Origin of the sequence: Streptomyces sp. R-74717, assembly GCF_047305335.1 — a bacterium.
Taxonomy (GTDB): Bacteria; Actinomycetota; Actinomycetes; order Streptomycetales; family Streptomycetaceae; genus Streptomyces; species Streptomyces atratus.
The window spans coordinates 2925172-2982842 of sequence record NZ_CP102361.1 but is presented as its reverse complement, the minus strand read 5'-3'; the positions used below and the strand labels follow the sequence as shown (position 1 = coordinate 2982842).

At 68.3% G+C, this 57671-nt stretch carries 51 protein-coding genes and 9 pseudogenes (1 of these 60 running past the window's edge); 44 read left to right on the top strand and 16 right to left on the bottom strand.

Going from position 1 to position 57671, the window contains the following annotated elements; all coding sequences use genetic code 11:
* Window positions 1-26: 26 nt before the first annotated feature.
* Entirely contained in the window at window positions 27-566 is a 540-nt protein-coding gene (locus NRF20_RS13275) for an NADAR family protein (RefSeq protein WP_398630419.1), read from the bottom strand.
* Between the two features lie 216 nt (window positions 567-782).
* On the opposite strand from NRF20_RS13275, the gene NRF20_RS13270 reads away from it, so the two are divergent.
* The 8 genes and pseudogenes from NRF20_RS13270 to NRF20_RS13235 all read left to right on the top strand — a co-directional run bounded on the left by NRF20_RS13270 (window position 783) and on the right by NRF20_RS13235 (window position 9094).
* Entirely contained in the window at window positions 783-2297 is a 1515-nt protein-coding gene (locus tag NRF20_RS13270; RefSeq protein ID WP_266357449.1) for a gamma-aminobutyraldehyde dehydrogenase, read from the top strand.
* A 42-nt stretch (window positions 2298-2339) separates the two neighbouring features.
* A complete protein-coding gene (locus tag NRF20_RS13265; protein ID WP_398630262.1) occupies window positions 2340-3590 on the top strand; it encodes a PotD/PotF family extracellular solute-binding protein in 1251 nt (416 codons plus the stop codon).
* A gap of 58 nt (window positions 3591-3648) precedes the next feature.
* Window positions 3649-4797, top strand: coding sequence for an ABC transporter ATP-binding protein (locus NRF20_RS13260; RefSeq protein ID WP_266357446.1), 1149 nt, complete (start codon window positions 3649-3651; stop codon window positions 4795-4797).
* On the top strand, window positions 4794-5723 hold the full coding sequence (locus NRF20_RS13255; protein ID WP_266357445.1) for an ABC transporter permease: 930 nt from the start codon (window positions 4794-4796) through the stop codon (window positions 5721-5723). The genes NRF20_RS13260 and NRF20_RS13255 overlap by 4 nt, the downstream gene beginning before the upstream one ends.
* On the top strand, window positions 5723-6523 hold the full coding sequence (locus tag NRF20_RS13250; RefSeq protein ID WP_413752622.1) for an ABC transporter permease: 801 nt from the start codon (window positions 5723-5725) through the stop codon (window positions 6521-6523). The genes NRF20_RS13255 and NRF20_RS13250 overlap by 1 nt, the downstream gene beginning before the upstream one ends.
* 24 nt (window positions 6524-6547) lie before the next feature.
* Entirely contained in the window at window positions 6548-7963 is a 1416-nt protein-coding gene (locus NRF20_RS13245) for an NAD(P)/FAD-dependent oxidoreductase (protein WP_398630260.1), read from the top strand.
* Between the two features lie 196 nt (window positions 7964-8159).
* Window positions 8160-8345 (top strand): annotated as a pseudogene (locus NRF20_RS13240) (hypothetical protein); the annotation flags it as partial.
* Between the two features lie 32 nt (window positions 8346-8377).
* Window positions 8378-9094, top strand: a complete 717-nt coding sequence (locus NRF20_RS13235; protein ID WP_413752621.1) for a phosphatase PAP2 family protein — start codon at window positions 8378-8380, stop codon at window positions 9092-9094.
* Here the strand turns inward: NRF20_RS13235 and NRF20_RS13230 are convergent.
* From NRF20_RS13230 to gabT, 5 genes and pseudogenes are all read right to left on the bottom strand, one after another.
* Window positions 9045-9299: pseudogene (locus NRF20_RS13230) on the bottom strand (chitinase); the annotation flags it as partial. The gene NRF20_RS13235 and the pseudogene NRF20_RS13230 overlap by 50 nt on opposite strands.
* A pseudogene (locus NRF20_RS13225) lies at window positions 9283-9501 on the bottom strand (hypothetical protein); the annotation flags it as partial. The pseudogenes NRF20_RS13225 and NRF20_RS13230, both read right to left, overlap by 17 nt.
* A gap of 185 nt (window positions 9502-9686) precedes the next feature.
* Window positions 9687-11414 carry a glycosyltransferase gene (locus NRF20_RS13220; RefSeq protein ID WP_413752620.1) on the bottom strand — a complete coding sequence of 576 codons (1728 nt, stop codon included), beginning with the start codon at window positions 11412-11414 and terminating at the stop codon, window positions 9687-9689.
* Between the two features lie 191 nt (window positions 11415-11605).
* Window positions 11606-11830 (bottom strand): annotated as a pseudogene (locus NRF20_RS13215) (phosphoesterase); the annotation flags it as partial.
* Window positions 11831-11978: 148 nt separating this feature from the next.
* The gene (gene gabT / locus NRF20_RS13210; RefSeq protein ID WP_398630257.1) at window positions 11979-13319 is read right to left on the bottom strand and encodes a 4-aminobutyrate--2-oxoglutarate transaminase; all 1341 of its coding nucleotides are present in this window, start codon (window positions 13317-13319) and stop codon (window positions 11979-11981) included.
* 301 nt (window positions 13320-13620) lie between these two features.
* Here gabT and NRF20_RS13205 point away from each other — a divergent pair, with 301 nt between their 5' ends.
* The 4 genes from NRF20_RS13205 to NRF20_RS13190 all read left to right on the top strand — a co-directional run bounded on the left by NRF20_RS13205 (window position 13621) and on the right by NRF20_RS13190 (window position 21394).
* Window positions 13621-16014 carry an ATP/GTP-binding protein gene (locus NRF20_RS13205; protein ID WP_398630256.1) on the top strand — a complete coding sequence of 798 codons (2394 nt, stop codon included), beginning with the start codon at window positions 13621-13623 and terminating at the stop codon, window positions 16012-16014.
* A gap of 123 nt (window positions 16015-16137) precedes the next feature.
* Window positions 16138-17724 carry a PucR family transcriptional regulator gene (locus tag NRF20_RS13200; RefSeq protein WP_398630255.1) on the top strand — a complete coding sequence of 529 codons (1587 nt, stop codon included), beginning with the start codon at window positions 16138-16140 and terminating at the stop codon, window positions 17722-17724.
* A 218-nt stretch (window positions 17725-17942) separates the two neighbouring features.
* The gene (locus tag NRF20_RS13195; RefSeq protein ID WP_398630254.1) at window positions 17943-19388 is read left to right on the top strand and encodes an aldehyde dehydrogenase family protein; all 1446 of its coding nucleotides are present in this window, start codon (window positions 17943-17945) and stop codon (window positions 19386-19388) included.
* A gap of 215 nt (window positions 19389-19603) precedes the next feature.
* Window positions 19604-21394 carry a tyrosine-type recombinase/integrase gene (locus NRF20_RS13190; RefSeq protein ID WP_413752619.1) on the top strand — a complete coding sequence of 597 codons (1791 nt, stop codon included), beginning with the start codon at window positions 19604-19606 and terminating at the stop codon, window positions 21392-21394.
* A 318-nt stretch (window positions 21395-21712) separates the two neighbouring features.
* Here the strand turns inward: NRF20_RS13190 and NRF20_RS13185 are convergent, their stop codons facing one another.
* Complete coding sequence (locus tag NRF20_RS13185; protein WP_398630252.1) at window positions 21713-21913, bottom strand: hypothetical protein; 201 nt, start codon at window positions 21911-21913, stop codon at window positions 21713-21715.
* A gap of 8 nt (window positions 21914-21921) precedes the next feature.
* On the bottom strand, window positions 21922-22410 hold the full coding sequence (locus NRF20_RS13180; RefSeq protein ID WP_398630251.1) for an LGFP repeat-containing protein: 489 nt from the start codon (window positions 22408-22410) through the stop codon (window positions 21922-21924).
* A gap of 330 nt (window positions 22411-22740) precedes the next feature.
* Between NRF20_RS13180 and NRF20_RS13175 the strand changes: the two genes are divergently transcribed.
* The 5 genes from NRF20_RS13175 (at window position 22741) to NRF20_RS13155 (ending at window position 27133) form a co-directional block, all read left to right on the top strand.
* The gene (locus tag NRF20_RS13175) at window positions 22741-23043 is read left to right on the top strand and encodes a hypothetical protein (RefSeq protein ID WP_398630250.1); all 303 of its coding nucleotides are present in this window, start codon (window positions 22741-22743) and stop codon (window positions 23041-23043) included.
* Window positions 23044-23196: 153 nt separating this feature from the next.
* Window positions 23197-24201: a hypothetical protein gene (locus NRF20_RS13170; protein ID WP_413752618.1), complete on the top strand. Its 1005-nt coding sequence runs from the start codon at window positions 23197-23199 to the stop codon at window positions 24199-24201.
* Window positions 24202-24205: 4 nt separating this feature from the next.
* A complete protein-coding gene (locus NRF20_RS13165; RefSeq protein ID WP_398630248.1) occupies window positions 24206-24664 on the top strand; it encodes a hypothetical protein in 459 nt (152 codons plus the stop codon).
* A 236-nt stretch (window positions 24665-24900) separates the two neighbouring features.
* The gene (locus NRF20_RS13160; protein ID WP_398630247.1) at window positions 24901-25818 is read left to right on the top strand and encodes a DUF6086 family protein; all 918 of its coding nucleotides are present in this window, start codon (window positions 24901-24903) and stop codon (window positions 25816-25818) included.
* Window positions 25819-26191: 373 nt separating this feature from the next.
* Window positions 26192-27133, top strand: coding sequence for a DPP IV N-terminal domain-containing protein (locus NRF20_RS13155; RefSeq protein ID WP_413752617.1), 942 nt, complete (start codon window positions 26192-26194; stop codon window positions 27131-27133).
* 545 nt (window positions 27134-27678) lie between these two features.
* On the opposite strand, the gene NRF20_RS13150 is transcribed toward NRF20_RS13155, so the two are convergent.
* On the bottom strand, window positions 27679-28023 hold the full coding sequence (locus NRF20_RS13150; protein WP_413752616.1) for a hypothetical protein: 345 nt from the start codon (window positions 28021-28023) through the stop codon (window positions 27679-27681).
* A gap of 1053 nt (window positions 28024-29076) precedes the next feature.
* Here NRF20_RS13150 and NRF20_RS13145 point away from each other — a divergent pair.
* The 14 genes from NRF20_RS13145 to NRF20_RS13080 all read left to right on the top strand — a co-directional run bounded on the left by NRF20_RS13145 (window position 29077) and on the right by NRF20_RS13080 (window position 39041).
* Window positions 29077-29793 carry a hypothetical protein gene (locus NRF20_RS13145; RefSeq protein ID WP_413752615.1) on the top strand — a complete coding sequence of 239 codons (717 nt, stop codon included), beginning with the start codon at window positions 29077-29079 and terminating at the stop codon, window positions 29791-29793.
* A 191-nt stretch (window positions 29794-29984) separates the two neighbouring features.
* Complete coding sequence (locus NRF20_RS13140) at window positions 29985-30779, top strand: hypothetical protein (protein WP_413752614.1); 795 nt, start codon at window positions 29985-29987, stop codon at window positions 30777-30779.
* 13 nt (window positions 30780-30792) lie between these two features.
* Entirely contained in the window at window positions 30793-31110 is a 318-nt protein-coding gene (locus NRF20_RS13135; protein ID WP_413752613.1) for a hypothetical protein, read from the top strand.
* Window positions 31111-31112: 2 nt separating this feature from the next.
* The gene (locus NRF20_RS13130; protein WP_413752612.1) at window positions 31113-31373 is read left to right on the top strand and encodes a hypothetical protein; all 261 of its coding nucleotides are present in this window, start codon (window positions 31113-31115) and stop codon (window positions 31371-31373) included.
* Complete coding sequence (locus NRF20_RS13125; RefSeq protein ID WP_413752611.1) at window positions 31373-31582, top strand: hypothetical protein; 210 nt, start codon at window positions 31373-31375, stop codon at window positions 31580-31582. Before NRF20_RS13130 ends, NRF20_RS13125 begins: the two co-directional genes overlap by 1 nt.
* Window positions 31575-32438, top strand: coding sequence for a peptidoglycan-binding protein (locus tag NRF20_RS13120; protein WP_413752610.1), 864 nt, complete (start codon window positions 31575-31577; stop codon window positions 32436-32438). Before NRF20_RS13125 ends, NRF20_RS13120 begins: the two co-directional genes overlap by 8 nt.
* A 13-nt stretch (window positions 32439-32451) precedes the next feature.
* On the top strand, window positions 32452-32682 hold the full coding sequence (locus NRF20_RS13115) for a holin (protein ID WP_413752609.1): 231 nt from the start codon (window positions 32452-32454) through the stop codon (window positions 32680-32682).
* Window positions 32679-32930, top strand: a complete 252-nt coding sequence (locus tag NRF20_RS13110) for a hypothetical protein (RefSeq protein WP_413752608.1) — start codon at window positions 32679-32681, stop codon at window positions 32928-32930. The genes NRF20_RS13115 and NRF20_RS13110 overlap by 4 nt, the downstream gene beginning before the upstream one ends.
* A 550-nt stretch (window positions 32931-33480) precedes the next feature.
* Window positions 33481-33927 carry a hypothetical protein gene (locus NRF20_RS13105; RefSeq protein ID WP_413752607.1) on the top strand — a complete coding sequence of 149 codons (447 nt, stop codon included), beginning with the start codon at window positions 33481-33483 and terminating at the stop codon, window positions 33925-33927.
* Window positions 33928-34575: 648 nt separating this feature from the next.
* Entirely contained in the window at window positions 34576-34779 is a 204-nt protein-coding gene (locus tag NRF20_RS13100; protein WP_413752606.1) for a hypothetical protein, read from the top strand.
* Between the two features lies 1 nt (window position 34780).
* A complete protein-coding gene (locus tag NRF20_RS13095; RefSeq protein WP_413752605.1) occupies window positions 34781-35317 on the top strand; it encodes a DUF6879 family protein in 537 nt (178 codons plus the stop codon).
* Complete coding sequence (locus NRF20_RS13090; RefSeq protein ID WP_413752604.1) at window positions 35314-36156, top strand: helix-turn-helix domain-containing protein; 843 nt, start codon at window positions 35314-35316, stop codon at window positions 36154-36156. Before NRF20_RS13095 ends, NRF20_RS13090 begins: the two co-directional genes overlap by 4 nt.
* 1198 nt (window positions 36157-37354) lie before the next feature.
* Window positions 37355-37810: a hypothetical protein gene (locus NRF20_RS13085; RefSeq protein WP_413752603.1), complete on the top strand. Its 456-nt coding sequence runs from the start codon at window positions 37355-37357 to the stop codon at window positions 37808-37810.
* A 730-nt stretch (window positions 37811-38540) separates the two neighbouring features.
* Window positions 38541-39041: a GNAT family N-acetyltransferase gene (locus NRF20_RS13080; RefSeq protein WP_398635141.1), complete on the top strand. Its 501-nt coding sequence runs from the start codon at window positions 38541-38543 to the stop codon at window positions 39039-39041.
* Window positions 39042-39062: 21 nt separating this feature from the next.
* On the opposite strand, the pseudogene NRF20_RS13075 reads toward NRF20_RS13080, so the two are convergent.
* The 3 genes and pseudogenes from NRF20_RS13075 to NRF20_RS13065 all read right to left on the bottom strand — a co-directional run.
* Window positions 39063-39167, bottom strand: a pseudogene (locus NRF20_RS13075) (integrase); the annotation flags it as partial.
* A gap of 164 nt (window positions 39168-39331) precedes the next feature.
* Window positions 39332-39649: a DUF6087 family protein gene (locus NRF20_RS13070; protein WP_398635140.1), complete on the bottom strand. Its 318-nt coding sequence runs from the start codon at window positions 39647-39649 to the stop codon at window positions 39332-39334.
* A 72-nt stretch (window positions 39650-39721) separates the two neighbouring features.
* Window positions 39722-40774: a protein-L-isoaspartate(D-aspartate) O-methyltransferase gene (locus NRF20_RS13065; protein WP_413752602.1), complete on the bottom strand. Its 1053-nt coding sequence runs from the start codon at window positions 40772-40774 to the stop codon at window positions 39722-39724.
* Between the two features lie 43 nt (window positions 40775-40817).
* Here NRF20_RS13065 and NRF20_RS13060 point away from each other — a divergent pair.
* The 5 genes and pseudogenes from NRF20_RS13060 (at window position 40818) to NRF20_RS13040 (ending at window position 45723) form a co-directional block, all read left to right on the top strand.
* Window positions 40818-42020, top strand: a pseudogene (locus NRF20_RS13060) (IS3 family transposase).
* Between the two features lie 104 nt (window positions 42021-42124).
* Window positions 42125-42484 carry a hypothetical protein gene (locus NRF20_RS13055; RefSeq protein ID WP_413752601.1) on the top strand — a complete coding sequence of 120 codons (360 nt, stop codon included), beginning with the start codon at window positions 42125-42127 and terminating at the stop codon, window positions 42482-42484.
* Complete coding sequence (locus NRF20_RS13050) at window positions 42481-43041, top strand: N-acetyltransferase (protein ID WP_398635133.1); 561 nt, start codon at window positions 42481-42483, stop codon at window positions 43039-43041. Before NRF20_RS13055 ends, NRF20_RS13050 begins: the two co-directional genes overlap by 4 nt.
* Window positions 43042-43828: 787 nt before the next feature.
* Window positions 43829-43972: pseudogene (locus NRF20_RS13045) on the top strand (GNAT family N-acetyltransferase); the annotation flags it as partial.
* A 1202-nt stretch (window positions 43973-45174) separates the two neighbouring features.
* Window positions 45175-45723 carry a DUF1062 domain-containing protein gene (locus NRF20_RS13040; RefSeq protein ID WP_413752600.1) on the top strand — a complete coding sequence of 183 codons (549 nt, stop codon included), beginning with the start codon at window positions 45175-45177 and terminating at the stop codon, window positions 45721-45723.
* Between the two features lie 107 nt (window positions 45724-45830).
* On the opposite strand, the pseudogene NRF20_RS13035 reads toward NRF20_RS13040, so the two are convergent.
* Window positions 45831-46332: pseudogene (locus NRF20_RS13035) on the bottom strand (maleylpyruvate isomerase N-terminal domain-containing protein); the annotation flags it as partial.
* A 173-nt stretch (window positions 46333-46505) separates the two neighbouring features.
* Here NRF20_RS13035 and NRF20_RS13030 point away from each other — a divergent pair.
* Window positions 46506-46997 (top strand): hypothetical protein, encoded by a 492-nt coding sequence (locus NRF20_RS13030; protein ID WP_398635012.1) that lies wholly within the window; start codon window positions 46506-46508, stop codon window positions 46995-46997.
* A gap of 348 nt (window positions 46998-47345) precedes the next feature.
* On the opposite strand, the gene NRF20_RS13025 is transcribed toward NRF20_RS13030, so the two are convergent.
* Window positions 47346-48500: a PP2C family protein-serine/threonine phosphatase gene (locus NRF20_RS13025; RefSeq protein WP_398635013.1), complete on the bottom strand. Its 1155-nt coding sequence runs from the start codon at window positions 48498-48500 to the stop codon at window positions 47346-47348.
* Between the two features lie 582 nt (window positions 48501-49082).
* Here NRF20_RS13025 and NRF20_RS13020 point away from each other — a divergent pair.
* The 3 genes and pseudogenes from NRF20_RS13020 to NRF20_RS13010 all read left to right on the top strand — a co-directional run bounded on the left by NRF20_RS13020 (window position 49083) and on the right by NRF20_RS13010 (window position 51774).
* Window positions 49083-49232 (top strand): hypothetical protein, encoded by a 150-nt coding sequence (locus NRF20_RS13020; protein ID WP_398635014.1) that lies wholly within the window; start codon window positions 49083-49085, stop codon window positions 49230-49232.
* Between the two features lie 63 nt (window positions 49233-49295).
* A pseudogene (locus NRF20_RS13015) lies at window positions 49296-49451 on the top strand (response regulator transcription factor); the annotation flags it as partial.
* Window positions 49452-49821: 370 nt separating this feature from the next.
* Window positions 49822-51774 (top strand): acyl-CoA dehydrogenase family protein, encoded by a 1953-nt coding sequence (locus tag NRF20_RS13010; RefSeq protein ID WP_398635015.1) that lies wholly within the window; start codon window positions 49822-49824, stop codon window positions 51772-51774.
* A 394-nt stretch (window positions 51775-52168) separates the two neighbouring features.
* Here the strand turns inward: NRF20_RS13010 and NRF20_RS13005 are convergent, their stop codons facing one another.
* Both NRF20_RS13005 and NRF20_RS13000 read right to left on the bottom strand, forming a co-directional pair.
* The gene (locus tag NRF20_RS13005; RefSeq protein WP_398635016.1) at window positions 52169-52300 is read right to left on the bottom strand and encodes a hypothetical protein; all 132 of its coding nucleotides are present in this window, start codon (window positions 52298-52300) and stop codon (window positions 52169-52171) included.
* Entirely contained in the window at window positions 52300-53241 is a 942-nt protein-coding gene (locus NRF20_RS13000) for an N-acetylmuramoyl-L-alanine amidase (protein WP_413752599.1), read from the bottom strand. The genes NRF20_RS13005 and NRF20_RS13000 overlap by 1 nt, the downstream gene beginning before the upstream one ends.
* A gap of 477 nt (window positions 53242-53718) precedes the next feature.
* On the opposite strand from NRF20_RS13000, the gene aroA reads away from it, so the two are divergent.
* The 4 genes from aroA to NRF20_RS12980 form a co-directional block, all read left to right on the top strand.
* Entirely contained in the window at window positions 53719-54966 is a 1248-nt protein-coding gene (aroA, locus tag NRF20_RS12995) for a 3-phosphoshikimate 1-carboxyvinyltransferase (RefSeq protein WP_413752598.1), read from the top strand.
* 34 nt (window positions 54967-55000) lie between these two features.
* Entirely contained in the window at window positions 55001-55630 is a 630-nt protein-coding gene (locus tag NRF20_RS12990; RefSeq protein ID WP_398635019.1) for a hypothetical protein, read from the top strand.
* Window positions 55631-55778: 148 nt separating this feature from the next.
* Complete coding sequence (dxr, locus tag NRF20_RS12985; RefSeq protein ID WP_398635020.1) at window positions 55779-57032, top strand: 1-deoxy-D-xylulose-5-phosphate reductoisomerase; 1254 nt, start codon at window positions 55779-55781, stop codon at window positions 57030-57032.
* Window positions 57029-57671 carry the 5' portion of a M50 family metallopeptidase gene (locus NRF20_RS12980; protein WP_398635021.1) on the top strand. 668 nt of this gene lie beyond the right edge of the window, so the window shows 643 of its 1311 coding nt (coding positions 1-643); the start codon lies at window positions 57029-57031; the stop codon falls past the right edge of the window. Before dxr ends, NRF20_RS12980 begins: the two co-directional genes overlap by 4 nt.

Genomic DNA, 57671 nt, shown 5'->3' with positions numbered 1-57671 from the left:
CCCGGCCATCGGTCATCCCGGCCGCCTCATGGAGCGCGCAGCTCCGCCCGCGCGTCCATCAGCGCGAACCCCAGCAGATTCAGCCCCCGCCAGGTCGCCGGATTCTCCGCACGCGGGTCGTCCGCCGCCAGCCCGATCCCCCAGATCCGGTCCATCGGGCTCGCCTCGACCAGCACCCGGTCCCCGGTGTTCAGCAGGAACTCCCGCAGCTCCGGTGCCTGGGCGAACTTGTGGACGCTGCCGGCCACCACCAGTGCGTACCGCTCGCGCTCCCATACCGTCTCGTCGAAACCGCGGACCAGCCGGCCGACCTTCTTCGCCTGGGCCGGGCTCTTCGCCGACACGGCCTCGGCCTCCGACTCCGCGTCGCCGAAGAGCCGCGCCTTGGCGGCCATCATCCAGTGCTCGGCCGACGCATACGTCACCCCGTCGACCGTGAAGGGCGCAGGCCACCACTGACTGAGACAGCTCGCACCGATGCTGCCGTCGGGCCGCGGGCGATGCCCCCAGAAGTGCAGATACTTCACCTTCTCGCCGCGCCCGGTCCGAGCCAGGAGATCGTGCATGTGTTCCATGACACGCGAGTCTGGCATCCGCCACTGACACTCCGTACGGGGAATTCCGCAACAACGCGACACATGGTCGACAGATTCCGTCGCGTAACCAAAAGGCAACAACGGAATCACTTGTTGGGGTCGATCCACTCTGTCAGGATCGGCACTCAAATCGAGCAGAAGCTACGCCGCCCCCGTGCTCCGGGGACTGCGGCGGAGGAGAGCGTCATGGGCAACGGCATCCAGGTGCGGGACCGCTTCGCGGACGGCGCACAATTCATCGGCGGAAAGCTGCGGTCCGGTACATCGGGACGTCATCACGAGGTGGTGAACCCGGCGACGGGCGAGACCGTCTACACCTACGAACTGGCGGGCACCGCCGATGTCGACGCGGCCGTCGCCGCCGCACGCGAGGCGTTCCCCGGCTGGTCGGGTGCGACTCCGGCGGAGCGGGCCGAGGCGATGCACCGCTTCGCCGCCGTCCTCGCCGGGCAGGCCGACGACTTCGCCTACGTCGAGTCCCTCCAGTGCGGCAAGCCGATCAAGCTCTCCACCGAGTTCGACGTGCCCGGCACCGTCGACAACACCTCCTTCTTCGCGGGCGCCGCCCGCCATCTGGAGGGCAAGTCGGCCGCCGAGTACGACGGCGACCACACCTCCTACGTACGCCGTGAGGCGATCGGCGTCGTCGGCTCCATCGCGCCCTGGAACTACCCGCTCCAGATGGCCGCCTGGAAGATCCTCCCGGCCATCGCCGCGGGAAACACGATCGTGCTGAAGCCCGCCGAGATCACCCCGCTGACCTCGCTGATGTTCGCCCAGGCGGCCACGGAGGCGGGCATCCCGGACGGTGTGATCAACATCGTCACCGGGGCGGGCAAGGAGGCCGGCGAGCATCTCGTCGGCCACCCGGACGTCGTCATGACCTCATTCACCGGCTCCACCGCCGTCGGCAAGCGGGTCGCGGAGATCGCCACCTCCACCGTCAAGCGCCTCCACCTCGAACTCGGCGGCAAGGCTCCCTTCGTGGTCTTCGACGACGCCGACCTCGAAGCCGCGGTCCACGGCGCGGTCGCCGGAGCGCTCATCAACACCGGCCAGGACTGCACCGCCGCCACCCGCGCCTATGTCCAGCGCCCGCTTTACGACGCCTTCGTGCAGGGCGTCGCCGAGCTGATGGAAACCGTCCGGCTCGGCGACCCCTTCGACCCGTCGACCGACCTCGGCCCGCTGATCAGCCACGCCCAGCGGGACCGGGTCGCCGGATTCGTCGAGCGAGCCCGCGGCTACGCCACCGTCGTGACCGGCGGCGAGGCCCCCGACGGCGAACTGGCGGCCGGTGCCTACTACCGGCCGACCCTGGTCGCCGGTGCTGCCCAGGACAGCGAGATCGTCCAGTCGGAGATCTTCGGCCCGGTCCTGGTCGTGCTGCCCTTCGACACCGACGACGAGGGCATCCGCCTCGCCAACGACACCCCGTACGGACTCGCCGCCTCCGCCTGGAGCCGCGACCTGTACCGGGCGAACCGCGCCACCCGCGAGATCAAGGCTGGCTGCGTCTGGATCAACGACCACATTCCGATCATCAGCGAGATGCCGCACGGCGGATACAAGGCCAGCGGCTTCGGCAAGGACATGTCGTCGTACTCCTTCGAGGAGTACACGCAGGTCAAGCACGTCATGTACGACAACACCGCGGTCGCCCGGAAGGACTGGCACCGCACGATCTTCGGAGACCGATAACCCGGCCGACCCCGGCCACACACACCCGAAAGGGCAACGCGCATGGAGCAGTACGAGCCCGAGCGTCTCTCCGCGGTCCAACTGGCCGCGATGCGACGCAGTCTGACCGGCGGCCGGGGCGCCCTGACCCGCCGATCGCTGCTGCGCGCCTCCGGCATGGGGGCGCTCGCGATCGGCGGTCTCGGCACGCTGAGCGCCTGCGGCATCCCGCCGGCGAAGCGGGAGGGGGACGCCGCGGCGGCCTCCGACGACCACTCGGCCGAGGAGAAGCAGATCAACTTCTCCAACTGGACCGAGTACATGGACGTCAGCGATGACGAGAAGCACCGGCCCACCCTGGAGGCGTTCACGAAGCGCACCGGGATCAAGGTCAAGTACACCGAGGACATCAACGACAACGTCGAGTTCTTCGGCAAGATAAAGCCGCAGCTCGCCGCGGGACAGGACACCGGCCGCGACCTCGTCATCGTCACCGACTGGCTGGCCGCCCGCATCATCCGGCTCGGCTGGGCCCAGAAACTCGACCCGGTGAACCTGCCGCACGCCTTCGCCAACCTCTCGGCCCAGTTCCGCACCCCCGACTGGGACCCGGGCCGCGCCTACTCATACCCCTGGACCGGCATCCCCACCGTCATCGCGTACAACTCCAAGGCGACCGACGGCCGCAAGGTCGACTCCATCACGCAGCTGCTCGACGACCCCGCGCTCAAGGGAAGGGTCGGGTTCCTCTCCGAAATGCGTGACTCCGTCGGCATGACCCTGCTCGACATGGGCAAGGACCCGGGCTCGTTCACGGACGCCGACTACGACGCCGCGATCGGCCGGATCCAGAAGGGCGTCGACAAGAAGCAGATCCGCCGCTTCACCGGCAACGACTACACCGCGGACCTCGACAAGGGCGACATCGCCGCCTGCGTCGCCTGGGCCGGCGACATCATCCAGCTCCAGGCCGGAAACCCGGACATCAAGTACGCCATCCCGGCCGCCGGTTACATCACGTCGAGCGACAACATGCTGGTCCCCGCCAAGGCACGGCACAAGACCAACGCCGAGAAGCTCATGGACTACTACTACGAGCCGCCGGTCGCCGCCCAGCTCGCCGCGTACATCAACTATGTCTGCCCGGTCGACGGTGTCCGTGAGGAACTCTCCAAGATCGACAAGGACATGGCCTCCAACGCACTGATCCTTCCCGACAAGGAGATGGCGGCCCGCTCGCACTCCTTCCGCTCGCTGACAAGCAAGGAAGAGACGGCGTACGAAGAGAAGTTCGCCAAGCTCATCGGCGCCTGACCGCCGCGCCTCTGCCCCCTCACCCGAACTCCCCCTGATACCACTGGGACCGCGACCCATGACACAGCAGCAGACAGGCGGCGACGTCCGCCTCACCGGGATCAGCAAGACGTACGGCTCCTTCGCCGCCGTCAAGCCGCTCGATCTGACCGTCCCGCAGGGCTCCTTCTTCGCGCTGCTCGGCGCGTCCGGCTGCGGCAAGACCACCACCCTGCGGATGATCGCGGGCCTGGAGGAGGCGACCACCGGCACCGTCTCGCTGGGCGGCCGGGACATCACCGACCTGCCCCCGTACAAGCGGCCCGTCAACACGGTCTTCCAGAGCTATGCGCTCTTCCCGCACCTCGACATCTCCGAGAACGTCGCCTTCGGTCTGCGCCGGCGCGGCATCAAGTCGGTGAAGAAGCAGGTCGACGAGATGCTGGAGCTCGTCCAGCTCGGCGACTTCGCCAAGCGCAAGCCGCACCAGCTCTCCGGCGGCCAGCAGCAGCGCGTCGCCGTCGCCCGCGCCCTGATCAACCACCCGCAGGTGCTCCTCCTCGACGAGCCGCTCGGCGCCCTCGACCTCAAGCTGCGCCGCCAGATGCAGCTGGAGCTCAAGCGCATCCAGACCGAGGTCGGCATCACGTTCATCCATGTCACCCACGACCAGGAGGAGGCCATGACCATGGCCGACACCGTCGCGGTGATGAACGGCGGCCGGGTCGAGCAGCTCGGTGCCCCCGCCGATCTGTACGAGAACCCGAAGACGACCTTCGTCGCCAACTTCCTCGGCACGTCCAACCTCATCGAGGGCGAGATCGTCTCCGCGGGCACGGACATCGTCGTGGCGGCCGGCGGCGGAAAGCTGCGGCTGCCCACCGAGCGATGTTCGGCCCCGACCGCCAACGGCGGCAAGCTGCTGCTCGGCGTACGCCCGGAGAAGATCTCGCTCGCGCACGCCGACGACGCGGACGCGATAGCCGACGGCCGCAACCGGGTCACCGGCCGGATCGTCGATTCCAGCTTCATCGGAGTGTCCACGCAGTACGTGGTGGAGAGCCCGGCGGGCAAGGCGCTGCAGGTGTACGAGCAGAACATCGAGCGTGATGCCCGGCTCGCCCCCGGGGCCGAGGTCGTCCTGCACTGGAACCCGGCACACACCTTCGGCCTGGACGCCGCCCAGGACATCGACGCCGGTGTGGAGACGGTGGAGGACGCGGCGTGACCGTCACCAAGGAGGCGCCACCCGCCGCGCCCGTCGCAGAGCTGAAGGTGCGCAAGGCCTCCACCCGCAAGCGCCTCGTCCCCTACTGGCTGCTGCTCCCCGGCATCCTGTGGCTGGTCGTCTTCTTCGCGCTGCCGCTGGTCTACCAGGCGTCGACCTCCGTACAGACGGGATCCCTGGAGAAGGGGTTCGAGGTCACCTGGCACTTCCAGACCTACTGGGACGCGCTGAAGGACTACTACCCGCAGTTCATCCGGTCCCTGCTGTACGCGGGCACCGCCACGATCCTGTGCCTGCTGCTCGGCTACCCGCTCGCGTACCTCATCGCCTTCAAGGCGGGCCGCTGGCGCAATGTCGTCCTGGTGCTGGTCATCGCGCCGTTCTTCACCAGCTTCCTGATCCGTACGCTCGCCTGGAAGACGATCCTCGCGGACGGCGGCGCGGTCGTCGACGTACTGAACACGCTGCACATCCTGGACGTCACCAGTTGGCTCGGCTGGACCGAGTCGAACCGGGTGCTGGCCACGCCGATGGCGGTGGTCTGCGGTCTCACGTACAACTTCCTGCCGTTCATGATCCTGCCGCTCTACACCTCGCTGGAGCGGATCGACGGCAGGCTGCACGAGGCGGCCGGCGATCTGTACGCCACCCCCGCCACCACCTTCCGCAAGGTGACCTTCCCGCTCTCCATGCCGGGTGTCGTCTCCGGAACGCTGCTGACCTTCATTCCGGCCAGCGGTGACTACGTCAACGCGGAACTGCTGGGATCCACCGACACCAAGATGGTCGGCAGCGTCATCCAGACCCAGTTCCTGCGCGTCCTCGACTATCCGACGGCGGCCGCGCTCTCCTTCATCCTCATGGCGGTCGTCCTGATCATGGTCACCGTCTACATCCGCCGCTCCGGGACGGAGGACCTGGTCTGATGCCCGTACTGCGCTGGATTCGCCGGAATCTGATCGTCATCGCGGGTCTGCTGACCCTCGCCTACATGATCCTTCCGAACGTCGTCGTGATGGTGTTCTCGTTCAACAAGCCGAACGGCCGCTTCAACTACGCCTGGCAGCGGTTCTCGCTGGACGCCTGGAAGGACCCCTGCGGTGTCGCCGACATGTGCGGCTCGCTCTCCCTCTCCCTCCAGATCGCCACGTGGGCGACGGTCGGTGCGACCGTCCTGGGCACGATGATCTCCTTCGCGCTGGTCCGTTACCGCTTCCGGGCGCGCGGCGCGATCAACTCCCTGATCTTCCTGCCGATGGCGATGCCCGAGGTCGTCATGGCCGCCTCGCTGCTCACGCTCTTCCTCAACATGGGCGCACAGCTGGGCTTCTGGACGATCCTCATCGCGCACATCATGTTCTGCCTGAGCTTCGTCGTGACGGCCGTCAAGGCGCGTGTGATGTCGATGGACCCGCGGCTGGAGGAGGCGGCCCGCGATCTGTACGCGGGACCCGTGCAGACCTTCCTGCGGGTGACGCTGCCGATCGCCGCCCCCGGAATCGCGGCGGGAGCGCTGCTCGCCTTCGCGCTCTCCTTCGACGATTTCATCATCACCAATTTCAACGCGGGCTCCACCGTGACCTTCCCCATGTTCGTCTGGGGATCGGCACAGCGCGGCACGCCCGTGCAGATCAACGTCATCGGTACGGCGATGTTCATCATTGCTGTGCTGGTGGTTGTCGCCGGCCAGCTGATCGCGAACCGGCGGAAGAACAACGCACGATAGAAAGCCCTGAAGGAGTTGGAAACCATGGCCCCAGTTGCCATGCGTACTGCTGCACAATCACTTGCCGACGCCAAGCCGGTCTCGTTCTGGCTCGACGACCCCGGCAAGCCCGAAGCGCTGCCCGCGCTCACCGGTGACGAGCACTGCGATCTCCTCGTCATCGGCGGCGGCTACAGCGGACTGTGGACCGCGCTGATCGCCAAGGAACGCGACCCGGAGCGGGACGTCGTACTGATCGAGGGGCACGAGGTGGGCTGGGCCGCCTCGGGCCGCAACGGCGGATTCTGCGCCGCCTCTCTCACCCATGGCCTGCCCAACGGCCTGGAGCGCTGGCCGGACGAGATCAGGAAGCTGGAGGAGCTGGGCGAGCGGAACCTCGACGCCATCGAGGCCGCCGTCGCCCGCTACTCCATCGACTGCGAATTCGAGCGCACCGGCGAAATCGATGTCGCCACCGAACCCCACCAGCTCGAAGAACTTCTCGAATGGCACCAGGAGACCGAAAAGCTCGGCTTCACGGGTGTGGAATTCCTGGACCGGGATGCACTGCGCGCCGAGGTCGACTCGCCCACTTTCCTGGGTGGGCTCTGGGACCGGAACGGGGTCGCCATGCTGCATCCCGCCAAACTGGCCTGGGGCCTGAAGCGGGCCTGTCTCGACCTCGGGGTGCGTATGTATGAGCACACCCGGGGCCTCGAACTGGCCAGGTCCACCACGGGAATGGCGGTCCGCACGCCGTACGGGAGGGTCTTCGCGCGCCGTGTCGCCCTCGGCACGAACATCTTCCCTTCGCTGGTCAAGCGGGTACGCCCGTACACCGTGCCGGTCTACGACTACGCGCTGATGACCGAGCCTCTCACCGCCGACCAGCTCGCCTCGATCGGCTGGAAGAACCGGCAGGGACTGGGCGACAGCGCCAATCAGTTCCACTACTTCCGGATGTCGGCCGACAACCGGATTCTGTGGGGCGGATATGACGCGATCTATCCGTACGGGGGCCGGCTGAGCGCCGATCTCGATCAGCGCCCGGAGACCTTCCTCAAGCTCGCGGGTCAGTTCTTCGACTGTTTCCCGCAGTTGGCCGGGGTCCAATTCAGTCATGCCTGGGGCGGGGCGATCGACACCTGTTCCCGCTTTTCCGCATTCTTCGGTACGGCCCATCAGGGCCGGGTTGCCTATGCTGCCGGATATACCGGACTCGGTGTCGGAGCCACCCGGTTCGGGGCCGATGTGATGCTCGATCTGCTGGCGGGCGAACAGAATGAGCGGACCGCTCTGGAAATGGTCCGCAGCAAGCCGATGCCGTTCCCGCCGGAGCCCTTCGCCTGGGCCGGGATCGAGCTCACCAAGCGGTCCCTGGCCAGGGCGGACAGCAATGGCGGGCACCGCAATCTCTGGCTGCGGACGATGGACCGGCTGGGGCTCGGCTTCGACAGCTGAGCGCGGCGGACCCCCGCCCTGAGGGGCGTGATCCAGTTCACTGCCGACCCGTAGCCCGAACCCGCGTAATGGAAAAGGACCCACTCCCGCTCACCACAACTCACTTCAGTGCAGCAAACCGGCAGCAGCTCGCAACCCCTCATCTTCCGTGTGAACCGGCCATGCATGGCCGGTTCACACGGAATGGAGGCCGGTCATGGCCGGCGCGGGGGTCGGAGCAGCAGTCGAGTGGCTCACATCGGTGGCACCGGAGCCGGACGCCTGCCGGCGGGAGTGGGAGCGCAATCCCCAGGGGGTCGCGCTCCTTCCCGCCGGCCGGCACTGGGACGTACTGATTCCTCCGGGGGAGCTGGGCTGTCCCACGCTCGATGTGCTCACCCGGCCCGGACGGCCGGATCTGAGACGCTGGACCTCATGTTGCCGACCTGCCCCGACCCGCAGACCGGGAGTGCGCCCGCCCCACGGGTCGCCGAGCGACCGGAACCCCTCCGTCTCTCCCTTCGCGTGTTCCTTCTGGTGTGCGGCCTGTTGGTCCTCCCCTTCACGCTGATCACCTGGCAGGTGGCCACCGATGGCCCTCTCCTGGGCGTGGACGAACGGGTCAGCCATGCGCTGATCCATCCGGACCGGGTATCCGAGTTGCTCTCCGACCTCGGTAATGGTCAGGTCGCTGTGCCCTTGCTGGCGCTGGTCGCGGTGTACGTCGCCTGGCGGGGCCGTGCCACCGGGACGGGCCGCTGGTGGCTGCCGCCGCTCGTTGCGGCCGTACTCATGGCCCTGGTGCCGGCGATCATCGTGCCCCTGAAGGAGTGGACCGGCCGCCACGGCACCCCGGTCATGCCGCCGGGAGGCGACTACTACCCCTCCGGGCACACCGCCACCGCCGCCGTCGCGTACGGCTCCGCGGCCCTGCTCCTCCTGCCCTGGCTCCGTTCAGCCCGCACCCGCCTCACACTCCTCGCCGCCTGTGCCGCCCTGGTCCTCGGCGTCTCCTTCGGGCTGGTCCGACGGGGCTACCACTGGCCGCTGGACGTGGTGGCCAGTTGGTTCCTGTGCGGGCTGCTGCTCCTGCCGCTGGGCCTCAGCTGCCGAAGCAGGCGTCGAAGTTCTTCGAGAACTCCCCGCTGTTGAATGGGTCCCGGTTGATCGACCACGTCATCAGTCCGCGCAGCCCCGGCCACGTCCCGTGGGTGGCGTACGAGCCGCAGTCGGTCTTCTTCGTCAGGCAGTTCAGCGCCTCGGTGACCTCGGCGGGCGTGGTGTAGCCGTTGCCTGCCTGGGTGGAGGCCGGCAGACCGATGGAGACCTGGTCGGGACGGAGCCCGGGGAAGACCTTGGGAGCCGTCCGGCGGGATCAGCCGGCGCACCCCGCCCGCGGCCCTCCGCCCCGGGTACGGCACGACTGTCCAGGTCCCTCGCCCCGCTCCCCGTACACCGGTGCCGACCCAGCGGGTGACGGTGCCCGGCGGCACGAAGAAGCCCATGCGGGCATCGCCGAAACCGGAGAGAACCGGCCCGGGGCGGTCGATGAGGCGGGTCGGCCGAAACGCAGCCCCAGGTCCGGGGCCGGGAACCGCATGTCCGTCCACCACGGTCCGCTCGGGCCATGCCGGACGGACCCGCGCGCCCACGTCGGCCCGGATCGCCGGACAGGCCCGAGCACCGGACAGGCCCGAGCAAGGGCCTGTCCGGCGGATCACGCCGCATATGCAGGGCAATACACCTAGGGCTGTGACCGGCCGGGCCGGTTGGTCCGGCCGAGACCGGACAGGTGTCTGAGCCTCGCGGCTCTTCTGAGTCTCCCGCTGCCGATCTGCTTGCTGAGGCCGGTCAGCCTCCTGCGCAAGCGCCGCTTGAACCCTTTCGAGATCTGTTTCGTCTGGGAGGCGCGGGTGATGTGCAGGCTGAGGTTGGCGAAGCCCCGGGTGTAGTACGGCTCTACTTCCAGGGTTCCGCTCCGGCCGCCGCGGGCCGGAGCCAGGTCGTCCGCCTTGCGGGCGCCGAACCTTCGCTGGGTGCTCAGGCCCTGGGAGCGGACGTTGAGGTACACGTCCCACACCCCCGTCGGCAGCGGGGCGCCGTCCAGGGCGCGGGTGATGTCGATGTCGGCGGTGAAGCCCGCCGCACTGTGGTCGCAGTCGTGCCCCCGGACACGGGCGTGGGCGGACAGCGGTGCGCTGCGGGTGGGGACGCGCACCTCGCGCCCGTCGTTCCGCAGCCGCAGGACCAGCTCGGTGGCGGGCTCCTGTGTGTCCACGTTCTCGATGTAGCCATGGCCGCGCAGCCGAAGGACGCCATGTCGCCCGGTCCGGTTCCATTCGACGCCGTCCAGCCGGTCGTCCTGCTGTAGTCCGGCGGTGACGTCGTAACAGGAGTCGGGGATACCGGCCTTCGCGTCGCCGAAATACGGGTAGGCGGCGTAGGCGCGCCCGTTCTTGACGGCAATCTCGTGGGGAGGCCGGTGCTTGTCCCTCTCCGCGGTCAGGAAATCGATGATGTCGATCAGTTCCCGCTGCAGTCCGTGCTGTGCGCAGTGGGCGACCAGCCGGAGCGGTGCGGTCATCTGGACGGCGAGTTCCGGGGTGTAGAACTCGTCCAGCTGCTCCTTGGCGATCCCCATGGCCTTCAGCCGGTCGCCCTCCTTCAACAGCGGGAAGCGCCAGGAGAAGGAGTCCAGGAGGCCGCCCCTGAAGTGCCGCAACAGCGCGGCGTCACGAACGGGTCCGGGTTCGCTGCACGTGGTGATCGCGGTCATCAGGCGTCGGGCGACCTCAAGACGTTTCATCACGTCACGGAAGTTGCTGGTGAGGTTGCCCTCGTCGTCGCGCTGTACCTTGAAGTAGCAGTCCTCGTCGGCGACCACCGAGATCACGGAAGCCTGCAGGTAGGCCTTGGTCACGAAGAGGCGGTCCTCGCCCATGTGGATGTCCTCGTCGAAGCGCAGTCGGCGCTCCTCCAGGAACGAACGCCGCATGAGCTTGTGCGGCATCAGGGCGTACCAGACGCGGGAGGTGGCCAGATCGACGACCTCCTGGTCGGCCTCGAACATGGAACGGGGCACGGTGCAGTTGACACCCACGTACTTGCCCAGCGTTATGTCGGAGCCGTTGCGCTCGGCCATGTCGATCATTCGGCGCAGAGCATGGGGGCCGAGGTAGTCGTCGGCGTCCAGGAAGAAGACGTAGCGGCCCCGGGCCAGCCCGAGAGCGACGTTGCGCGGGCCGCTCGGCCCTCCCGAGTTCTGCTGGTGGATGACGCGCACCGTGCCAGGCCGCTCGGCGGCGAACCGGTCCAGCTCCTGCCCGGTGCCGTCGGTCGATCCGTCATCGACGGCCAGGCATTCCAGTTCGTACGTGCCCAGCGACTGTTCGACCACCGATTCCAGGCAGCGCGTCAGATAGGGCATGGCGTTATAGGCGCCGATGATGACTGTGACTGTTGGGTCCGACACTAATTCCCCCCCGGGAACCGTTCATGACGATTACGGTCACATGTTTACCCGTCGTTCACGGCATGTACCAAGTTCTCAACTGTCTTGGGCCTGTGAACGGTTGATCCCCACCCGTACGGCAGCGAGAGCCGCCGGAGGGAACGGGACGGCTTGAGCGAGCCGGGGTGTCGAGGCGCCGACGCAAGGGGCGGGAGAGGAGCCGGCCGCCCGGGAACAGGGGGGGTGGTTCCGGGGCGGCCGGTCGGATCGGTTTGCCGCGCGCCCCGGGGGGTTTGGGGCGAGCGGCCATCCGATCGGTGAGGAGTTCCGGAGCCAGAGGCTCCAGTGGTGTGCGCGAAGGCACGGCCAGGACGGTGCTGGGGAAGCTCCGGCCCGGCGTCGCCGGCAGTCCCCTGCGGGCGGGGTGTTTCTCTCATCTGCAGAGACCGTACGGCAGGCGACGGGGGACCGACAGACGGAAACGGATCCCGCCATCGGCCCCCCACACGTTCTTCACAGGCCCTCACGCGGGCCCCCTGCATCCCCGGCGAAAACGCCTTCCGTCACCGCCGGGGTTCGCACAGGTCAGATCTGGCCGAAAGCCTGCTCGATGACGTCGAGAGCCTCGTTCAGCAGGTCCTCGCCGATCACCAGCGGCGGCAGGAAGCGCAGGACGTTGCCGTACGTGCCACAGGTCAGGACCAGCACGCCCTCCGCGTGGCAGGCCTTGGCGAGCTTCGCGGTGGCCTCCGGGTTCGGGTCCTTCGTGCCGGACTTCACCAGCTCGATCGCGACCATCGCGCCGCGGCCGCGGATGTCACCGATGACATCGCCGTTCGGCAGCTTCGCCTGCATCTCGGCGAGGCGGCCCTTCATGACCTCCTCGATGCGCTTCGCCTTACCGTTCAGGTCCAGCTCGCGCATCGTCTCGATGGCACCGAGCGCGCCCGCGCAGGCCACCGGGTTTCCGCCGTAGGTGCCGCCGAGGCCACCGGCGTGGGCGGCGTCCATGATCTCGGCGCGGCCGGTCACGGCGGAGAGCGGCAGACCGCCCGCGATGCCCTTGGCGGTGGTGATCAGGTCGGGGACGATGCCCTCGTCCTCGCAGGCGAACCACTGACCGGTGCGGCAGAAGCCGGACTGGATCTCGTCGGCGACGAAGACGATGCCGTTGTCCTTGGCGAACTGCGCGATCGCCGGGAGGAAGCCCTTGGCCGGCTCGATGAAGCCGCCCTCGCCGAGCACCGGCTCGATGATGATCGCGGCGACGTTGTCCGCGCCGATCTGCTTGGTGATCTGGTCGATGGCCTGGGCGGACGCCTCGGCGCCGGCGTTCTCGGCACCGGTCGGCCAGCGGTAGCCGTACGCCACCGGCACCCGGTAGACCTCGGGTGCGAACGGGCCGAAGCCCTGCTTGTACGGCATGTTCTTGGCGGTCAGCGCCATCGTGAGGTTGGTGCGGCCGTGGTAGCCGTGGTCGAAGACGACGACCGCGGTGCGCTTGGTGTAGGCGCGGGCGATCTTCACGGCGTTCTCGACGGCCTCGGCGCCCGAGTTGAACAGCGCGGACTTCTTGGCGTGGTCGCCCGGCGTCAGCTCGGCGAGCTGCTCACAGACCTCGACGTACCCCTCGTACGGCGTGACCATGAAACAGGTGTGGGTGAAGTCGGCGAGCTGCGCGGACGCACGGCGTACGACGGCCTCGGCGGAGGCGCCGACCGACGTCACGGCGATGCCGGAACCGAGGTCGATCAGACGGTTGCCGTCCACGTCCTCGATGATCCCGCCACCGGCGCGGGCGGTGAACACCGGCAGGGTGGAGCCCACACCTGCGGCCACCGTCGCGAGACGGCGGGCCTGCAGCTCCACCGACTTCGGGCCGGGAATGGCAGTGACGACGCGGCGCTCCTGCGGAATTGCGGTCATGAGGGGCTCCTGTGGGGTGTTTCGGACGCTTCTCTTTCTGCAGGCTATGGGCGAGACCCGGGGTCCGGCATGTTCCGTTCGGGAGTGGTGGCCGTACGCGGTTGTCCTTCACGGACATAGCGACGGGGTGCGGGGGCCGGGCTGCGGCGGTGCGCGGGCGGGACGAAGGGCCCCGGGGCACGGGCGAAGACTTCCCGCCGGACCGCGTCTGACGGGGTGGTGCGGGGCACTAGATTGATGACTTCGGGCGCCCGCGCCCGGAGTTACCGGTCGGCGCTGGTCAGGGGACGAGGGACAGCACATGGACACCGAGGGCACGTACGACTCACGCGGCACCCGCTCCGGTCATCCGGTGCCGCGCCCGGCCGGCCCGCCACCGCCCGAACTGCCGCCCAGGCCGGGCTACGCCCCCGCCTCCGGCCCCTCCCTCGGGGACTGGCTCCGCACTCCGAGGCCCGCCGCGGAACCAGGTGTCTGGCGGCTCGGCCATGCCCCCCGGCCCGCCGAGGAGAAGGAACGCACCCCGGACCGCACGCTGGTGAGCGGCGCGGTGATCTCGCTGCTGGCCTGCATCCTCGTCTGGTCGCTCTGGCGCAACAACTACATCCCGTACTGGCGGGTTCCGCTGAAGCTCTTCACCCCCGGCGACTGGTGGGGGCCGTTCGGCGACGAGCCGCAGACCCGGGGCGCGGTCCGTGCACTCGACATCTACCGTCTGCTGATCATCGGGGGCCTCGTCTACGGATTCGGCCGTCTGGGCAACTGGCCGGCCGCCTTCGAGCGGTGCGTCGCCGCCAGGGGAGCCGCCGCACGGGCGGGCGGTGCGGCGATCGGTGCGCTGCTGGTCTGGATCCTGGTCTGGAACGGGACCGTGCCGGGGATGGGGCTGGCCTTCGGCCTGGTTCCCGGCTCCTGGCTGGGCCCCGACCAGCCGATGTCCCCGGTGGTCAGCTACGGGCTGTACATCGTGCTCACCCTCGTGATCGTGTGGCCGTTCGCCAGGCTGGGGCGCTGGACCGAGGCGTGGCGCCGCGGCGGGTCCCCGCAGCAGGCACCGGGCCGGGACGGCCGCGACCCGGCGAAGCCGCACACGCCCGGCGGTGCGGACGCCATCGTCGAAGGCAGCGAGGAGGACCCGGCCGAATGGCCGGATCTCCGCGCCGCCGGACAGCACCAGGCCGCCGCCGCGCTCGCCGGGGAAACCCGGTCCGGACGGATGAACGATGTCGACTACGCCCGCATCCGCCGCGCCTGGACGTCCGTGCGCGCCGACCACTCCAGGCTCTCCGCCTTCACCGACACCGTGCTGCGCAACGGCTCCGCCGCCTGCACCCACCCCTCCGGCGCACGTGACCTCCCGGTCCGCGCCGCCCGGCACGATCTGCTGGTCCAGCAGGTCAGGCTCGGCACCGTCGAGGACGGCGAGCGCAACCCGTACGCCCGCCGCGGCAGCGGCATCGCCCTCGATCCCGGGCTGCTGGGCACGTCCCTGCTCGCCGTCGGCCCGCCCGGCGCGGGCAAGAGCCGGGCACTGATCCGGCCCGTCGTCGAATCCCTCGCACTGCAGGCGCTCGCCGGACAGGCCGCCGTCGTCGCCGTGTGCGCCGCCGGTACCCAACTCGGCGGCGACCAGGGGTTCGACGTCGTCATCAAGGTCGGCGACCCGTCATCCGTGCACGATCTCGATCTGTACGGCGGCACCACCGACCCGGACGAGGCCGCGACCGTCCTCGCCGACGGCCTGGTCGGTGACCTCCCCGAGGTGGACAGCAGACGCGCCGCCACGGCCCTCGCCCAGCTCCTCGGCCCCTTCCGGGCCGCCCACGGCCGTTTCCCCTCCGTACCGGAGCTGCGGGAACTCCTGGACGGTGTGCCCGGTGCCCTCGCCGCCCTGCGGGAGGCGCTCGACGCGACGGGACACCCCGGCATGCAGCGCGAGCTCGACGGCCGCGCCCGCCAGTCCGGTGCGCCCGGCGACCCGGGCCCGGCTCTCGCCGACCGCGTCGCCCTGCTCGACCGGCCCGCCTTCACCGAGTTCTTCGACACCACGGGCAAGGCCCGCCCCTTCTCGCTGCGCGCCCTGGAACACCCGCTCCGGGTCCGTATCGATCTGCCCGAACGCGGCCATGCCGAGGCGTCCCGGCTACTGGCACGTCTGGTACTCGCCCAGTTCACCGCGAGCGCCGCGGCCCGTACCGACCGTTCCCTCTTCGCCTGTCTGGTCCTCGACGACGCGACCCACACCCTGACCCCCGACACCGTCCGCGGAATCCAGCGGCTGCGCTCCGCGCACGCCGGGGCCGTACTCACCCTGCGCACCCTCGACGACGTACCGGACCAACTGCACACGGCGCTGCTCGGTGCGGTCGGCTGCCGGATGGCGTTCTCCGGAATCACGACGTGGGACGGGAAGAAGTTCGCCGAGGCCTGGGGAACGGAGTGGGTCGAGACCCGCGACGTCACCCAGCGCACCGTCTTCGCCGACCAGCCGATGACCCGGGCCATCCACGCCTTCCGCAAACTGGTCACCGGCAAGGCGGTCACCACGGACGCGGTGACCGTGCGCCAGGTCGAGCGGGAACGCTGGTCGGCCTCCGAACTGGCCCACCGGGTACCGGCCGGACACGCGGTGCTCTCCCTGACGACGGTACGGGGGGAGCACGCGCCGCCCCTGCTGGTGGATCTGAACGGCTGAGCGGTACGCAGGGTGGCCCGTGGCGCCGGAGCGGTTACGGCGGACCCTGCCGCCCTGGCAGAATCGGTGGGAGCCGTTCATACGGGACGGCGAAAATCGACTCCCTGAGGTCCCGCGGTCCCCATGCCCCCCACTCTCGCCTCGCTCGTCCAGCATTCGGCACTCAAACTCACGGTGCGTGCGGGGGCGGACCGGCTCGACGCGCCCGTCCGCTGGGCGCACGCCAGCGAGCTGACCGACCCCGTCCCGTACATGGAGGGCGGCGAGCTCCTGCTCGTCACCGCCACCAACCTCGACGCCGAGAATCCCGAGGCGATGCGGCGGTACGTGCGGCGGCTGGCCGGGGCCGGAGTCGTCGGGCTGGGCTTCGCCGTCGGCGTCCACTACGACGACGTACCGCAGGCTCTGATCGACGCCGCCGAGGAATCGGGACTGCCGCTTCTCGAAGTGCCGCGCCGCACCCCGTTCCTCGCCATCGCCAAGGCCGTGTCGTCGGAGATCGCCGCAGATCAGTACCGGGCGGTGACAGCGGGGTTCGAGGCCCAGCGGGAGCTGACGAAGGCGGCACTCGCGGGCGACGGCCCCGGCGAAATCCTCACCCGTCTCGCCGCGCACGTCGACGGCTGGGCGGCGCTGTACGACGCCTCCGGCGCGGTTGTCGCCGCGGCCCCCGACTGGGCCGCACGCCGGGCCGCCCGGCTCACCCCCGATGTGGAACGGCTGCGGGAGCGCCCCGCCCCGGCCAGCATGGTCGTCGGCGACACCGACGACCGGGTCGAGCTCCAGTCCCTGGGCACCGGCCGCCGGGTCCGGGGCGCGCTGGCCGTCGGTACCGGCGCGGCACTGGGCACCGCCGAGCGGTACGCCGTGCACTCGGCGGTCGCGCTGCTGACCCTGACCACCGCCCGCTCCCGGTCCCTCCAGGGCGCGGAGCAGCGACTGGGCGCGGCGGTGCTGCGCATGTTGCTCGCCGGCCAGCCGGACCACGCACGGGCCGTCGCCGGGGATCTGTACGGCGGTCTGCTCGACGCCCCGTTCCGGCTGCTCATCGCGGAGGCGTCCGCCCCCTCGACAACGGCCCCGCTCGGCGAGGCGATGGAGGCGGCGGCCTTCCGGACCGGCGAGACCCTGCTGGCCGTGCCCGAGGGCGAACGGCTCGTCGTCCTGGCCGCGGACGGCGGAGCGGCGGTCGCGGCCTGCGCGGCGTACGCGGAGGCCCAGGAGGCCCGGGAGGCGCGGCCCCCGCGCGAACCGGCGGCGGAGGAGGAGGGTCACGTGGTCGTCGGCCTGTCCGCACCAGCGGGCCCCATCGCTGTCTCCGCCGCGTACAAGCAGGCGGAGCAGGCCCTGTCGGTGGCCCGCCGCCGGGGCAGGGCACTGGTCGAGCACGAGGAGCTGGCGGCCGGCTCGGTGCTGCCGCTGCTGGCGGACGACGCCGTACGGGCCTTCGCCGACGGAATGCTCCGTGCCCTGCACGAACACGATGCCAAGGGCCGCGGCGACCTGGTCGCCTCGCTGCGGGCCTGGCTCTCCCGCCACGGCCAGTGGGACGCGGCAGCGGCGGACCTGGGCGTGCACCGCCACACCCTGCGCTACCGGATGCGCCGGGTGGAGGAGATCCTGGGCCGTTCACTGGACGATCCGGACGTCCGGATGGAGCTGTGGCTGGCACTGAAGGCCACGAGCTCCCCGTCGACGCCGGAGCCGTAGCGGTTGCCGTTGCCGTCGGCGGAAGGGCAACGAGCTCCCCGTCGGCGCCGGTGTCTCAGCGGCTGCCGGAAGGCCATGCGCCCCCGCTCGCGCCGACGCATCCGACAAAGCGGCGTGTACCCGTCGTGCTCTGCTCCACGCCGGACAAACGCCAGGTCGGCCGTTCGGCCCTACGGTGGGGGCAACACACCCCACGACTCCGAAGGGCCGGAACCTCCATGACTTCCACCCACGCCTTCTGGCTCGCCGGCCGCCAGGCCACCGGCGAGGACAGCTTCGACGTCACCAACCCCTGGGACGGCCGTCTCGTCGGCACCGTCAGCGTGCCGACCGACGCCCAGATCGAGGAGGCCGTCGCGGCCGCGCACGCCGTGCGCGAGGAGTTCGCCGCGACCCCGGCCCACGTCCGGGCCGCCGCGCTCGATCACGTCGTACGGCGCCTGGTGGAGCGCACGGAGGAGATCGCCCAGCTGATCTCCGCCGAGAACGGCAAGCCCATCAAGTGGGCGCGTGGCGAGGTCGGTCGTGCCGTCTCCGTGTTCCGGTTCGCCTCCGAGGAGGCCCGCCGCTTCAACAGCGGTGACGCCCAGCGCCTCGACACCGACGCCGGTGGCACCGGCCGTCTCGGCCTGACCCGGCGCTTCCCGCGCGGCACGGTCCTCGGCATCGCGCCGTTCAACTTCCCGTTGAACCTGAGCGCCCACAAGGTGGCCCCGGCCATCGCCGTCGGTGCCCCGATCATCCTGAAGCCCGCCCCGGCCACCCCGATCTCGTCGCTGATCCTGGGCGAGCTGCTGGCCGAGACCGACCTGCCGGCCGGTTCGTGGTCCGTGCTGACGGTCCCCAACGACCGGATGCCCGCCCTCGTCCAGGACGAGCGGCTGCCCGTGATCTCCTTCACCGGGTCCGCCCCGGTCGGCTACTCGATCATGGAGTCGGTGCCGCGCAAGCACTGCACCCTGGAGCTCGGCGGCAACGGCGCCGCGGTCGTCCTCGGCGACTATGCCTCCGACGAGGACCTGGACTGGGCCGCGACCCGTATCGCGACCTTCTCCAACTACCAGGGCGGCCAGTCCTGCATCTCGGTGCAGCGCGTCATCGCGGACGCCGCGGTCTACGACCGGCTCCTCCCGAAGATCGTCGCGGCCGTCGAGGCCCAGGTCACCGGCGACCCGTCCGACGCCACCACCGACGTCGGCCCGCTGGTCAACGAGGACGCCGCCAAGCGCGTCGAGTCCTGGGTCGACGAGGCCGTACAGGCCGGCGCCCAGCTGCTCACCGGCGGCAAGCGGGACGGTGCCACCTACGCGCCGACCGTGCTCGCCGAGCTCCCGGACAACGTCACCCTCTTCTCCGAGGAGGTCTTCGGGCCGGTGCTGTCCGTGCAGAAGGTGGACGGCGAGGCCGAGGCCTTCGCAGCCGTCAACTCCTCCAAGTACGGCCTGCAGGCAGGTGTGTTCACGCACGACCTGCAGACCGCCTTCCGCGCCCACCGCGCCCTTGAGGTCGGCGGCGTGATCATTGGCGACGTCCCCTCCTACCGCGCGGACCAGATGCCGTACGGCGGCGCCAAGCAGTCCGGCGTCGGCCGTGAGGGCGTCCGCTACGCCATGGACGACTACACCTACGAGCGTGTGCTGGTCCTCACCGGCCTCGCCCTGTAGGTCCGCGAACAGGATCGAACCGATCCACCAGCGCCGCCTGTGATCCGCCTGGACAGCACGACAGCAGGCGGCAGATGAACGGCCGGAGCCCACTGTGCGGGGGCTCCGGCCGTTTCTGCGTATCTGCACCCTGACCTGTGGTGATGGTCGGATCTTGGCTGGTTCAGATGGGGTAGTGGGAGCACCGTGGGAGCACGAGCCGCTAATCTCCGCACATGGCGAACCTTGTTGCGCGTAGGAACAGGGCTGGGGAGGTCTCCAGCTACCAGGTGAGGTGGCGCGAAGGCGGTGTGAGGACCGGTGAGCAGGAGGCCGAACGCTTCGACGACGAGGATTCGGCAAAGGTCTTCAAGGATGCCGTTGACGAGGCCGGGCAGCACTGGCCCCCCGGCTGGGTGAAGGGCAAGGGGTACATCGACCCGACGGCTGCGGATGAGCTGCGATTCCGCTTCGACCGCTGGGCCGTTGAGTCCGTCGAGAACCGCACCGCGAGCAAGCGCTACAAGCAACAGCGCATCCGCGCGCTGGAGATGTACATGTTCCCGACCTTCGGCAACTGCGACATCCGCTCCGCCGAGCACTTCAGCAAGGCCACGATCGGCGCGTGGGTCAACAAGATGCTGAAGACGAAGGTCAAGCGCGGGTCGAAGATCAAGGACATGTCGCCAGAGACGCTGCGGGGTCTGCACGGGCTGCTGTCGTCGGTCCTGAAGGAGGCCGTAGTCGCCGAGCCGCCGCTTCGAGACCGCAACCCGTGTGACCTGACCCGGTTCCCAAGCAATGACGACTGGGGCATCAGCGACGACGAGTCGAGTGACGACATGGAGTTCATGACTCCTGAAGAGGCCGCCGGCCTCGTCGAGTGCTTCCCCCGCCCCAGTGATCGGATGCTCGTGCGGACGGCGTACGGGAGCGGACTGCGGTGGGGCGAGATCAGCGCGCTCGCGGCGCGGCATGCCCGCAACCCCCGGCCCGGCGAGTACGAGCTGCGCGTCACCCGGGCGTGGAAGCGGGTGCCGGGCGAGGAGTGGTACCTGGGACCGCCGAAGTCGAAGGCGGGGCGGCGGACGGTCGAGTTCACGGCCGGGCTGTGGCAAGAGCTCCTCGACTACGGCCTCGCCACGATGGGGAAGGACGATCTGCTCTTCCATGACGGCAGTGGCGGCCGGCTCCCGTACTCGACGTTCTACGACCGGTGGATGGCGGGGGTTGCTGAGGCCAAGAAGCGGGGGGTGATGCCGACTTGGAAGTTCCCCACATTCCATGATCTGAGGCACTCGCACGTTGCGGCGCTGCTGTCGGACAGGCACAGCTTGACCTACGTGCAGCGGCGCCTGGGGCACGAGTCGATCAAGACCACATCCGACCGGTACGGGCATCTGCTGGAGACGGCGCACACGGCCGCTCTGGTGACGATCGATCGGGTCATGGGGTTCACGCCGCCCGCTCGTGCTGCGTCGCAGGAGAACAACCGCGGGCATGACGGGGCGCGCACGGTATACGTCGCCCACATCGGTTCGCAGCGGGTCGCCTTCTGGGATTCGGACGATGCCGAGGGGACGGCGGAGCGCTGGGTGCGTGAGCGCGGCGGCTCGGTGCACGTCGAGAAGATGACGAGCGAGGGGTGGATCGGCTCCGTCGGTGATGGGGCCAGCGCGGACAGCGCGCTGAAGTCCGTGCGTACCCAGACGCCGCGTCGTGCCTGGGTGTGGGAGGCGGGGCCAGCCGTGTATGCCCAGGACGGGTCCGAGGTCGTAACGAATCCGAGTGCGGCAGAACTGCGCGGCTCGTGGCGGTGGGACTTCGAGGACCTCTATACCGAGGAGCTTTCGCACTCGGCCGTTGAGCGGCCTATTGGCCCGGAGGCGCGGACAGTTGCTCGGGCCTGGGGGAGGGATGAGGACACCGTCCACGCGGCGTTCGCGAATGCCCGAGCGGAGGCGCTACGGATCTGCGGGCTCATCCCGTCGGCCAGGACGGGGAACGGCCAGGAGGCCACGACCTGACGGTCTAGCACGTTGAAGGGGCCCCGGATTCCGGGGCCCCTTTTTTTCATTCATCTGTCGGCTGTTGGGGGCTTTTCCCGTTTCGGGGTATCGGCGGTCGATCTGACGCCAGCGCGCATCACTGATGCCGGCCCAGCTCGCCGCGCTGCGCGCGGACATGCGGGAGCAAGGGCCGCCTTGATGGGTGCGGCCTCCGGTGGGCGCTCGGGGCGCGAGCTAGCACCCGGGGGTGTGGCTTCGCGCGACTGCGCGCTACCGGTCCCCCAAAGTGTGGCGCATTACTGGCCGGCCCTGTACTCGTGAAGCTGCCGTTACCCGTCATGTAGCGGAGCGTGACTGACTGCCGAGGTCCGTAGTGGGGGCATGCAGGTTGACGCGGTTCTCGTACTCGCGGCGGGCCTTGCGCTGGGCCGGGACCGCCGCGGCGCCGTCGAGGGCCGGGCAGAGGCCGAGGAGTCGGTGCCCGATGCGGGTGGCATCGATGACGAAAAGGCCCCCGGTGACCCGAGGGCCTTTCAACTACCTGGTCAGACGCAGGTGTTGACTCTCCAGGCTTGGGTTGCGGTTCCAGAAGCTCGCTTCCAGTGGATCACTGCGCATTGGAAGCGTTGCTGGATTTCGTTGCCGACCTCGTGTTCGTAGGAGGTGGGGTAACCCATCGGCCCTTGCTCACACCCGTCGCTGCACCAGTATTCACCGATTCCTCCCCAGACGGGCCATGCTCCGGTGCGGGGGGACCAGTAGATCGTCCCGTGTTCGAACTGGGTTCGTCGGCCGACTCCGTCGGGGTTGACCAGTTCGTCGGTGAGGGGGCATCCGAGTGGCCCGGTACGGCCTTTCATCTCGGTGTACCTTTTCTCGATGTCTCCTACGACTTCGTGTCCGCAGTAGGGGTCGCTGGGGTCGGCTTGTGCGGTTGGTGTGACTGTGATGCTGAGGCCGGTCAGCAGGGCTAGGGCGGTCAGTACGCCGATCCGGCTTCGAATTCCTCGCTGGAGGGTTGTTCCGAAATGCATGACATCGTCACCTTCCTTGGATTGGAACTGCCTTACGGGCCAACGAGGCGATTCGACAGATGGAAACGGCCCTCGATTAGCCCAGAAGATCGAAAACGCTGACAAGCACACCCCACGTCCGCTACGGAGAGCTACTTGTCACCTCGCGGCAGCTTCGGGAGAAGAGGGCCGACTTCAGGTGTCAGTACGTGTTTGGGTCGAATGCACTCGCATTGGCTGATTAGCGATCATCAGATGGAGTGACGGGCGAATGGGTGAATACCACCCAGGGAATGCCCCCTGCGGCCGCCGTCGGTGGCGTTGGCAATCCCAAGCCGCAAGGAGTCACACATGTCCATGGTCCAGACTGGAAAGGTCGACCTGTCGTCGAACCAGCCCATCGAGACGCGTGGGGGGAACACTTCCACTTTCACCCGCGTCGACTTCCCCGCCCGATTTCCCAGCGGATCCCAGGTGATCGTGCTGGCTCAGACCCAGACGTTCAACGGCCCGGAGACGCCCGGCATCCGCCTCCATGACGTCACCCCCGAGGGATTCCTGATCCGTTTCAACGAGGTCAACGTCAACGCCAACGTCCGCAGCGACGGCCAGCACGCGACCGAGACCGTCGGCTGGGTGGCCACCACCGTCTGACAGGGCACCTGCCGCCTCTGGTCCCGCCTGCACCCAGGACCAGAGGCGGCAGGTGCTGCTGGCACCAGGGGTCGGGCAGGAAGCGGCCGACTCGGTAGGCTCGCAGGCGCTGCTGGTTCTGGGCCGGGCACCACCATCACCCTGGGGGTTGCTGTGGCAGCTGGCTGCGCGTCGCATACGGCGCAGATCATCGACCGGGACGGAGCCGTGGTCTCCACGGCCGACGTCCTCCTGGAAGTCGAATGGTCCCGGACGCTCGACGACATCTCGACCGCCCGCGTCCTCGTCGCCCCGGACGCGGACTGCTGTGCCAGCCTCTCCCGCGTCCGCTCCTGGCGCCACAAGCTCGCGATCTACCGGGACACCAAACCCGTGTGGGAGGGGCCGATCACCGCACCGGAGTGGGCGGCCGACGGTGTGGAGATCAGCGCCGTCGACGTACTTGGATGGCTGGACAGACGAGTGCCCCACAACGACCAGGCTTTCGTGGCCCACGAGCTTACGGAGATCGCGGCCTGGCTCATCGACGACGGCTTCGCCCCGGACGACCCGGGCCACACGGTGCAAATCATTGGCCCGTCCCGTATCCGTGGTGACCGCTCCTACCAGACCGATGTGGGGCAGACCGGTGACCACCTGAGGGATCTCGCCGCGACCGGCATCGACTACACCGCCCTGGGGTCCGCGATCATCATCCTGCCCGAGGACCATTACGCCCGCGTCGGCTCCCTGGCCGACACGGACTTCAGCAGTCCGCTCGTCGTCGCGGAGGACGGCCTCGCGCTCGCCACACGATGGGTCATCCACGGCAAGGACGCGATCAAGGGGGAGGCCGGCGGGATCCACCCCTACTACGGGCTGTTGGAGCGGGTCGCGGAGGAGACGTCGATCCTGGACGACATCTCCGCGGAGGCCGCGGCCCGTTCACGCCTTGCAGCTTCGTCTCCGGCCCCGGTGTTCATCGACTCCCAGGAGGCCACCTTGGCTCCGGATGCGGGTGTGGACGTGTCGGCCCTCGTGCCCGGGTGGTGTGTGGATGTCACCACCACCCAGACCTGCCGCACCATTTCCCAGAGCCTCAAGATCGCCGCGGTGAAGGTGAAAGAGGACAGCAGCGGCGAGACAGTGTCGGTGCAGCTCACCCCGGCGGGGGTGTGACGACGTGGTACTCCGCGGCTCCGCGCCGAGGCGCTCCCCGGACAATCCGCTCGCCGGCGTCCTGCGGGACCTCGACCGGCGTACCCGGAGCATCGAGCATCAACCCAAGCCCAGCCCTGAGCCCGGCCCGAGGGGCGAGACCGGCGAGCGAGGTCCCCAGGGGGAGCCGGGCCCACCTGGTCCGGTCCCGGCCGCGACGGTCGCCGTCAGCGACCGGCACGGGCGCGCCACCTGGACGTTCGACCCCCCGTTGCCGGTGCCCCCTGTTGTCGGCGCTGTTGCTGTCGACCCAGGGCATGGCGAGCGTGGGCCGCTCACCGTCACTGTGGAAGAGGTCACGGCGGCATCCGTCGTGGTGCGGATGTGGCGTACCCGGCCGGTTCTCGGCCTGGGGCTGCTGCCCGCCGTCCCCGCTGCCGGCGTGGACGTCCACCTCACCGCAACTTTGGCGGATCGAGGCTAAGCCCTGAACCACGACCGCTCCACGGTGTGTGGGTCGAAGGCGGACGGGATGGGAGCTGGGGAGGGTGGTGGGTAAAGGTCGTGGGGCAGGTGGCGCGGCGAGGCTGACATCCGTCACTGACATCAACGTCGACGGACGAGGGCAGACAGTGACGGTCCCCTACGACTATCGTCACAGGCCAGTGACCTGCCTCACCTGCGTCTCTGCCGCCGTTATGAAAATGTGGAGTTACCGGATTGAGCTACCCCTACGAACTGGAAGACGAGACGCTTTGGGATGCGGGCTCCCAAAGCGGTCGGCTCTACTTCTCCCTTGCGCAGGGCGCAGCGGAGCACATCCAGATGCCGACCGGATTGACACACAACGACCGGCTAGGCGGCTGTGACATAGAGCTGCCGACGTTCCAGGCGTTCGTGGAAGGGCTGTACGACTCCTACTCTCGGACCAACAGCGCGGTGCTGCAGGGACTGTGGCGCGGCCTGCTGGTCACATCGCTCGTTCTCCTGGACATGGCGGGGTCTTCCATCGCACTGAGCGCCGAACACGAGGATGCGCTTCGAAGCGACATGGCCTCTTTCGGACGCTCCATGGGGGCTCCAAACTGGAGGCAGTACAGCAGTACAGCAGCGCAGTACCGCAACCTCAGCAACCGCCCGCGTCCGGTAGCGTCCCTCCCGGGTCCCGTAGCGGCCGGTATGGCCGTCGTTGACCGATCCGGCGAGAGCTACGGATCAGAAGGCCCCCAAGTACCGGCGCCCCGCGTCCAACTGCACCAGTTCGAGCGGGGACCGGCAGACGCAGAACGGACCAGCTCCGCTGGCGGTTGTCGACGACGACTGGAGGGTAGTGAGCTCGACGTGACCGACGACCAGAGGAAAGAGATACGCGACCTAGTCCGTGTCTTGGGCGATGGAGTCTGCGACCCTCACTACCGGTCGGCGCACGATGCCGCCCAGAACATCTGCTCTGTCATCTACGAAATGATCCCTGTCGACTTCCATGGCCTCGTCCACGAGGCGGCCCTGGCCGGATACGCGGCCGCCCTTGGCGACTTGGAGGAAGGCAAGCTGGACGACCAAGTGCGGAAACGTTTTGGGATCCTCGACGGCCCAGCGCCCAGCGACAGTGATGAGCAACCAGGCCTGACGAAGTGAGTGTCTAACTGCGTGACAACGCAGGCGGATTGCTACGGACGTCCACGCACGCCGAAGGATCATCGCAGCAGCTCAGACCGCCCCGGACCCAAGGCCGAGCGCCCACCCTAGTTGCTTCGGGACGAAGAGGTCCGTGCACCACTTCCGCGCCAGAACGAGCGGGGAACAGCCTGGAATTACGGCACGCTCCGAGGCCGCGAACCGGCCGTTCGCCCAGCTCAGCCGTAACACCGGCCCTTGATCACTGCAGCTTCCCAAGCGGAGGTGGTAGTCCAGGGGCTGACGTGCCTGACGCCGCCCCTGTGACGTTTCTTGATCCGGTTGCGCTCTTGTACAGGGGGCCGGAAACTCCGGTTGCCCTAGGAGGGCTCAAGTGCTTTTCAAACGCGTCGTGCTGGCCGTAGGGATCGTCGTCGCTGCTGGTCTGCCGACAGCAGGGACCGCCGCGGCGGAGCAGGGGACGGCGGCCGGCCGGATCACCGCCACTGGCTATTCCTCCGGCTCTCCCGCTCTGGTCTCGCTCGACCCCGTGAGCGGCGACGTCATCCGGACCTTCGCGCAGAACGCCGAGGACGGCGTCCTCTCCCCGAAGGGCTCCACCGTGGCGTACATCCAGCGCGACGACACCTGCATTCCCCAGACCGAAGGCTGTATGTACGCCCGGAACCTGGTGGTCGCCGACGGCGATGGCAATGACCAGCACGTTCTGGTCCGGGGTATCGCGCCCGAAACCAATGAGGCCCCGTACGTCGAGCACCCCGACTGGTCCCCGGACGGCAAGCGGATCGTCTACGACAGCCCGCGCGGTATGGAGTGGATCAAGAGCGACGGCACGGGACAGGAGGTGCTCACGACAACCGGTGGCGCAGGCACCTTCTCGCCCGACGGCCAGAGCATCGCCTTCGTGAGGACCACCACGTACGAATCGGCCGACGGCTGGGAGTACGGCAGGGACGTCTGGGTCATGGACATCGCCACCCGGCAGGTGCACCAGATCAGCACCGCTCGCAACGCGCGGTCCACGCCCGTCGACTGGTCCCCCGACGGGCAGCGCATCGCCTACGTCACCGAGAGCGGCCTGAACGCCGTCCACGTGGCGACCGGCGCCGTCACCGAGCTGCAGAGCAGCTGGACGACCCCCCTCAGCAGCGTCCAAGGCCCCGTCTTCTCGCCCGATGGCACCCAAATCGCCTTCTCCGCCATGGACGACTTCGACTACACCCGCAGCACCTACGTCGTCGACGCCGCCGACGGAAAGAACCTCCAGGTCCTAACGGACCAGGCTGTGACCCCCACCGACTGGCTGAGCAGGTAGCAGGAACGCCGGCCGCGGGCCCGGGTGGTGCCCGCGGCCGGCCGTCCCGTGGTCGGCGGGCCCAAGGGGTGCACAGTGGGCGCGACGGAGCCCGGCTGCGGTACAGCAGTGAAGTACAGCAACCCCAGAAACCGATCACGTCCGGTAGCGTCCTCCTACGCCCATAGCGCGACCGGTATGACCGCCAGCGACCGATCCACACAGAACTACGGATCAGAAGGTTGCAGGTTCGAATCCTGCCGAGTGCACGCAGCTAGCGGTGTCCTGCGTGGTGATCGCTCGTTGGGCTGTTCATGGGGCGGCATACATGGAGTTGGGCGCCGCCGCACTGCCGTGGACATTGACTGGCTTGTGCACGCCAGAGGGGCTGCCGAGATACTCGGCAGCCCCTCTGGATTGTCCGACTGCCCCGCCGTGCGCCACGTGATCCCACTGTGGATCAGTGCGTGTGGCCAGCTTGTGGCCACCAGGCGGCGGAGCCTGACCTCGGCTGAATCAGCGCTCCTGCGCGCAGGGGCAATCCCGGCGCGCCACGGGACGCGGGGTCAGATGCGGACCTGTGTGACCACGGCGGGAGAAGTGAAGTCGACGAAGGCGCCATTAGCGAGGATGTTGGTGTTGAAGCTGGGGCCTCCGCTCTGTGCGTGGAAGGTGCCGGCGCATCGCTCCGTGCCCCCAGTGATTCGCTTGCGATTGGACCAGGTCCCGTTCATCGTGCCCGCTCCACGGAAGCCGTACGCGGCATACGGGGTGCTCCACGGGGAGAGGACACAGTCTCCGGACTGGGGGGGATTGTGCTGCACGATCGTTGTTGTGATCTCGGGCTCGGGGTCGATGAAGCCGAGGAACTTGATGGTCCCCTTCTCGGGATCGGCCTGGTAGTGAGCCACCTTCCCCGCCGGTGCGGACTCGCTGGACACTGACTGCCCAACCCACGTCAAGGGCTTCACGTCAGCAGGCGTGTCCGCTGTCGACGCCTGCGCGGTACCCGAGAGGAGACCTCCGGCGACCAAGGCGCTTATTACAACTGCCGTTCCACGTAGCTTCACTGGAGATTCCCCACTTCTCAGGCCGTGTCCCTCACGGCCGTCACGGCGATTGAACTTACCTACGGCACTTGCCATACGTAAGGTGATCACATCATCACTTTCGGCCACTATTTGGTGCGGCGGCCTCTTTCGGTCGCTGTGCGGCCACCGGGTTTGCCCCCCTATGCTTAGGGGTATTTCCCAGCGCTGACGCGAGGTCCTCATGAAGTTCCTGCATCACATCGTGGCTACGGCCGCTGTCTTAGGGATGGCAGCAGGCGCCACTCCCGTCGTTGCCTCAACCCCGACGGATACCGATCACGCTGCAACTGAGGCCGCAGCGGCCGGCTGGCCGCTGGCATATGAGGCGGACCCCAAGACAGGGCGCTACGTCGCTCTGGGGTTCGTAAGCCCAGACGGCCGAGTGGTGCCGTTCTCCACAGGGCAGCAGGGCTACATTGCTGATCCGCGTGCCGGCAAGCTCGCGCCCGTAAGGGAGGGGCAGCTCTCCTCCCCAGCGCCGGCCGACTACACCCAGCAGCCAAGGTAAAGAGCGGCAATGCCCCACTCTCGGGTGGGGCATTGCCGTTTGTGGCGCGTGCCAGAGGACCTGAAGTGCTCCAGGTGCTCAGGGAAATTGCCGTTGGGCGGAGCCGGGCTCGTCCCTACGACGCCAGGGCGCTCCCTGGCAGCGTGGGCGAACGCGCGGTGCTGTGTCTCCGAGGCCCGGCCGGGGGCTGTCCAGGATCCGGGGTCAAGTCCCAGGTTCGTACGCCCGGAGGCTTCACGGAGATCCGGCCGGGTGTCGATGTTCTACCTGGTGCCGCACGGATCTTCCGCATGGCGTCTGCCTTAGGCTCGATGCAGTCGCTGGTTGTGGGCCGGACTCGTCACAGCAACCCCATGGGAGGGGTCATGGCTGCGGTTTGCGCGTGCGGCGAATACTTCAATGTCGATGACACCGGCGAACTCTGCTTGAACCCGGGCACGATGGGCCTACGGAAGGTCGTGCAGTTCGGCACGCCTGGAACGTACAAGTTCCGGAAAGCGGATTACCCGTGGCTGGCCCGTGTGCGGGTCAAGGTCCAGGCGGGTGGTGGTGGTTCGGCCGGGGCCGATGCGGAGGCGAAGCAGCTGATTGCCCGGCCTGGCGCGTCCAGGGGTGGCTACTCGGAGTCGGTGATCGAGGTCGGGGCACTCGCCGATGTGGAGTCCGTCGTCGGTGAGGGCGGCTCCGGAGGCGACGGCAACAATCCGGGCTCCGCAGGCGGTGCTTCTTCTTTCGGTGGGACGGTGACTGCGGCTGGTGGGAATCCCGGCACGGACGGCATGACCAGCGGCACCTCGAACACGACGTCCAACGGTGTCGTCGCGCCGAATGCCGGTTCGGGGCAGGTCACGAGTGGCGGTGGTCCTGGTCAAGGCTCGCTGCGTATGGGGGTGCGCGGCATGGCTGGCATGGGCGGGGATTCCTGGCTCGGTTTCGGCGGGTACGGGCGGACCACGTCCGGGTCCGGAAGTGCGCCGCGCGGCCGTGGTGGCGGCGCGGGCGGTGCTCTCTCTGCGGACGGGAAAAGGTACACCGGCGCTTCTGGTGGGACCGGCATCGTGATCATCGAGTTGCTGGGTTAGTGGTGGATGCCTCGTACGATCCGGGAGATGGCCGACTGGCCGACCTCTCAGGGGCCGCGCGTGCTGCTTATCAGGTTGGTCCAAGGGCCGCGGGATAGACTCTCAATGCCGCTGGTTCTGGGCCGGGCCAACTCTCATTTTGGAGTGGTCCAGTGGCCCGATGCGGGTGTGGCACAGACCGGTGCTCGTGCGTGATCGTCGCGGGCGAAGGCGTCGAAGTCGACGGCGCCGGTAGCCCCTCCAACCCTGTCGTGATCTCAGCGAAGCCAAAGCCGCTCGTAGTCGCCGACAGCAACTGCATCACCTTGAGCGGCGGCGGCACCACCGCGGCCCCGCTCATCGCGTCGCCGCGCCTGGACCCGAACCCGGGAAACCTCCTGAAGTGCGGCCCCGACGGCCTCGTTGTCGCCGGGGGTACAGGCGGCACCGTCGCGACCGGGTGCGGGCTGACGGGCGACGGAACGACCGGCAGCCCGGTGACGGCCGCGACCATGGCATGGCCGCACCCGTGCGATGTGGACGCGACGGCCGGTGGGGTTTACTGCGACAGCACGGGGGTGCTGCGGTCTGAGCCCCGGACCAAGGTCACTTACGCGGCGACCAACGGGAACCAGTCATACCCGGCGACAGCGGTGCCCGCAGGCGTCGATGTTGTCGTCACCACGAAGAGCCTGACGATCAATAACCCGGATACGTGTCGTCCCGCGCTCGCCTATGTCGACGCGAGTATCGACGTGGATTTCACGTTGCCCGCCAATTCGTCTGCGGTCGCTGGAATCGACACGGACGACATGGAGTCATTCGTCAATCGCGGCTCGTCGACAGCGAGCGCAGTGCACACCCAGGTCAACAGGGTGTGGCGGCGGAACATCCCGGCAGGGGGAACGCTGGTCGAACCGCTACCCATCACGATGGGCGGCGGCACCGGCGGCGCTCAGTACACCCGAATTCAGTGGGCCATTACGGCCCTTGTCATCAGCGTGTGAGGAAAGCCGACTCATGGACGAAGAGACACATTTCTACCGGCACGCTGACGGCTCGTACTCGTCGCAGACGTACGGCGGCTACGAGGGCACCATCGAGCCGCCTGAGGGCGCGGTGGAGATCACCGAGGCCGAGTACACCGAGGGCGTGGCCGCGATCGAGGCGGCGAACGCCCAGAAGGCCGCAGAGGAGGAGGCGGCTGCGCAGGAACGCGCGCGCCAGGACTACGAGGCCCTGATCGCCGCCGGCATCCCGCCGGAGACCGCCGCCCGCATGTCCGGGTACAACCCGCCCCACCCGACCGTGGGCAGCGCACAGAAGACGGGGAAGTAACCATGACCGCCACCCCTTCAGTCGGCCGGATCGTGCACTACACCAGCCACGGGACGCCGGGCGGTGAGTACAGCAAGGAGTGCCGGGCCGCCGTGGTCACGGAGACACACGGATCAGACGCGAGCGGGGAAGTCGTGTCGCTGGCGGTCCTGAACCCCGGTGGCCTGTTCTTCGCGCAGCGGTGCGCGCAGGGCGACCAGCTTCACGGCGAACATCCGCCGGGGGCGTACGGCGGTACGTGGCACTGGCCGGAGCGTGTGTGATGGGCCGCGCTCGTACGCCTGACGCGTCGGCGACGCACGTCTCGTACCGGTTCACGGTGGAGCTGACTGACTACCTCGAAGCGTGCCCCGGCGCCAGGCTCATGACCCGGGACGAGGCCCGGGAAGCCCTCGACCACGTGCTGTACGAGGGCGACAAGCACACCGCTTTCACCCTGCACCTCGTCGATGAGGAGGCCCACCATGGCTGACCCGCTTAACCCCGACCGGTTCGTGTCCGTCCTGCGCGCTGAGGGTGTCCGCGTCGTCGAGGTCGGCAACTGGCGTACCCATAACCGGAACGGCAGGGGTGCGTGGGGGCCGGTGAACGGGGTGATGATCCATCACACCGTGACCAAGGGCACCGCGGCCACGGTCGGGATCGTGCGCCACGGGTACGCGGACCTGCCGGGCCCGCTGTGTCACGGCATGATTGCGAAGGACGGGCGGGTACACCTGATCGGTTACGGCCGCACGAACCATGCCGGCCTGGGGGACGACGACGTGCTCCAGGCGGTCATCGACGAGGAGCGCCTGCCGTCGGACAACGAGGCGAACACCGACGGGAACCGGCACTTCTACGGCTTCGAGTGCGAGAACCTCGGCGACGGCAAGGACCCTTGGCCTGCCGCCCAGCTCGAAGCGATCGAGAAGGTGAGTGCGGCGATCTGCCGTCACCACGGCTGGGGGTCCGGCTCGGTGATAGGCCACAAGGAGTGGCAGCCCGGCAAGGTCGATCCGCGCGGCGTCGACATGGACGGGATGCGTGACGGCATCGGTGTCCGTCTGGGGAGTAAGCCGAAGCCGAGCCCGCCGAAGCCTCCGGCCCGGCCCGCGTTCCCCGGCCGTGACGCGTTTGGCCCTGGCAAGTCGAACGCCTCGATCAAGGTCCTCGGCGAGCAGCTGGTCCGCCGCGGCTTCGGCAAGCACTACCGGGTCGGGCCGTCGAAGTCCTGGGGCGAGGCCGACCGCCTCAACGTGCGGGACTTCCAGCGCTCCCACAAGCAGCTGAGTGGCGACGCCGACGGTTACCCCGGCCCCCTCACATGGCACATCCTGTTCTCCTGAAAGGCATCTGACGATGTTCACTTCCGCTTTCTGGCTCGCCACCGCTGAGCGCACCGTTCGTACCGCCGCTCAGACCCTCGTCGCGACGCTCGGCCTCGACACCGCTGGCGTCCTCGATGTCGACTGGGGCCAGGGTCTCTCGCTCGCCGGGAGCGCCGCTCTCCTGGCCGTCCTCACCGCGATCACCACGTCCGGGACCGGCGACGGGCCGGGGATCACTGAGACGGTACGGACCCGCACATGACTCCGGCGGGTGGCGACCGGGTCGCCGTCGAACTGGCCGAGATGCGCGGGGAGATCCGTACCGGGTTCGCCGAGCTGAACGGCCGATTGGACCTCGCGCTGCAACGGACCGCGGCGACCGAGTCGGACATCGACGCGCTACAGGATCGAGTCGCCGCCCTGGAGCGCGGGCGCTGGCCGCTCCCGGCGATCGCCGCGGTGACCGGCGTCGCCGGGGCGGCAACCAGCCTCGTCGCGATCTTCCGGTGATCCACTGCAGCCTGATCGGCCGGACAAGTCCTAACCGGGAAAGACGTGGCGCACGTTTTCGTGGCCCTCGTTGACGACGATGACGCCGAGGGAGCCGAAGAGGCTCGAAGCCGATTTGGCACAGTTGTCGCGATCGATGAACTCACCGAGATCCGCGAGACGTCAACAGCGATTTTCGAAGGACCTGATTCTCTCGATGAGCCTTCGTGAATACAGAGAGCGGGCCCGCCTTCTGAGGCCGGCCCGCTCTTTCCACCGTCTCTACTCAGCGGGGCTCCGCTTGAGGTCTGTTCGCTCCCCTTGCAGCGACCTCCGGCCGGCGAAGTACGGGCGCGCGACGCGGTAGTCGACTGCGCTCGACCGTAGATCGATCATTCCCGGCGGTTCCGAAGATACCCCGCACCACGGGGTAGTTGTGGCGATTGCCTCGCAGCGGCACCCCACTTCGGCGCTGCATGAACATACCTCCTAGGGTCTGTGCCGCCAGTGATCCCCGCTGGCCTCATGGCCGCGCCAACTGGGTGTTGGCCACAGTCACAGGAGGAAGTCCGTGATCAAGACCCGCTCTCTCAAGCGGATAGGCACCCTCGCAGGCACCCTCTCCGCCGTCATCCTCCTCACCATCACCCAGGCATCCGCCGCCTCCGCCGAAACCGAACGCGCAACCGCCACTACTTACTCTGATGAAGCTCAGTGGGTGAAGTGCGCCAACACATATGACAATGGCAACATCGTGTACCAGGCCTGCTTCTCCCCCGGCGGCGACTGGTTCCTAATCTACGACGGGGTATCGGACGGCTCCTCCGCCGTCGTGGACTGGGAAGTCGGAGACCGCTATGGCGCCATCTTCAACGCTGACGGCAAATCCACATACCGCTACAAGAACAAGAACTTCACCGAGAGCGCCACAATCCGCTTCCGCGTCTGCAAGGGCCACTGGGATACCAAGCTGATCACTGCGGGCACATGCTCCGGCTGGGTGAGCAACCTCACCTGACGAGACCCTCGATGAGCCGGGTGCGATGCCGTCTGCCCGCACGGTTCCTCGACACAGTGCCTGTACTCCAACCCTGGAGTACGGGCACTTCACTGAACTGAGCCGCATAGCGAGTCGCCACTCTCAGGCGGGATCCCATTAGCTAGGGCTCTGCTGGAGTCGTTCACGGCGCGTTACGCCGAAACCCGCCCCGATCACACCTTCCCTGCCATGCTGGGAGCAGATGCCCCGCCGAGCTCCCCCGTATTGGCGGGGCCTCGTCAATGCTGGGGACCTGGTGAGCCACTGCCCTTACCCGCCCTCGTAGCGGGCGGTGTCGGTCCCGGCCGCTAGCGTCAGTCCTGTCCGTGCTGCGCTACTCGGACCTGTGCGCCCCGTCCAGCGTGGAACCTGGACGGGGCGCCCCATGTCCAGGGTGTGTCCGGACACGCTGTCCGGGCACTGTCCGCGCTGATCACGGCTGGTGTCCGAGGCGGGGGCGGACAGTGTGTCCGTGCCGTTGTCCGGGGTGTCCGCGCGTCCGGACACGGTGTCCGTTGCGCGCAATGAGGCAGCCAGGGCCAAGATCTGCAATCTGTCGCAATCGCCGCACGAGCGTCGGCTATCCGTCGCATCCTGGTTGTCCACCCAGCGCAGATGGAGGGCGACATGGCGCTCAGGGTCATCGGCACCACCAGCGACGACGGTGATTGCCCCACTCTTTACGAGGTCGAGGAGACCGGCGACATCGTGGTTCAGGGCGACAGACTCACTGACCCTGAGCACCTGGAGCAGCTCCGCGACGTGAAGCCGTCGGAGACGTTCGTAGTGATCCCTCGGGAGCTGCTGACCCGCTTCGCCCCCAAGGAGTGACGTGCCGGACCTGATTCCGTTCAAGGAAGCCAAGCACTTCTTTGAGGACTTCGAACACACTGCCTGGCGCCTGGAGACCCGCCAGGGCTATGCATCTGACAGGAACGGGCCGAACTGGGGCCGTTGGCGGAGCGGTGAGGATGTCAGCCAGGACCCGCCGGACGCCTGGCGTCGGAATGTGGCAGCGAAGACAGCGGCCGGGGCGCGGTTCGAGCGGGTGCGCCTGGTCGACGATCCGCCCACTCAGGGGCAGCAGTTCCTGCTTGCGCGAGCCCCCAGAAACGTGGCGGCCGGTGAGGACATCCGTAACCTGTACCGATCGGATGCTGTTCGGCTCGGCTTGCCGGACTTCGATTTCTGGCTGTTCGACTCCCGCACCGTGATGCGCTTCGTATTCGATGAGGACGACACCACTCTCGGTGTGGTTCTCACAGACGACCCGGTCGATGTCGTGGCAGCGTGCCAGGCCCGGGACGCCGCTTGGCATCATGCAATCCGTACCGCCGACTTCGCCAGGGCGGTACGTTCCAGCGTGTGAGCACCGACTTTCAATCCGCCCGGGTTGCCCTCGGCGCGCGACTGCGCGAGCTGCGTGCCGAGGCCGGCCTCGACGGTAAGGGCGTGGCCGAAGTGCTCGGCTGGCAGCGCTCGAAGGTGTCGCGGCTAGAGAACGGGAAGCAGACCCCTTCGGCCGCCGATCTCATGGCATGGTCGCAAGCGGTAGGCCGTCCCGACATGTCCGAGGAGTTGAAGGGCCGCCTGGCCGGTCTGGAAACGCAGTACCGCTCGTGGCGTCGGCAGTTGGCCGGCGGGCATCGGGCTCGGCAGGAAATGGGCGTTGCGGAGACTGCGGCAACTCAGATGATTCGCGGGGTGGAAGTCTCCCGCATTCCTGGTCTGTTCCAGACGGCGGACTACGCCCGGCACGCTTTCCAGGCGAACTCGGAATTCCGGCAGACCCCTCGGGATGTCGAGGAAGCCGTACGGGCCCGCATCCGCCGTCAGGATGCCCTGTACGAGCGGGGACGCCTGTTCCGGTTCATCGTCTGGGAGGGCGCCCTCCACGTCCTCACTTGCCCGCGCGAGGTCATGGCTGCACAGCTTGAGCGGCTCGCAGGGCTAATCGGCCTCGACACCGTCGAGATCGGTGTCATCCCGTTCGGCGCCCAGTTGCGGCGAGCGCCGACCCACGGTTTCTGGATCTACGACCAGCGGCTCGTCATCGTCGAGACGATCAACGCGGAGATGTGGCTCGACGACGAGGAGAACATCGCCCTGTACGAACGGGCATGGGACTGGCTGGCCGAGGCCGCGGTTCACGGACCGCAGGCGCGTCGGCTGATCGCCCGAGCGAGGGCCTCGCTGGACCTCACGTAAGCAACCAGATTCAATCCGCCGGCCCACGCGCGCAATCCGGCGCAATCGACGGGCGCGGTTGCCACCGATGTCTCTACGGTGCTGGTCATGGCCCCACGGACACGCAATCCGGGCTCGGAGTGGCTGGCTCTTTCCGCCCCGGACCCGGTGGGAATTCATCGGGTATGGGCGCAGGACCAGCTCGCCCAGCTTCCTTCAGGTCGGCTGTGGCTGGCGGTTGAAGCCGACCTCATGCGGTCTGTCGCCGCGATGCAGCGCATAGGGCCGGACCGTCTCGGCCCTGTGCTCGTCTACCCGTCAGCTGACCTTGCATGGTGGCTCGTGCCTTGTGGGGCTGAGGACGTGCTGGCCGACCTCGGACGGCTCACTGTCCGCGCCAGGGGGTGGATGCTGCGGTGTCCGCCGGCTGAGCGGTACATCGACGGCCGGGGGTGGCTGGAGAAACCTGACGGCTCTGGTGACCTCACGGACCCGGCCGCGCTGGGGGCCGCGTTCGGGCCAGGCGGCAGCCTGCGCTTACCGGCGGAGGCGTTCTGTTGACGGCGCCCCTGGCGGAGTTACCGCCCGTCGAGTCAATGTCGGCGTCCCAGCGCCGCGGCGCCTCCTGCGTATGGTGCGCCGTCGAGCTGACTGCCACGACCGCCGTGGACCTCGGTGCCCGTCCCGAGGGACCGGGGTCGTCCGTCTTCATCTTTCCCCGACGCTGTCGTACCTGCCCGAAGGAGCCGATGTGTCAGTGACGCCAACCAGCCGATCCCTGCGAGGGGATGAGGCGTACGACGTCCTCATCGGCCATACCTACACGTGTACGTCGTGCCGTGCGAAGGCGCCCTGTCCCGCAGTGGTCCGGCTCACGCGGGCATGGCGGGAGGCCCGCCGATGAAGACAGAATCGACGAACGTCATCACCTGCCACTGCTGGGACATGGACCCGAAGACCAAAGCACGGTGCACCCTTCCCCCGGGGCACAGTGGTCCGCACTACACCCCCTACGTTCGCCAGTCGTGGGACCGCCCCGGAACCACCTGGCGCTGACTCCCGCTCGCAGCTGATCGCGCCGACCAGCTGCGGGCGGGGCACGCCCGTACCCGAGGCCGGCGGTGGCCGGGGTGCGGGCGGGACAACTTCCGCCCGGACCTGGACAGACGGCCCACGCCGTCGTCCAGGCGATCAGCGAATCGTGGATGAGGAAACGCTCGTGACCAGGCATACCGGCACGCTGGACCTGCTGACGTTCAACCTGACCAACCCGTCGAGGGAACAGGCCGAGCGGCAGCTGGCGTACCTCGCGGCCCGGCCGGAGCCGGTCCTCGTCCTGACTGAGACGGCCGACAGCGCCGGATGCGACCTGCTGGAGTCCCGGTTCAGCGCGGCCGGGTACTACGTCGTGTTCCCCCGCCCGCCGCGTCCCTCGTCGACGGGGACGCCTCGTTCCTGGCTGCTGTCGGACACCGGACGTACGGTGGACGCATCCACGTGCTGCTGCTTTCAGGGGTTTCTACCAAAGCATCACAATGGCGGACGCCATAAGCAAGAAGCAGAAACCCCAAAGTACGATTGGGCCCGACGCTCCCTTGAATTCGACGATACCGAAGAACTTCATTTCGATCCGGTCGAATCGCGCCTCCAGGAGGACAACGAGGATGAAGGGTAATAACGCAGAGGAAGGAAGGCCGATGACTGCGGCGAAATGCTGCTCGAATATTCCCATGATCCAGGGTTCTTGACGCCACATGGCGATGATGACGGGCAGGGAGACCGCTGCTGTTGTAAGGAGAGCGCCAGCCGCACAGATCAGAGTGATCAGGTCTCGGTAGCGTCGTGGCGGAGTGTTGGGAGATGATGTGGCTGTAGATGTTCGGTTGGTGTCGGGCGTGACTGTTTCCGGCGTTGAGCTGGCCCCGTTCGTCATTGTCATGCCGCAAGGGTGTCCGGAGCCTGGGAGCCAAAAACAGACGTTCATGCATCCGTTATGGAAGTGGCACCTCATGGCGGCAATACCCGACGCTCTGCCCTGAGAGCTGGCTGGCCCGCCGGGGTATTGCGGTTTTCCGGTTCGGCTCCGAGTGTGGGCACTGTGACCAGCGCGTATGCCGTTCACCCCGTGGGTGACAACGAGCACCAGGACGACGAGTTAAGGGCTGTCCCGTAACTCTGACAGCGACCGCACGACATCCGATTTGATCCCGAACGCGGCTTCTGCGTTCGAGTGGCAAATCCGCATGAACGGGGCCGTGTTGCCCCCTTCGGTGACCGCGGATGGCGGCACCGTCAAATAGCGGGACAGCCCTTAGTGCTGTGACCGCATAGGTTCACCGGTTTGGCACGAACATCGGACGTTATCCCGTTGCTGTTGCTTCCGTCAGTACGGCAGGGTCTGCGTCATGCTTGAACTACGCACTTTGGAATCAGACGACTGGCCGATCTGGCGGGAACTGCGGCAGGCAGCCCTGGCAGAGGCGCCCTACGCGTTCGGGTCGACGCTTGCCCAGTGGCAGGGAGCCGGTGATCGCGAAGACCGCTGGCGTGCCCGTCTGGAGATTCCCGGCGCGCACAATGTCGTTGCGGTAGTTGACGGTCGTCCTGCGGGGATGGCCAGCGGCGTTCCAGTTGAGCATGCAGAAGACAGCGTTGAGCTGATCTCGATGTGGGTCAGTCCCGCGGCCCGGGGCAGAGGGGTCGGCGACTGCCTGATCCGGGAGGTTGCACGGTGGGCTGCAGAGCGAGGTGCCAAGTCTCTGCGTTTGTCTGTGATGCCGGACAACAAAAGGGCTGCCGCTCTCTACGAGCGCCACGGGTTCACGGACACCGGTGTGCCGGGTGACCTTCTGCCTGATGGCACGGGCAGCGAACAGGTCATGGCCAAGGACCTGACGAACAGCTAGGTAGATCACCGGCTCGCTTGGTCATGCAACCACGGCGAGCGGGCGTCCGCCCCAGCGGATGCCCTTCTCGCTGCGGATGCGAGCGCGCTCGCGGCGTTCGGCGGCCAAGACGTCGCGGTGGCGGGCTGGTGGGCCCGTCGTGTGACGCGCGTCTCCGAGATGTGCCCTCACCTGGGGCAACTCCTTTCACTCCCCGAACGTCAACGGCTCAGTTCTGTTACACCCCAACGGCTGTGCCCCCGAGCCGGAAGGGAGCCTCGGGGGCACAGCGGAGGGCGGGTCAGGTGGTATCAGAGGTGGTAGAACTTCTCGGTCGGCCGCCAGGGTTCCGGCATCGGGGGCAGCTTGCTGAACGTCGGCAGAGGGACCCGTTCGGCCCGGGGCGCCGCGTCCTTCCCGGTCTCATCTGCGGCGGCGGCAAGGTCCTCGGCGACTCCGGCCGGTGTCCACTGGTGTCCGTCCCACTCCTGGATGCCGCGCGGCGCGTCAGGGGCAACGTGGGTTCCCTGCTCCGGCTGGCCGCCGAGCGGGGTCGCCCGGCGCTCCCCGGGCATGGGGCGGCGCTGCTCACGGCGTGCTGCCCACTCGTCGAGGGGTTCGTCTTCCACGGGGGTGCTCCCTCCTTGTCGGATCTCGTCCAGTCTGCCGGGTCGGCGCCAAGGCCGGGACCCCGTACGGGGTTACAGCGTCACTGACCACCCGTCGCGCGACAGAGTCGTCTCACCGTCAGGGGTGATGGTGACCCGTGCCCCGTAGACGGGGAGTTCACCCCGCTCCAGCCACTGGCAGCGGATGTTCTCGAGGTCGTCGTAGAGGCGGCGCGGGCCGCTCTGGTGCACGGTCGCGGTGTGTTCGCCCGGCCTGGTGCAGGCCCGCGCCCAGGACCCGTCCGTGTGCAGCATCCACGTCAAGCGGTTGCCGTCGTCATCGGTCCCGGTGCGGTGTTCGATGCCGGGCGTCGTGAGCGACAGCATCGAATACACCTCCCAGGCCTGCATGACGTCGAGCACGGGAAACGATGACAGGGTGACCTCCTCGCCGTCCTGGCCGACGGCCTTGGCGAACACTTCGTTCAGCGCGGGCGGGTAGTCGTCGCCGGCGCGGGTGGCCATGAACGAGCCGCGGTCCCACTCCACGCGTCCCGTCGCGCCGCCGTCCTCGGTCTTGTCCGCGGTGACGATCAGGCCGGTGCCCGCGATCGTGGTCACCAGGCGTCCGCCGGGCGTGAGCGCGGTCAGCCACGTGGCCGGGATGCGGGGCATCGAGACCATGGACACGATCCGGTCGAAGGTGCCGGGCAGGTCGTCGTCGCCGGCGTCCGCAGTGACGACGACCGGGTGCCAGCCGATGCGGTCGAGGCGTTCAGCGGCGGCCTGGGTCAGGTACGGGTCGACGTCCAGCGTCGTCACCAGGTCATCGCCGAGCCGTTGGCAAGTTAGGGTCGCGCTGTACCCGGAGCCGGTGGCCAGGTCCAGCAGCCGTACGCCTGGGGTGAGACGGCCGTGCCGGAGCATCGTCACAACCAGACTCGGCAGAGTGGACGACGATGTGGGGTGACCGGTGACGGGCTGGCCGGTCTCGGCGTGGTCGGCGTGCACGGGCCCGATGCGCGTGACCAGCGTGGTGTCCGAGTAGGCGGCCGCCGCCCATACCTTCTCGTTGGACGGGCCGTCGACGGCGGTCCATCCGTGTGGGCCGGGGGTGAACTGAGGTGACCCCTGTGGTGTGGACACACCTGACAATGGATCTTGCTGATCCTGGAAGGTGTAGATCTACGTGGCACGGCCCTCGAAGTACAGTGCGGAGTTCCGGTCCGACGCGATCGCGTTGTGGCGGGCTTCGGCCGGCAGGCGGACGTTCAAGGACGTCGCGGCTGATCTGAACGTCAACCCCGAGACGCTGCGGACCTGGGTGCGTGATGCCGACGGTCGTCCAGTCGCCGCAGGCGCGTCGCAGGACACCGAGGCCGAGTTGGCCCGGCTGCGGGCGGAGAACGCGCGGCTGGCCAAGGCGGAGAAGGAATGACAGCTGGAGCGGGAGATCCTGCGTCGGGCAGCGGCCTATTTCGCCCGGGAGATGAAGTGAAGACCGCCGCTTGGGACTTCGTCTCCACCCACGCCGAGATGTTCGGCATCAAGCGGATATGCCGGGTGCTGGAGGTCTCCCGCTCGGGCTACTACCGGTGGATCACCGGCGCTGAGGCGCGGGCGGGGCGGCAGTTCGAGGAGGACGCCCTGGTCGAGGAGATCCGCGAAATCCATGCCGAACACCGCGGGAACTACGGCGCGCTTCGAGTCCATGCCGAACTGCGCGGCTTCGGCCACACGGTCAACCACAAGCGCGTGGCCAGGCTGATGCGCAAGCACGGCATCGTCGGCCGTCACCTGCGGAAGAAGAAGCGCACCACGATCCCGGACCGCCTCGCGCCGCCAGTGGCGGACCTGGTCCAGCGGGACTTCACCGCCAGTACGCTGGACGAGAAGTGGTGCGGCGACATCACATATGTGCAGGTCGGAGCCGCGTGGCTCTACCTCGCTTGCGTCATCGATATCCGGTCGCGCCGAGTGCTCGGCTGGCCGATGGCCCCGCACATGCGGGCCGAGCTCGTCATCGACGCACTCCAGGCCGCGGTCGCGACCCGCGGCGGCAACGTGACCGGAGTGATCTTCCACGCACCGCGGATCGCAATACACCTCGGCCGCGTTCGCCCAGGTCTGCGACCTGCACGGCATCCGCAGAAGCATGGGCAGGGTCGGCTCCAGCTACGACAACGCCCTGGCCGAGAGTTTCTGGCAGGGACTGAAGCGAGAAACGATGCACAGGAGAGTGTTCGTGACGATGTCTCAGGCGAGGCTCGAGATATTCCGGTGGCTCACCTACTACAACGCCCGACGCCGACACAGCGCGCTCTCCTACCTCTCCCCGATGGAATTCGAACAGCACCACCACAAGACAGCTAAACTCTCACTCGCAGCATGAACCCCTGTGTCCACACTCCGGGGGTCACCTCAGCCCTGCGCAGCTTGGAGGTCGCCGAGAAGGCCTACGCGCGAGCTGACCGGGAAGAGGAACGTGCTCCCTGGATGGCGTTCTTCGACCGAGCGGAACTGGATGGCCTGTCTGCCCTGGTTCTCGGCCGGCTGGGGAAACACGCAGAGAGCGAAGCCCACCTGCACCGCACTCTGGCGCGGCTACGCCCCGAGTACCGCCGAAACCGCACCTATTACGGGTTGAATCTCGCTCTCAGCCAGCTGGCCCAGGGCGAGCTTGAGCAGGCCTACGCGACAGTGCTTCCCCACCTGCCTGCACCGGGCAAACGGATGACTGGGCGAACAGGGAATCTTCTGGAACAGTTTGGCCGGGGGCTGACCCGCACAGCTTCCGGATCCCGCATCGCGGTCGAGTGGGCCGACCGCCACGCCGAAGGAGAAATACACCGGTGACGGTCGACGTAGTGCACTACACCGCCGAGGACCTGCCCGACATCCGGCGTCACATCCTTGATACTCACGTGGAAGTCCGCCAACGCGACTTCGGGCTCACAGGCCCCTTCTACGACGTGGACCGCTTCGACGAGCGGCTGTCCGCGTACGCATCCCGGCCCGGCTGGACGGCAGTGCTGGGGTACGAAGACGACGGTGTCGTCGGGTTCTGCTTCGGAACGACCCTGGCGCCGGACACCAAGTGGTGGGGCAGCATGCTCACGCCCCTGCCTGCCGCCGTGATGGCCGAAAACGGGAAGCGCACCGTCGCGCTAAACGAAATCGTGGTGCGTAAGGCGTGGCGGGGTCGGAGCGTCGCGTGGCAACTGCATGAGGCGTGGCTGACTCACCGGACTGAGGAGCGCGTGACGCTGCTCGTCAACCCCCTCAATGGGGACGGTGCTGTCCAAGCTGTCTATGAGGCGTGGGGCTACCGCAAGTTGGGCGACCAGCAGCCGTTTGCTGACTCGCCCGTGTTCTCGGTCATGCTGCGCTCGGTTGCTCCGGCTGAGAACTAGAGAGTGGGGTAGTGGCTCGGGTATGGAGCCACATTGCGAGCGGTCAGCACCTGCACCACGACACGGTCGGCGAAGGAGCCGAGCTTGGGAATCACCGGGCTCTGTGCCCCCTCAGTAAGCTGACCAGCGGGAATGGGTGCCAATGGGAACCCTGGAGCTCGTCTTGGCGCCCGCGGTTGACCGTGGCTCCCCGCCTTGTCGGGCACGGCCACGGTCACTGCCGCAGCCGTCGTCATCTGGCTCCGGTCGTGAGCAGCCTCAGCGGTCTGGAAATCGGGACACGCCGAGCAGGACGCTTCCAGCGAGGAAGAGACCAGCACCCACTGCCATAAGCGAACGGAGAGCGTCCCCTGACGAGGTGAAGGTGAACACACTGAAGAAACAGCAGAGGCCGCTTCCCGTCAGCACTTGACCAAGCCCATGAGGCACAGGACGCAGGACCTGGGCTCGCTCCCACGGATGGATCCATCCGGTGAGAAGCTCGACCACACCACTTATCGCTACAGCCAGAGCAAACGCGATGAACGCGCCCAGCACCACATACTGCATCACGCCTCCCCGGGGCCATCGTGGCACACCAGCACGCCAAGGCAGGAGTCCTTCCACCGCGGAAGCGGTGCAGCCGTCACTTGCTGAGCCCCTCAAATGCCCGACCATTCCATGGTCGTCCGGACAGGACCTAGGCGATACGCACCCTCGTCCTTTGCCCGCGGAGCGTGCACGGGCACCTTGCCGAACGGGTCATGTTGGGCGTCCTTGGCGGGGCGCACGTGCACCTTCCGAGCCCCTGTGGCGCGCGGCGATGTCCTGGGGGCGCCAGCATGGCGCCGCCTACCGACTCTTGCAGACCGAGGTAGGCGGTACGTCAGACCGCCTCTGCGCGACTGAAGGGCTTACGTCGCTTGGGTTCGTCAACCAGACGGTTGTGTGACCTGGCCTGGTGCAGCGCCGAGCACTGACAGATTTTTGGTCAGCTTGGCGGCTGGTGCGGGCTCGTGGGCTACTGGAGCGAATACCCGCAGGTCAAAGCCTGCTTCGTTTTCGCCTCATCCGTGGTGCTCCCGTGGGAGCACGAGTGTGCGCTGAAACGGCTTGAGGCGGGCCAGGACGGGTCAGGACGGGCCGAAGCGCTGAGAGTCTGTGCAGGTCAGAGGAAATGCGCAGGTCAGGGTGCTGCGAGGGGCCCACTGTGCGGGGGCTCCGGCCGTTCCTGCGTATCTACACCCCGATCGGAGTTCTCGCCGGGGTGGCCGGCGCTGCTATCGGGGTGCTTGCGCCGCTCCGTTGAGGCCGCCGCCGTATACGGGCGATGTCAGAGCTCTGCGTAGGGTGCCCGCCGCTCGTGTCTTGCGATGCGGGCACCCTGAGCGGGTTCGTGCGCAGGCGTTATTGCCGGTCCAGGGACGGAGTTGTCACTTGACGTAGACGCTGGTGCGTGGCTGCCGCCGCTCGCTGGCGCCCGCTGTACCTATGCTGCCGACTGCCTGAAGGAGCCGATGCGTCACTGACGGAAGCCGGCCGTTCCATGCGCGGGAATGAGGCCTACCTCGTCCTCATCGGCCATACCTGTGCATGCGCGTCGTGCCGCGTGAGGGCGTCCTGCCCCACAGCGGTCCTGCTCACGCGGGCATGGCGGGAGGCCCGCCGATGAAGACCGAGTCGAGCGACGTCATCACGCATTGCTGCTGGGACATGGACTCCGAAACTGGCGCGCTGCACTCTTGAGCCCAATCACGAGGAAACGCAGGACCACTTCACGCCATACGTGCGCTCCTCGTGGGACCAGCCAGGCAGGTCCCTGCCCGCCAAACGACTCCCGCTCGCAGCTGACGGTCGCGCCGACCACGAGGTACGACAAGCGGGCCTACGTCTTCTACGGCACCGTCACCGTCACCGCGATCCGGCTCTGGCTTCGTCCGTGATCCGCCGGACAGAACCTGGCGGTGAGGCGCTCGAAAACCAGTGGAGCAGGGCCGCTGTGCGCCATTACCGTGCTGCCGAACCAAGTCGTCTGGTCAAGGACGTGCCGTTGTACACCCTGTGAGACCTCCCGAGCGCTGAATCGTCGCGTGTCGCGCATGTGCGCCGCGCTCCTTTTTGCTGCGGACTTCTCACTGAAACCGGTGTACTTCTGTGCTCAAAAACTGGGTGGTCGTGCCCACCTGCCTGCCGCTCGTTCTCCGCCGTTGCCACGCGTGCGCGTCCGAGCGCTTCCGGGCAAGCGGTAAATTTCGCGTCAACGCAAACCACAAGCTCATCGACGCCTGGCTCCTCGCGCTCTGTACCGCTTGCGGGGAAACTGCAAAGCTCACGGTCCTGGGGCGGATCAATGTGCGCTCCGTACGACCTGAGCTGCTGGACCGGCTGCATGACAACGACCCTGGCCTGACAGCTGAGCTGCTCCAGGATCCGGTCGTGCGGCGCCGTAATCGCATCGCCCTCGACTGGGACAACGCCTGGCGCCTCGACACCGGCGGATCGGATCACCTGGACCGCGAGGTGATCGACGTCTCGGTCCGCTTTGCGGCGCGGATCCCTGTCCGGCCGGTGCGTCTGATCGCTGAAGGTTGCGGTCTTTCGCGGGCCGAGGTCGAGAGACTGATCACGGAGGGGAAACTCGTTTCGGCAGTCCGGCTGAGCGGCAAGCTCTCCGGCGACTTCACCTTCACGCTCAAGCGCTGAGCCCTCCTCGGGACCAGGGGCCTGTCCGGCAAGATCCGCCGGACAGGCCCAGATGACGGCTCGGTGAGCATGGCCAGGGCGTCGACCTCGACCCGGAACCCGGCGTCCTACTCCTCCGGCTCCCAGGCCTGAAGCAGGTCGAAGAGACCTCGGTCGCCGTCGAGCTGCAGGGAGTCCACCGGAATACGGCCGTACAGGGTGAGGACCAGCTCACCGGCCGTGCCCCGGGCAGAGGCGGCGGCCGCGTCCGGGTCCTTGCCAGCAGCGGTGGCGGGCATTGTGCCGGGTGTGGGGAGACGGGTGATCCGTGCGCCGTCGGCGGAGAGCGAGAGGCGCCAGGAGCGGCCCTCGGTGGCGTGGAAGTCGACGGCAGCGGGCTTGTGCGGCCAGGCACTCGTCGTTGCACAGCAGGTGGACAGGAACTCGTCGACACCGTCGAGTGCCGCCTCGTCCGGCAGAGGCTGCGGGGCACCCAAGGTGACCTTGGGCGTCGTACGTGTGCACCGCGATCTCCTGGAGCTGGTGCCGAGCGACGGCACCGGACGTCTGCGGCGACTCCGACGTACCCCACCACGTCCAGCAACCGCGATCCGGGCCGGCGCGTTGCAGTTCGGTGCGATCGGTGGTGCGGGTTGGCCGCGGCCCCCGGGATCGCGTCGTTCGTCGGCTCACTGGCTCGGGCGGTCGGGACCGTCGCCGCGCTGCGCGCACTGATCGGCGGCGTAGTCGTCGCGACCTCGGTCACTTGTGGAGGTCCATGTCATGCTGCCTGTATGCATGGCATGGACACTCGAACCACACCCTCAGAGCATCACTGGGTCTTCGGTTTGGAAGAGATCCCCGCAACGAATGTGGATGCGACGGGGGAGCCGGTCCACGTTGCTTCCGCGTTTGCCATGACCGTCATTCGAGCTCCCTACGGCACACCAGAGGCCCTGCGCTGGGCTGCGGAGGAGATCGTCGACCGATGCGGTCCCCCCGGGGCCGCATCGGCGGTCCTGTTGGCGTGGCTTCAGTTGGAGGCCGGGGACGAAAACCAGATGGGATTCGAGTCCTGCGCTCTGAAGTGCGACGAGGAGGAGGGCCTGATTCGTCTGGAGGCCCACTTCGGCCAGTGGGAGAGCCTGGCCGTCCCGGTTGCTGAGGTTCGTCGGATGCTGATCGACATGATGCAGTTCGTCACGATGGAGTCCCGTGGCCCCCTGCCGAGCCGGCGCATTCACCGGCTCGGCGCGGAGAGTTGGTCGCAACGACGGCTGAGCCGGGAGACTTGACGGTCGCCAGTCGGTGGCGTGGCCCGTGCCCTGGACGAGATTGCTGACAGAACCCAGTTCGGCGAGCGGCGGGCCGGGGGTGAGCCGGGGCCGCCGATCGTTCGGTGTTCGGGGCACGACGGCCGGCCAGCGGGCAGTCCCACCCTTGTGGCGTCCGACCGCAGGTCAGCGCGCATCCGCCTGGGGATCCAGCTGAGCAACTCCGGGGTCGGCCCGAGCAGGGGGTGGAGACCGCTGAAGATCCTGCTCTCGCTGTCGAGTTCGCATCGGATCACCGGAAAACATCAACCGGCGTGAACCGATGCAAGGTGGGCGCGATTTCAAGATCTTCAGGGCACTTCCAGCCAGCTAGTCGGGCAAGTGGTAGATGGCGAGGGCCGCGGTGTCGTCGTGGAGGTGGTTGTTGCTGTAGATGAGGAGATCGTGGTGGAGGCGGTCGAGGAGTTCCCGGGGCTGGAGAGGACCCCAGGAGAGGACACGCTGGCGGAGGGGGTAGAAGGCTCCGGTGTGGTCGCGTGCTTCGGTGACGCCGTCGGTGTAGAGCAGCAACTGGTCGCCGGGACCGAAGGGGTACTCGTCGACCCGGTAGGCCTCTGTGAGGAGCATGCCCAGGTTGAGGGGCGGTGCGGGGTCGGCCGTCTCCAGCTCAGTGACGCCGTCGGAGCGGATGAGGAGGGGCGGGGGGTGGCCGCAGTTGAGGATGCGGACCACGTGACGGCGGGGGATCTCCGCGAAGACAGCGGTGACAAAGCGCTCGCCCACGTCGTTTCCGGCCAGGCGGGCGGCCCTGCGATTCATGCTCGTCTCCGCCCGGCGGGCAACGGCGGCGAGGTCGGGTTCGTCGTGGGCGGCCTCGCGAAAGGCGCCGAGGAGGGTGGCGGCCGTCTCGACGGCGGGGAGTCCCTTGCCGCGGACGTCGCCGATGACAATGCGGAGTCCGTACGTGGTGGGGACGGCCTCATACAGGTCACCGCCGATGCGTGCTTCCGCGGCGGCGGACAGGTAGAGGGCTTCAACCAGAATGGGGCCGATGCGGTGCGGGACCGGGCTGAGCAGGACATGCTGCGCGATCTCGGCCACGAAGCGCACGTTGGCGAGGGTGCGTTCCCGGCGCACGCGGTGGGCAGCCAGGATTGTTCCGAGGACGCCGACCACAGCGGTGCTCAGGTAGGTGGCCACGTAGTGGCGCTCCCACACGTAGCTCACCGGGCGGCCCGCGCAGCACGGGGTGCCGGCCAGGACTCCTTCGAAGGCGATCGCGAACACGGTGACGCCGGCGACAACAGCGGGGCCGTGGGCGAAGGCGGCGATCACGGGGAGGGCGATGAGCAGGAAGCTCACCGGCCACTGCACGGGCGTAAGGGGTTCGAGCACCAGGATGCCCGCGATATAGAAGGCGGGCAGCCAGCGCATCCACGCGGGCGCGGCCGGCACCTGCGGGCCCCCACCGCCGGGCTGCGCTGCCCAGCCACTCGCCGCCCCGGGGCGGCCCGGCCACCTCACTGCTCACTCCGTCGCAGAGCGAGCGGCGCGAGCACGGACGCTGCCCGGTCGGAGGACGGAGCCGCCGTGTGGGCCTGCATGCGGACGGTGCTCCTGGCGGCTCCACTCAAACAGCCTGTACACGCGGGACTCCTGGCACATGACGTGGGCAAGACGTCCATCCTGCTGCCCCGCAACGCTTCGGGCCGTCCATTGCTCCAGCCAATGGCATGTCAGGACCTTCGTGAGGGTTGGCCCGCCGGGACCGCCTGGAAGGCCGTACATGTCGGGATCGTGCCCCAGTCCTGCCTGGCCGGGCCATGACCACCGTGTGGCCGCGCCCGTGTGGCGATGGCCGCACCAGCGCGGACGCGCACGCGTACCCGCAGGTCAGAGTGTCGTGGACACGGCCCTGTGCCACTGAGCCGCGCCTCCTGGGGACCGTCCGGCGAGTCAGGAGCGGAGCCGGAGACGTACGGCAGTAACGGTCACGGTGCCGAAAGACGTACGCCGTCGAACTCCGCGTGGAAGCGCTGTCAGACGCGTCGGTATTCGGCCTCTGGCAGCGCGACCACGGGAGAGGCGGGCGGTCACGGGCTCGCCGTGCTCTCGCTTCCGGTGGCCGACGAGCTGCCGGACACGACCGCGGTGTGGGTCTCCGCGCCCCGTCCGGTCCACCGGACCGAAGCGCTCCACCCGAGGAATCCGGACGACCGGGTGCGCGCCGCTGTCACCGCGCTCATGCACTCCTGAGGCACTCCGGGCCAAGCCTCAGTGTGTCGTGATCTGGTCGGGTTCCGGGGCAGGTGCGGTCGCATGGCCACCGGCCTCGACAACACCGGGATCTCCCGTGCACTGGACATCAGCCTCTCCACGGTCAAGAACTGCATCACCAGCATCTTCGACAAGCTCGCCGTCCGCGACCGCGCCCAGGCGGTCATCGCGGCCTACGAATCGGGCCTGGTCACTGCCCGCGCGGCAGCCGGGGACCTGCCCGGCGACGGGCACAGCGGAACAAGATCCCCTCGCCCTGCACCCGGATCGTCACGGCACGAGACGAGACACCGACCCCAGTTCTGAAACACGACCTACGAGGGGCCCGCAGTGCGGGGGCTCCAGCCGTTTCTGCTTCCCCCGCTCACGGCGTGACCGCCGTGTCACTGCGGGGCTGGCCAGTGGAGTGGCTCCAGACCCGATCGGCGTCCGGGGGATGGTGGGAATGCCGGTAATCGGGTACATCAGGACAAGTAGCACCGGTTGGTACGGCTCGGCAGGCGCCATGCGCGCCCCGCGCGGACCGGCCGCGTCCGCCCACCCCATAACGCGGCGAGGTGAGCTCCTCATGTCCGCACCATCCGCTCCGAAGAACACACCCAAGGTCACCGAGCGTGAAGCGCGCCAAGTGGCCGAGGCGGCGCGCGAACAGGACTGGCACAAGCCCAGTTTCGCCAAGGAACTCTTCCTCGGGCGCTTCCGGCTCGACCTGATCCATCCGCATCCGCTGCCGGCCGCGGACGACGTCCGGCGCGGCGAGGCGTTCCTCGCCCGGCTGCGCGACTTCTGCGAAACCATGATCGACAGCGCCCTCATCGAGCGTGAGGCAAGGATTCCCGACGAGGTGATCAACGGCCTCAAGGAAATCGGCGCGCTCGGGATGAAGATCGACCCGAAGTACGGCGGCCTCGGCCTCACCCAGGTCTACTACAACAAGGCCCTCGCCCTGGTCGGCTCCGCCAGCCCTGCGATCGGTGCACTGCTCTCCGCCCACCAGTCCATCGGCGTACCGCAGCCGCTGAAACTCTTCGGCAGCCAGGCACAGAAGGACACCTTCCTGCCCCGGCTGGCCAGCACCGACATCTCGGCGTTCCTGCTCACCGAGCCGGACGTCGGCTCCGACCCGGCCAGGCTCGCCACCTCGGCGGTTCCGGACGGACCGGACTACATCCTCGACGGTGTGAAGCTGTGGACGACCAACGGTGTCGTCGCCGACCTCCTCGTCGTGATGGCCCGCGTCCCGAAATCGGAAGGCCACAAGGGCGGCATCACGGCCTTCGTCGTCGAGGCGGACTCCCCGGGCATCACCGTCGAGAACCGCAACGCCTTCATGGGCCTGCGCGGCCTCGAGAACGGCGTCACCCGCTTCCACCGGGTCCGGGTCCCGGCCGCGAACCGCATCGGCCCCGAAGGCGCAGGGCTCAAGATCGCCCTCACCACGCTCAACACGGGACGGCTCTCCCTGCCCGCCATGTGCGTCGGCGCCGGGAAGTGGTGTCTGAAGATCGCCCGCGAGTGGTCGGCGGTCCGTGAGCAGTGGGGCAGGCCGGTCGCCCGGCACGAGGCCGTCGGCGCCAAGATCTCCTTCATCGCCGCAACCACCTTCGCGCTCGAAGCGGTGGTCGATCTCTCCTCCCAGATGGCGGACGAGAACCGCAACGACATCCGGATCGAAGCGGCCCTCGCCAAGCTGTACGGCTCCGAGATGGGCTGTCTGATGGCCGACGAACTGGTCCAGATCCGGGGCGGCCGGGGCTTCGAGACAGCCGCGTCCCTCGCCGCCCGCGGCGAACGGGCCGTCCCCGCCGAACAGCTCCTGCGCGATCTGCGGATCAACCGGATCTTCGAGGGCTCCACCGAGATCATGCATCTGCTGATCGCCCGTGAGGCCGTCGACGCTCATCTGAAGGTCGCGGGGGACATCATCGACCCCGACAAACCCCTTTCCGCCAAGGCGAAAGCGGGCGCGAACGCGGCCGGCTTCTACGCCCGCTGGCTGCCCAAGCTCGTCGCAGGGCCAGGACAACTCCCGCGTACGTACGGGGAATTCAACCCACCCGGACACCCGGACCTGTCCACCCATCTGCGCTATGTCGAACGCTCCGCCCGCAAGCTCGCGCGCTCCACCTTCTACGCCATGTCGCGCTGGCAGGGCCGGATGGAGACCAAGCAGGGCTTCCTCGGCAGGATCGTCGACATCGGCGCGGAACTCTTCGCGATGAGCGCCGCCTGCGTCCGCGCCGAACTGTTGCGCTCCTCAGACGACCACGGCCGCGAGGCCTACCGGCTCGCCGACACCTTCTGCCGCCAGTCCCGCGTCCGGGTCGAGGAACTCTTCACCCGCCTGTGGTCCAACACCGACGACCTGGACCGGCGCGTGGTCGACGGCGTCCTGTCCGGTGCGTACACCTGGCTGGAGGAAGGCATCATCGATCCGAGCGGCGAAGGCCCGTGGATCGCCGATGCCGATCCATCTGAAACCCATCACCCGAACCTCAGAAGGGTCATCCGGCCGAGCTGACACCCGCGCAAGCGAACAGGCCGCTCGGCTGGGAACCCGGCCGAGCGGCCTCCTCGCTGATGTGTCTTCTGTGGGCGCAGCGGTGGAGACAGGGTCGTGCCGGGCGGGCGCAGACGGGCCTGTCCTCACCGTCCAGAGATCCTCATGTGCACCGTGAGACAAGGCCTCCGGCAGTGTTCCACGGCAACCGCTCAACCGGGCATGCCCCCACGCCCGGACAGCAGCCGAAGCGGAACCCGCCTACGTGGGGCACGGCAAGAGCGCGACGAGGCCGGTTGCCGCCCCGGCTGCACCGGTCACCGCGGCGACCGCCGGGAGCGGCCGGCGACCACGCTCCAGGACGCCGGCCAGATCCTGTAGCCGGGTCCGGACAGTCCCCGTGAGCCCCGGCCCGTCACCGCCTCCCGGACGCAGTGATCGCGGTGAGGACCGCCAGGAGCGCGGCGCCCCCGTGGGTCTGCGCGGCGGTCCGCACAGTGCGCTCCGCCGTCGCGACCCGGAACGTGGCAGTGAAGATCGACGCCATCAGGTCTCCCTGGTGTTGATGTTGACGTCGATGACGGCCCGCTCGATCGCGGCCTCCACCGCGGCGACGATGGTCTCGGTGTCGGCGCCCGTGCCGACCTGACCGGCGAGCGCGGTGATCGCGGCGGTCTGGGCGGCCATCCGCCTGTCCATGGAACGGATGCGGGCCTGCATGTCCTTCAAGATGGACTGCGGCTGCCACGTGGGGTTCGTCCCGTGGTCTGCCGCGTCCGTCGGGCCGCCGATCGCATCGGTCTTCCAGACGGCGTCGAAAATGTCGCGCTTGGTGATCCCTGCCATGGGGTCCTCCTCATTCGGGTTCCAGCTCGCGGGGTGCTTCAGCCGCTCAGCCACATCGGCGCGGAGCTCGGCCATGGTGAAACCACGGGGGTCGACCTTGTCGTTCGACCACTCCAGGTGGCCGATCACGGACTTCGCCGACCAGCCGTGCGCCCGGCACAACGCCGCCTGCACCCGGACGATCGCGTCGTACTGCGCCTTGGGCCACGGGTCCTTGCCGTCGCCGAGGTTCTCGCACTCCCAGCCGTAGAAGCGCGCGTTGCCGTCGGTTCCGTTCGCGTTGCCCTTCGTCGGCGGGGTCGGCCGGCTGCCGTACGACTCGGCGATCACCTGCTCCAGAACGCGCTGGTCACCGCCGCCCGCGTGATTCGCGCGGCCCCAGCCGACCATGTGTACCCGGCCGTCCTTCGCAATCATCCCGTGGCACAGCGGACCGGGCAGGGACGCGTACCCGTCCCGGACCATGGCCACGGTCGCCGCGGTCCCCTTGGTGACCGTGTGGTGCACGATGCTGCCGTTGACCGGACCCCATGCACCCTTCGAGTTCCGGTTGTGCGTACGCCAGTTGCCGACCTCCACCACGCGCACTCCCTCGGCACGCAAAGCGGATATGACCTGTGCAGCGGACATGGGGTTTGCCATGCGATTTCCCTATCCTGCGGTGTAGATGACGTTGCGGAACATCCCCTTGATAACCGTTCTGCCCCTCGTCGGTCTCTTCTACCTTTTCCACCCGGACGTACGGACCCCGCCACGTGGAATCCGCAGCGGTGGCTGTGCACTTCGTGCCCCCGCCGACGGTGCGCGTCCACGTGATCTGCGTCGGCGTCACTGTCAGCACATGGCTGTTCCACACGCCCGCCGCGCCGGTCGGACTGGTCTGCGTGGCCGGCACACGGCGTCAGCGCTCCTTGTCCCGGACCGCTTCCACGGACGGGACCTCGTACCCCGACAGCCGGGCCGCGGTGGCCTCCGGAATGCCGGACGCCACTCCCGGGCCGTCCGTCAGGGACAACGTCCACCGCCCCGTTCGCCGAACCGCGGACCACCGGGCGGGCGTACGTCCACTCACCGGACGTACCCCGCCCGGCCGTGCGGGGTACGGCAGGATGACGGCCTGTGACCGTCATCCACATCCCCGGCTCCAAGTCCGTGACCGCGCGTGCCCTGTTCCTGGCCGCCGCCGCGAACGGCACCAGTACCCTCGTACGGCCCCTGCGCTCGGACGACACCGAGGGGTTCGCCGAAGGCCTCACGCGCCTCGGCTACTGCGTCGGGCAGGAAGCGGACCGCTGGCACATCGACGGCCGCCCCTCCGGCCCCGCCGTCACCGACGCCGACGTCTACTGCCGCGACGGCGCCACCACGGCACGCTTCCTGCCGACCCTCGCCGCGGCCGCAGCCTCCGGCACGTACCGCTTCGACGCCTCCGCCCAGATGCGCCGCCGTCCCCTCGCCCCGCTCACCGAGGCCCTGCGCACGCTCGGCGTCGACCTGCGCCACGACGCGGCCGAGGGCCACCACCCGCTGCGGATCAGCGCATCCGGAATCAAGGGCGGCGAACTCACCCTGGACGCGGGGGAGTCCTCCCAGTACCTCACCGCGCTCCTGATGCTCGGACCGCTGACCGCTCAGGGGCTCCGGATCACCGTCACCGACCTGGTCTCCGCCCCGTACATCGAGATCACCCTCGCGATGATGCGCAGCTTCGGCGTCGAGGTGACCCGCGGCGGCCACGACAACAACGTCTTCACCGTGCCACCCGGCGGCTACCGGGCCACCACCTACGCCATCGAGCCCGACGCCTCCACCGCGAGCTACTTCTTCGCCGCGGCGGCCCTCACCGGCCGTGAGATCACCGTCCCCGGCCTCGGCAATGACGCACTCCAGGGCGACCTCCGGTTCGTCGATGTGCTGCGCCGCATGGGCGCCGAGGTGCACACCACGGCCCGGTCCACCACCGTCAGCTCCGGCGGCACTCTCTCGGGCCTCACCGTCAATATGCGCGACATCTCCGACACCATGCCGACGCTGGCGGCGATCGCCCCCTTCGCCTCGGGCCCGGTACGCATCGAGGACGTGGGTAACACCCGGGTGAAGGAGTGCGACCGGCTGGAGGCCTGCGCCCAGAACCTCAGGCGGATGGGCATCACGGTCGGGACGGGCCGGGACTGGATCGAGATCCACCCCGGCACACCCCGCCCCACCGAGATCGCCACCCACGGCGACCACCGCATCGTCATGTCGTTCGCCGTCGCCGGCCTGCGGGTGCCGGGCACCACGTTCGACGACCCCGGTTGCGTACGGAAGACGTTTCCCGGGTTCCACGAGGCCTTCGCCGGGTTCGTGGAACTCACGAACCGTTAGGGTTCCTGGGCCCACGCCGTCTCCGGGAGTTCTCATGTCCACGCCGCCCCACCACCCGCCGACCTCCTACGGATCCGTTGCGTCGTGCCACATCTGCGGTGCGATACCGGCGGTCCACGCCGTGGTGCGCGGACATCGCGGGCTCGTCGTCACACTGCGCTTCCTGACCGAGGAAGGCGCCTTCTGCCGGACCTGCGGAACGGCCACGTACCGCAGGATGACCTCGGACACCCTCTGGCAGGGCTGGTGGGGTCTGCTGTCGGTGTTCGCCGCACCGGTCACGATGGTGATGAACATCGGCGCCCGCTCCCGGATCCGCGCCCTGCCCCACCCGGTGGGCAATCTGCGGCCCCAACTCGCCCCGGGGCGCCGGGTCCTGGCCCGGCCGCCCGCGCTGGTCATCATGGCCGCCCTGGTCGTGGCCCTGGGCGCGGCCGTGGTCCCGAAGCTGATTCCGCACACCCAGCCCACGTTCACCGCCGGTGACTGCATCCGCAACCATGCGAAATGGCCCGAGCAGGACCTCGAAGAGGTCGGCTGCAGCGCCCCCGAGGCCGAGTACTGGATCTCCGACGGGGACAAGTGCTGGGGAAAGGACTGGCTGCTGTACCTGGAGTACAGCGCGGAGAAGAAGACCCTGTGCGCTCACCCCATGTCGAAATGACCGCCCCCGGCGACTCCACGGATCACGGGGGCCCGGCGGGCGAGGTTCCGCGCCAGGACGGCTGAGACCGACCCCGGGCGGACCGCGCCGGCCCGGCGCGGGGGACGCACTGTCCACACTCACAGCCGATGCGGCAACAATGGGGGGCATGAGCGACAGCCCTGCCCCCCTCGCCGACCCGCACGTCGTCTTCGATGCCGCGGAAGGCCCCCGGGATCTCGTCATCCTCGGCTCCACCGGCTCCATCGGCACCCAGGCCATCGACCTGGTACTGCGCAACCCCGACCGCTTCCGCGTCACCGCGCTCTCCGCCGCGGGCGGCCGGGTCGCACTCCTCGCCGAGCAGGCGCGGCAGCTACGGGTGCGTACCGTGGCCGTCGCCGCACCGGATGCCGTACCGGCCCTCCGCGAGGCGTTGCGCGAGCAGTACGGGACGAGCGAGCCGCTCCCGGAGATCCTGGCAGGGCCCGAAGCCGCCACCCAGCTCGCCGCCGGCGACTGCCACACCGTGCTCAACGGAATCACCGGATCGATCGGTCTCGCCCCCACGCTCGCCGCACTCGAAGCGGGCCGCACGCTCGCCCTGGCCAACAAGGAGTCGCTGATCGTCGGCGGCCCGCTGGTCAAGGCGCTGGCCGAGCCCGGCCAGATCATCCCGGTCGACTCCGAGCACGCCGCCCTCTTCCAGGCGCTCGCCGCCGGGACCAGGGCCGACGTACGCAAGCTCGTCGTCACCGCGTCCGGCGGCCCCTTCCGGGGACGAACCAAGAGCGAGCTCGTGGGCGTCACCCGCGACGAGGCCCTCGCGCACCCGACCTGGGCCATGGGACCGGTCATCACGATCAATTCCGCCACCCTGGTCAACAAGGGACTGGAGGTCATCGAGGCGCATCTGCTCTACGACATTCCGTTCGACCGGATCGAGGTCGTGGTCCACCCCCAGTCGTACGTTCACTCCATGGTGGAGTTCACCGACGGCTCCACCCTCGCCCAGGCCACACCCCCGGACATGAGAGGCCCGATCGCCATCGGCCTCGGCTGGCCCCAGCGCATCCCGGACGCCGCACCGGCCTTCGACTGGTCGAAGGCGTCCAGCTGGGAGTTCTTCCCCCTCGACAACGAGGCCTTCCCGTCCGTGGGACTGGCCAGGCACGTGGGCACGCTCGGCGCCACCGCCCCGGCCGTGTTCAACGCCGCGAACGAGGAATGCGTCGACGCATTCCTGGCAGGACGGCTGCCGTTCAACGGAATCATGGATACGGTCACGGCGGTGGTGGCCGAACATGGCACCCCCGCCACGGGAACTTCGCTCACGGTCGCAGACGTCCTCGAAGCGGAGACCTGGGCACGCGCCCGGGCCCGTGAACTCTCGGCGAAAGCGACAGCGGAGGCGCGCGCATGAGTATTACGACGGTCCTGTTGACGATTCTGGGCATCGTCGTCTTCGTCGTCGGGCTGCTGTTCTCGATCGCCTGGCACGAGCTGGGGCATCTGTCGACCGCGAAGCTCTTCGGCATCCGCGTCCCCCAGTACATGGTCGGCTTCGGTCCGACGATCTGGTCGCGGAAGAAGGGCGATACCGAGTACGGGATCAAGGCCATCCCGGCCGGCGGCTACATCCGTATGATCGGCATGTTCCCGCCGGGACCGGACGGGCGCCTGGAGGCGCGGTCCACCTCGCCGTGGCGCGGCATGATCGAGGACGCCAGGTCCGCGGCCTTCGAAGAGCTGGAACCGGGTGACGAGAAGCGCCTCTTCTACACGCGCAAGCCGTGGAAGCGCGTCATCGTGATGTTCGCCGGACCGTTCATGAACCTGGTCCTCGCCGTGGCGATCTTCCTCGGTGTGGCGATGACCTTCGGGTTCCAGACCCAGACCACCGAGGTGGCGGGTGTCCAGAAGTGCGTGATCGCCCAGAGCGCGAACCGCGACACCTGCAAGAAGTCCGACCCCGTCTCGCCCGCACAGGCCGCAGGACTCAAGAAGGGCGACAAGATCGTCGCCTTCGACGGCCAGAAGGTCGACGACTGGGCCACGCTCT

Bases quoted from the DNA above. Each gene is read 5' to 3' on its own strand.
- NRF20_RS13175 (WP_398630250.1), top strand. From the start codon at position 22,741: ATGTCCATGGTCCAGACTGGAAAGGTCGACCTGTCGTCGAACCAGCCC.
- NRF20_RS13125 (WP_413752611.1), top strand. From the start codon at position 31,373: ATGGGCCGCGCTCGTACGCCTGACGCGTCGGCGACGCACGTCTCGTAC.
- NRF20_RS13245 (WP_398630260.1), top strand. From the start codon at position 6,548: ATGGCCCCAGTTGCCATGCGTACTGCTGCACAATCACTTGCCGACGCC.
- NRF20_RS13260 (WP_266357446.1), top strand. From the start codon at position 3,649: ATGACACAGCAGCAGACAGGCGGCGACGTCCGCCTCACCGGGATCAGC.
- NRF20_RS13250 (WP_413752622.1), top strand. From the start codon at position 5,723: ATGCCCGTACTGCGCTGGATTCGCCGGAATCTGATCGTCATCGCGGGT.
- NRF20_RS13200 (WP_398630255.1), top strand. From the start codon at position 16,138: ATGCCCCCCACTCTCGCCTCGCTCGTCCAGCATTCGGCACTCAAACTC.
- NRF20_RS13130 (WP_413752612.1), top strand. From the start codon at position 31,113: ATGACCGCCACCCCTTCAGTCGGCCGGATCGTGCACTACACCAGCCAC.
- NRF20_RS13080 (WP_398635141.1), top strand. From the start codon at position 38,541: ATGCTTGAACTACGCACTTTGGAATCAGACGACTGGCCGATCTGGCGG.
- NRF20_RS13110 (WP_413752608.1), top strand. From the start codon at position 32,679: ATGACTCCGGCGGGTGGCGACCGGGTCGCCGTCGAACTGGCCGAGATG.
- NRF20_RS13145 (WP_413752615.1), top strand. From the start codon at position 29,077: ATGGCTGCGGTTTGCGCGTGCGGCGAATACTTCAATGTCGATGACACC.
- dxr (WP_398635020.1), top strand. From the start codon at position 55,779: ATGAGCGACAGCCCTGCCCCCCTCGCCGACCCGCACGTCGTCTTCGAT.
- NRF20_RS13180 (WP_398630251.1), bottom strand. From the start codon at position 22,410: ATGCATTTCGGAACAACCCTCCAGCGAGGAATTCGAAGCCGGATCGGC.
- NRF20_RS13030 (WP_398635012.1), top strand. From the start codon at position 46,506: ATGGACACTCGAACCACACCCTCAGAGCATCACTGGGTCTTCGGTTTG.
- NRF20_RS13270 (WP_266357449.1), top strand. From the start codon at position 783: ATGGGCAACGGCATCCAGGTGCGGGACCGCTTCGCGGACGGCGCACAA.
- NRF20_RS13205 (WP_398630256.1), top strand. From the start codon at position 13,621: ATGGACACCGAGGGCACGTACGACTCACGCGGCACCCGCTCCGGTCAT.
- NRF20_RS13135 (WP_413752613.1), top strand. From the start codon at position 30,793: ATGGACGAAGAGACACATTTCTACCGGCACGCTGACGGCTCGTACTCG.
- NRF20_RS13010 (WP_398635015.1), top strand. From the start codon at position 49,822: ATGTCCGCACCATCCGCTCCGAAGAACACACCCAAGGTCACCGAGCGT.
- NRF20_RS13190 (WP_413752619.1), top strand. From the start codon at position 19,604: ATGGCGAACCTTGTTGCGCGTAGGAACAGGGCTGGGGAGGTCTCCAGC.
- NRF20_RS13115 (WP_413752609.1), top strand. From the start codon at position 32,452: ATGTTCACTTCCGCTTTCTGGCTCGCCACCGCTGAGCGCACCGTTCGT.
- gabT (WP_398630257.1), bottom strand. From the start codon at position 13,319: ATGACCGCAATTCCGCAGGAGCGCCGCGTCGTCACTGCCATTCCCGGC.
- NRF20_RS13235 (WP_413752621.1), top strand. From the start codon at position 8,378: ATGTTGCCGACCTGCCCCGACCCGCAGACCGGGAGTGCGCCCGCCCCA.
- NRF20_RS12990 (WP_398635019.1), top strand. From the start codon at position 55,001: ATGTCCACGCCGCCCCACCACCCGCCGACCTCCTACGGATCCGTTGCG.
- NRF20_RS13195 (WP_398630254.1), top strand. From the start codon at position 17,943: ATGACTTCCACCCACGCCTTCTGGCTCGCCGGCCGCCAGGCCACCGGC.
- NRF20_RS13000 (WP_413752599.1), bottom strand. From the start codon at position 53,241: ATGGCAAACCCCATGTCCGCTGCACAGGTCATATCCGCTTTGCGTGCC.
- NRF20_RS13120 (WP_413752610.1), top strand. From the start codon at position 31,575: ATGGCTGACCCGCTTAACCCCGACCGGTTCGTGTCCGTCCTGCGCGCT.
- NRF20_RS13265 (WP_398630262.1), top strand. From the start codon at position 2,340: ATGGAGCAGTACGAGCCCGAGCGTCTCTCCGCGGTCCAACTGGCCGCG.
- NRF20_RS13100 (WP_413752606.1), top strand. From the start codon at position 34,576: ATGGCGCTCAGGGTCATCGGCACCACCAGCGACGACGGTGATTGCCCC.
- NRF20_RS13005 (WP_398635016.1), bottom strand. From the start codon at position 52,300: ATGGCGTCGATCTTCACTGCCACGTTCCGGGTCGCGACGGCGGAGCGC.
- NRF20_RS13055 (WP_413752601.1), top strand. From the start codon at position 42,125: ATGGCGTTCTTCGACCGAGCGGAACTGGATGGCCTGTCTGCCCTGGTT.
- NRF20_RS13275 (WP_398630419.1), bottom strand. From the start codon at position 566: ATGCACGATCTCCTGGCTCGGACCGGGCGCGGCGAGAAGGTGAAGTAT.